This is a genomic window from Bacillus sp. LK2 (assembly GCF_001043575.1).
In the GTDB taxonomy this organism is placed as follows: Bacteria; Bacillota; Bacilli; order Bacillales; family Bacillaceae_G; genus Bacillus_A; species Bacillus_A paramycoides.
In genome coordinates, this window is record NZ_LDUK01000015.1 from 115,343 (window position 1) to 173,013 (window position 57,671).

Consider the following 57,671-nt stretch of genomic DNA (forward strand, 5'->3'; position numbering starts at 1 on the left):
AAGAAACAGCTCTTAACTTATTTATCATTGGAGATATTGAAGCTTTCGGTTATGATACAGATTTTCAAGAATTATGGGGAACATTCGAAGAGAACGGAACATTAAAATCGATTTTACTCCGCTTCCATGATGCGTTTATACCGTATAGTAAAGAAGATTTTGTGGTTGCTGACTATGAGGCACTTCTTTCCGCATATAAGCCGCTTAAACTCTCTGGCCAGTCAAATATTGTAGAAAGTATGGCCTACTTCTTTTTAGGTACATCACTCCACAGGAAGAACCAACTCCCTATAGCTACAACTAACAAGGCCACTGTTCCAGCAAACCACTTGTTCATTACTATCTCCATGATATCCATTAGTTTCCTACCTCCCCAGTGCTTGCTTTATAAGTTGTTCTCTTGTAGCTTCCTACATGAGACAACCTAAATCGTATATTCGTTCCAGTTAATTTATTTTCAACATATAGAGTTTTGTATTTCTTATTAAAGTTAGCTACAAAGTTCATTGCATCAGCACCTATGAGGACAACTCTATCGTCACCTATATAGAACTCAATAGCAGCCTGATCTAGGTTGTCGTGCCAGTTAACCCACTTCTTAAACCATCCGAACATTATAATTCCTCCTCTTAGTTCTCATAAATAGTTATTCTATTTTTTCCCAAATTTTCCCTATCAATACCCCTGAGTTAGCCTATTTTAGTCTCCTACTTTTTGTCGAATACTACCTCGCAAGTTTTGTCTGAATAGTCTTAACTTTGATGGCTTGTAACCTTTATGATTTACCTAAACATACACTTATAAGAGTGGTCTATATAGGTTAACTACTTGGTACCTATCGCATCTGCCTCTACTTCTGCTGAAAACTCATTATCCGCTATGGTTGTTGGCGTATGTACACATCCAAATCATCGCGGGAATGGATATGCTTCGCTCATATTACAAAAAATGATTCAAGACTTTACGAATGAGGGCAGAACACTTTGCTTATTTTATAACAATCCAGCTGCTGGGCGAATTTATAAACGATTAGGATTTAAATATATTGGAATGTGGACGATGTATCGATAATAAAAAGCCGATTTGAAATCGGCTTTTAAACATATTGTGCAATTCCAGCTTGAAGTGCTTTTTTATCATTATTTAGAACACCAAATAAAGCTTCTTGAAGAGCAAATGTGCTTTTATAAAAATACATTCGTTCCTTTACTTCTTCTAAATTTGGATAATGAGCCGAAAAGAGTTGTAAAAACTCCTCTCCATAACTAGCTAATATCCCCGCAAAATCATAAGCAGGATCTCCAATGCTCGCACCACCAAAATCTATAATCCCTGAAATATCCTTCTTTGTCGCACTATATAAAATGTTTGTCATACCATAGTCCCCATGAACAAGGCATGGAGCAAAATTAAAATGTTTGTTTTCATTTAAATATAACTCAAACGATATTGAAACTTCTTTTCTTGCGTCTTCTCTCATAAATGGATAAACATACTCTTTTAGATTGCTATATAAACTATTTATTTCAGAATAAATATCAGTCCTATCATATTGCATAATACCTTCAAATGTAGATAACGGAATTTGATGCAACTCTTTTAAAAACTGTGCTAGTGTGTATGCAAGTTTCTGCATTTGTTTTTCATCCGTTATTTGTTGCAACGTATCTCTCCAAAATGGTTCTCCGCTAATTTTTTTATATCCTGAAAATACTTTCCCTGGTATTTCTTCTTGAAATGACTGATAGATCGGAGAAGGAATTGGAACTGTAATAAAAGATTGTAGTTGCTCTAACAACTTTGTTTCTGCTCGAAGTTTTTCAATGCCTTTTTCATATTTAGGAAAACGAAATACTATTTCGTCATTTACGATTAATACATCATTATTTTGGCCTATTTCATTTATGTAAGTTGATTCTATTTGTAATTCAGGATACATCCTTTGTAAATACGCAACATATTCACTTTCTCTTTTCATTTTTTCTATTCTCCCACTCGAAATATTTTTCTCACTTCAAAGTCATAACCACTTGCCTTTCAACAAAACCGAAATCTTCGTACATCTTTTTCGCAAAGTTACCTGCAAATACATTCAAGCGAATTTCCGAATATTTTTCTTGTAGTTCCTTGATCCCAGCTTTCATTAATTTTCGTGATAATCCTCTCCCGCGATACTCTGGAAAAACGTATAGCTCATAAATAAACCCAAGTTTCTCGCTAGAGAAATAGTCTGTATTTTCTCCCATCAATATCCATCCAACTATCTTATTTTCTTCTCTTATAACTAAATAATATGCTCCTTTTTCTACTAAAGGCTTTGTGATTTCAATCGCTTTTTCCGTACTTAGTTGACAATTCCCTCTCGTTCCTTCGAAAAGAGATTGAGCTGCATAATGTAATATTTGTTTCGTTTCTTCCTCATTCGCTTTTGTAATCATTCCTTACTCCCTCCTGCCCTCTAATCATCATTGAAATACCATTTTCAAGACCGTCTGATTCAATTACAATTGCCATCAATCCTTTTTCCGTACTTGTTTCATGGAATTCTCCCTTCGTCCAAAATACAGCTTGTCCAGCTTCTACCTTCACTTTTTCTTTATCTGCACTACATACAAATCCTTCTCCTTGTACAATAAGAAGCAGTTGCGATACAACTGCTTCATGATATCCGATGATTCCATTCTCTTGTAAATGCATGGCACCGATATGTATATTCCCTTGATGCTTTAATATTTTTGACATTATAAAGTTAGATTGAAATGCTGATATATGCTTCCCTACTTTTTCACTGAAATCAAATATTTTCATTTCGCCCCTCCTTATATGTATAAAACCATTCTCACTGTTTGCAGCATATGCCCTTCGAAATCCTCTTCAAATTGTTCTAAGGCTGCAAAACCTTTCGCTTCATAAAAACATTTTCCTTTTTCATTTGCTGCTTCTACATGTATGTACAGTTTACGAATCCCTTTTAATTCCGTAAGCCCTCTTTGTAATAAAGCACTTCCTATCCCTTTTCCTTGCTGCTCTGGTAACAAATAAATTGCGCCTAATTCTGCTTCATTTTGCAATCTAATGGGTGAAAAATTCGCAAAGCCAATTACTTCTCCCTCTTCTTCTGCAACAAATAAATGTGTATTTTCAAGGCGATATTTCATTTTTTCATCGGAATACGCTTCATTTAAAAAGTTGTCTTGAATCGCTCTCGGAATAATCCCTTCATATGTATCATGCCAAGCTATTTTCGCTACTGATTGTACAGCATGAATATCTTCTTGCTTCATTTCTCTAATTACATATGTCATCTTGATGTCTCCATTCTCTTTAAATTATATTCTGCTAATATACTAGAAGAAACGGCAGAACCATTTTCATAACTTACTTTAATTAATTGTAACTTCTCAATCGAAGTTGTTGTAAGATCAAACTTTTCATATATATACTCCATTACACTTATAAACTGATTTGAATTTAACTCATTAGCAATCGTACAATGTGGAACCCATTTTCCTGGTACGTAATATGAATTTAGATTATCATGAAAGGTTTTGAAATAATTATGATAGGAATGATGAAGTCTTAACAATTCATCGGTAATGGTCGGCGCTAGAAAGATCGTTCCGTTAGTAGGAAAAGTTCCAACAGAAGGAAAAGTTACTGCAGCTATGTTCTCTTGAATAGCTACAAACTCTTTTAATTTTTCAATATATAAATTAACATCTAACTCATTATAATCTGCAATAGTAATATGGGGTTCTACTCCAGCTAGTTGATTTGTTCCAATTAAATTTGCTAATTCATTTTGCAGTTCTGTAATTTTATTAGTAAACACACTATCAAATGTAGCAATAATTGCGTACATGCTTCCTCACCCCTTAGTAACACATAACAATTCCCATTCTTCACGAATCATTCCCATTCGAATAGAATCATAGTATGTTCCGTTATAATATCGGCATTTTCGCATTCTACCTTCTAAGCTCATTCCTATTTTCTCCGCTACTTTCATCATTCGTTCATTGCCAGACCAAGTCGTAAGCCCCACCCTACCAATCTCCATATTTTCAAATAGTAAGTCCCTATATAATGTTAATGCTTCTGTACCGTAACCACCATTCCAGTATGTTGGATTATAAATAACAATTCCCATCTCCAACCAACGCGTCGGTTTATGCTCCCAATAAAATCCGACTGTCCCTATAATTTGACCGTTATTTTCTATAATTAAATTTGATAGAGGTTCTTCCTTTAAACGAGTTTGCATCTTCTCTTTATAAGACGGGTATTCTTGCATTGAAAACGGAAAATACGGCGCATCCCATTTTTTCCACTCTGGATTTTCTTCTTTAAATATGAGGCTCCATAATGTTTTTATATCTGATTCTTCAATTGTACGAATTGTAACTTTGTTCCCCTTTAATATAACGTTTTGCATAATTCCCTCCTACATCCCTCTTTATTTCATATATAATTATAATATTTTTTCTGAAAAATCAAAACAAATATCATTTATTATATTGTATAATTTTGTTATAAGATACCAATTATTCATGTAGAAAGCAGGTGATGCAGTGAATAATCGATTTAGCATCGGCCTTTTTATTACTATTATTACGACAAATATTATTCTCTACTTCTTCTTACCATCAAGCATTGTAACGAAATGGGACTTCAATGGAATTCCCACATCAACAATGGATAAAAGCACTTTTGTTATCGTAAATATAATTATATGTTCTTTTTTATTCTTTCTATTTTTAGCATTATCTAAAGCAATGAGTAATCAAAAATTTTTACTATGGACCGGTAATACAATTTTACTATTCTTATTTTTTGTTGATATTGTAATTGCCCTCATTGCTCTTGGCTTCTCACTTCCTCTTGATCATCTAATATTTTTAGCTTTAGGTTTATTATTTATATTAATAGGCTATTTCAGTTCCAAAATTGATACAACTAAATCAACAGTTTCATTGGAATGGAATCATAAACATCTTGAAAAAAGAGCTTCCAATATTTGTAGTGTTTCTATGATGATAGCAGGTATTTTTTTAGCGATTCTTCCGTTTATAGTTCCTGCTCCGTATAGAGGTTACGGAATACTAGCAATTATTTTAGGAATGACACTTGTCATTATATCGAGTATGATTTATTTACTTATAAAAGACAGCAAGCAGTCTACTAATTAAAAAAGTTAATTGAAATACGAAATCGTAAAACGATGAATAAAAAATAGGAGGTTACATCCCTCCTATTTCAGTTAAATATTTTACTTTCACTCTTATTCATTTCAAGTATTATTCCTTTCTCTATCCAACCTTCTATCCCATCTTTCTTTATTAAGTCATAGCCCGCGCAGCTACCATCAATAAGTGAAACAATATCCCCTTTGCTAACACTTATTTGCGCACAAGAAATATCAGTTTTCACTGTATATTCACCTGACTCAAGTTGCTTAATGTATTCATTTTTCACAGTGAGTAACTTATTCGTTTTCTATTGCCTGCATATTGTGTAATCTTGCATCTTCTCCACAGGCTCAATGTAATAATACGGATATGTAACCCCGCCCTGCTTTGTTGAATCTGAATTAAAATCTGCAATTACTTCATACACTGGAAAATAGTCTACATATGTATAAGAAAACGTATCACCTGTAGTTGCCCTCTGAATGATAAATGCATTTAATTGCCCCGCCTCTTTAATCGCATTTCCGCCGTCAATTGCAATAATTTTTTTCTCCTTATCAATAACTGGATTGTTAGACGGTGCTTCTTCAGAATAGTTTACAACAGGCCAATGACCAACTACTACATACTTATTTGCTCTATGTGATTGATTAAAAAATTCGGGCATTGCTATCGCATTTTTGCGCTCCGTTTCTTTCCAATCTACTCTATCTTCAAGTCCAGCATGCACAAAAATATAATCTTCTGTTTCAATCGCTGTTGGCAACTCTGTTAGCCAATTTATTTCTTTTGAAAATTGACTCATTAACACTTCCTTCACTTCTCCAATAGAAGTACCTTCATGAATAGAAAAATGCAATTTCTCTAACCATTCATTAAAAATCGAATGCTTTCTCGTACATAAATAATTAATGAGACCAGGATTTTCATTAATAAGAGCATCAACTAAAACTTCACAATTCCCTTCAACAACATGCACATTTGAATTGCTCTTTACGAGATTCATGACATAGTTTACTACGCCGTTGCTATCTCTTCCTTTCTCACAAAGATCTCCATTAATAATTAAATAATCTTCATCTTTAAAGTTAACTTTATGTAGTAATTCTTTTAAAAGAGGTAATTCTCCATGAATATCAGATATTACGATTACTCTAACATCATTAGGGATTGATAGTTTCTTTATTTTTTCCAAGTATAAGCGCTCCTAACTTTTCTTTATAATTTATAGAAACAATTCAACAAAACAAATTATAAACCTTTCTAAATGAAATAGGTTCTATATATTATGTCATATAGAACCTATCCTTCTTTATAATTTTTTATGAAAAGAAAAACTCACCTTATCATACCCTTCTCTTTCATAAAAACGGTGGGCATCCAATCTAGGAAACGCTGATGTAAGAGCGATAGACTCACACCCATTTTCCATTCCCCAGTCCTCTATATAAGAAAGTAAAACATTCCCATACCCTTTTGATCGATGCGCTTCTGCTGTGACAAGGTCATATACGAAAACGTGCTTCTTATTATAAAAATTCGTACAAATCGCTACACCAGCGAGACTAACAACCTCATCCTCTTCGTTACGTAACGAAAGTAATTTATAATTTTCTTCTTTCATTTTTTGAAATAAAGAACTTGCTTCTTCTTTTGAAAGTTTCGTTCGTAATTGCTGTAAAACGGGTAATACATCGTGTAACTCAGCTTCTGTTACTATTTCACTAATATTCATTATGACTCTCCCCTAACTATTTATAAAATTTTCTAAATGTTATATCATCATTATAGGAAGCAACTGCCCCTTGCTTAAGTGACAGTTCGATTCTTTTTTATAAGGCCAGTATGTAAAGGAGAATTCATAAAATGGATTTTACCATCCCATTACAATTAAAAAGCAAAACACCAATTTACTTACAAATTTACAAATATATAAAACGAGAAATCTCTCAAGGAACGCTCCCTGCCGGCAAACGACTTCCCTCTCATAGAAATTTAGCATTACAACTCAATGTTAGCCGTATTACTGTTGAATCTGCTTATCAACAATTAATTGCTGAAGGATATGTAGAAAGTAAACCGAAACGAGGTATTTTTGTTGCCGAAGTTGATATTAATATCATGTCAAAAAGTGAACAAATTGAGGCATACAAAACTAACAATAATATAGAAGAACAATATGACTATGATTGTAGCCAAGGGCTTATTGATCAAAAAGCTTTTCCGATCACAAACTGGAAAAGGGCCTTACAAGAAACCTTATTACAGTACGAAGATGACTTATTTGCTAAAGAAGACCATCAAGGTGAATTCGTTCTTCGAGAGCATATTTCAAAATATTTATATCATGCCCGCGGGGTACATTCTTCACCTGATCAAATTATTATCGGAGCCGGTACGCAACCTCTTCTTTGGCTACTACTTCAACTGCTCGGCTCTAAAAAAGAATATGGTATCGAAAACCCTGGATTCCACCGTATAACTGCTATGATTCAAAGTTCTGACCTTCCTATTCACCCTATTCCTTTAGATGATAAAGGGATTCATATTTCAGCTTTACGTGAATCAGGTTCCAATGTAGCATACGTCACTCCATCTCACCAATTTCCACTTGGAATAATCATGCCGTTATCTAGAAGACTCGAATTATTAAGATGGGCCAATGATTGCAAAGGATATATTATTGAAGATGATTATGACGGGGAATTTCGTTATGTAGGAAAACCTATTCCCTCTTTACAAGGACTCGATTCAAATGAACGCGTTATTTATATGGGAACTTTCTCGAAATCCTTTTTACCTTCTTTGCGAATGGGGTATATCGTTTTACCACCTCATCTCTTAAAAGTCTATAAAGAGCTTGAAGGTAAGTTTAAACAAACTGTTTCCACAATACAGCAACTCGCTTTTGCAACCTTTATTCACAATGGTGATTGGGAGCGTCATTTAAACCGTAGTCGTACGTTATATAAAAGAAAGCATACATTACTAGTTAAATCTATTAAAAATGAACTGGGATCTCGTGTTCAAATACTTGGCGAACAATCCGGCCTACATATCGTACTTCATGTTCATAATGGTATGAACGAACAAGAACTTATTCATGCTGCTGCAAAGCAACGAATCAAATTGTACCCACTCTCTACATATGATTCTGTACATAATTTAAGAGAGGCGTCATATGTACTACTCGGTTTCGGCAGCATTCCCGAAGATAGTATCGAAACTGTAGTCAAATTACTCAAAGAATCCTGGTTCCCTAATTAAAAATAACTCCACATAAGTTATACTTATGTGGAGTTATTTTACACACTATTTTTCTGATACGTCTCCTGATCGGGCTGTCCTTCCTGGACGCTTTACACCAGTTGTTTCTGTTGAATAAGAAGCTTCAATTATAGCACTTGGATCTACAGAGAGAACGAGATCTTTCATTTTTGGATAAATGAAACGGTTTGTAATACAATAAATGATTCTCTGATGCTCACCTAAAAAACCACCTTCTCCATGTAGATACGTAACAGACAGTTGCAATTCTTTCATAAGCAGTTCGCCAATTTCTTTATTTTTATTCGAAATAATCATGACGCTCTTTCCTTGATTAATACCGTCTAATATGAAATCTATCATTTTCGTAACAATATAGAAAATTGCTAATGAGAACATCGCTTGCTCAATTGAAAATAAAATAGCAACAAATACAAAAATAACTGCATTTACAGCAAGTAAAAATGTACTAATTGGTACTTTAAAATGCTTATTCATCCAAACAGCTAACATTTCTGATCCGTCAATTGCTCCGCCCATTTTTACAACGATCCCAACACCAACTCCAAATAGAACTCCTCCGTAAAGTACAATTAATAATTCCGAAGTTGTAATTGCTGGAAATGGTTTTAAATAAATCAATCCGAGTGTTGTAACAACATTTGCATAAGACGTACGGATAAAGAACTTCTTTCCCATTAATTTTGCAGTAAATAATAAAATAGGAATATTAATTCCTAAAAACACTCCGTAAAGCGGTAATCCTGCAACCTTATTTGCCATAATAGCAATCGCAGTTACCCCTCCGTCCACTAGTCCATTAGGCGCTAAAATAAGTTCTAGTGAACCAGCTACAATAATAGATCCAATTGTTAATAATATGTATTCGAATACTTTTTTCATTCATTACCCCCAAAACATATATATTTTCTTAGTATTATTTTAACGTAATTTTTCTGTAAATACAAAGAAATCGGCTTATATACACATATTTTTCACCTTTTTGGTAATTCTTATGTAGCATTGCTAGCTTTCATTCAGAAATAATTACAATCCTAAATCCCCCCTCATACTTACATTATGTTATATAATTAGTTTATCGAATTTACAGAATAAAAGGAGAATTCGCATGTTACACCAACTATTCACTTCCCCCATCCTATCCGCCCAAGCACTACATCCAGGCTATGACGACCATGCAAGCGACGTGTTTCTCGTAAAAACAGAGGCTGAAGAAGTCATCGTTCGCTCTTCAAAAATGACTGAGGAACCAAACGATGATTTTTGGTGGGGATGCCAAAATCTATTTGGAATTGATCCAAGAAATGTACATCATTTAGAAACGATACACACATTATTGAAAAAGCATACTACCTTACCCATCCCGACTATTTTACAAAAACATGTTTTAGATGGACGAGAGTATGTTATCGCCGAAAAACTAGCAGGAAGTACGCTGCAATCATTTATCGGACAACCTGATTCTATTTTATTCAGCCTTGGAAAAGGACTAGCAGAGATTCATTCATTTAAAGCTAATTTCATAGGAAACCCTTCTGGTACTTTCCAAGTGCCACTTGAAAAATTTAAGTCTCACATTTTAAAAGTAAGTAGCGACCTTGTGAATATGTTTTATTCCGATAACATGAGCATACATAACGCATTTCATACTTTTGAATCACAGCTCTCTTCCTTATCCATAACAAAGGAATCTACACTCGTTTTAATTGATATGGATCCTACTCAGTTTTTATCAGATGGTCAATCCATTACTGGTTTAGTAGATACAGAAGCTTATGCAATTGCTCCACGAGAGTTCGATTTTATCGGATTAGAATATGTACTTACAGAAAAAGAGGCACGTGCTTTTAAACAAGGTTATGAGACCATTATGCCCATTCTTCGTCTTGAAGAATGTAGACAACCCTATCGATATTTATATCGCTTATTATCTGTTCAAGGGAGTGTGGAGTTAGAAAAGTGGTTACGTCATCCATCCTATTTTTAAAAACGATTGCGAGGGATTATGAAATGAATATTGAAAAAAAGAAATCTTTAACAGCAAACGAAATTCAGCAAATGAAAGATTTAGCTCATATTTGCGGACAACACGATCAAATTGATTATTCGTCAGATTTACATGTAAACTTTTTAACTGCTCGTAATAAAGACGAGATAAATGATTTTCTATTTTATGATAATACTCAATTAATTGGTGCATTAAGTATGTATGACTTTGAAAGACCGACTAAACTGGAGTTAATAGGATTTGTTCATCCAAACTATAGAAAACAACATATAGGCACTACCCTTTTACAAACTGCAATGAACGAAATACAAAAAAGAGAAACAGATGAAGCTCTTCTTATAATTAATGGTGACTCTATTTCAGGGAAATCATTTGCAAAACAAATGAACTTGCCATATTTATATAGTGAGTACGGTATGGAGTTCAAAACAAACGAAACACAAAAAACACTGAAAAATAATATTAACCTTACTGTTGCATCTTCTGAATTACTTCCTGATCTTATAGAAATCGCTAGTAAAGCTTTTGGAGATTCAGTAGAAAATACGTCCACATGGCTACAAAAGATGATGACTTCATCTTCTCATCAAATTTACCGTGCTCTTATCGATGAAAAAGTGATAGGAACGATTACTGTTACTGAGCAAAAACACTCTACTACACTATCAGGATTTGCTGTGCATCCATCTTATCAAGGTAAAGGATATGGCAAAGAAATCCTCAGCTATATGGTGCATACCCTCATCACAAAAGGAGTTTCAACAATTGAATTAGAAGTTGAAACAAAAAATAAAAATGCTTTAAAACTTTATACACAATGTGGATTTGAGATTATGACGAAGTATGATTATTATGGATTGTTGGAAAAGAAGTGATTTTTCTTTTAAAGAAGCTTGTTACTCTAAAGACGAAATTATTAATTCTCTAAAATCTGCAGGATTTAACAATATACAATTACACGGTACAAATAGAACATTTTTCATTTATCAAAAATAAAAAAACTGAATCATATCGATTCAGTTTTTTTGTATTATTTTTTTCTTAATATATTTACAACAGTAGTCGTTTCATTCTTTTCTTTATATACACGCGGAATTCTTCTATCTAACATACATGTAACTTCATAGTTAATAGTACCTAATATATCAGCTATTTCTTCTACTGCAATCTCTTCTTCACCTTGTTTGCCGTAGAATACAACTTCGTCTCCTACTTGTACTGGCATCGCTTTTGTAACATCTAGCATAAGCTGATCCATACAAACACGACCAATAACCGGCACTCGAACTCCATTAATTAACGCCTGCCCTTTATTAGATAACTGACGATTATAACCATCAGCATAGCCAATCGGTACAGTCGCAATCCATTCTTCACCCGTTGTTACATACGTATTCCCATAGCTAACACCACGATTTTTCTTTGCATGTTTAACATGAGCTACTTTTGATTTTAAAGACAACGCTGGCTGTAAGGAAGCAACTGTATGATCTACTTCTCTTGAAGGATACATACCGTAAATTCCAATACCGACACGAACCATATTTTGAAATGTGTTACTAAGTTCCATTGATCCTGCACTGTTTGAACTATGAATATATGGAAAATGAATTCCTAATGCTTCCGCTGTATGTACAGCTTTCTCAAACAAACTTGTTTGCATATTCGTATAAGTTTTATCTATTTCATCAGCGGTAGAGTAATGTGTAAACATTCCTACTACTTCTACATATCGCATACGTTTTAACTCTTCAAAAAATGGTTTAACTTCTTCTTCTTGTAAACCGATACGGCTCATTCCTGTATCAATTTTCACATGAATACGCACTTTCTTTTGAAGACGATTTGCAATTTCATTTATACCATGTAAATCTTCTACTCTATAAACAGTCATCATAACGTCATATTGAATTACATCTTCTGCAGCCACTACTGGTGTATAGCCTAAAATTAAAATCGGTACAGTGATTCCAGCTTCTCTTAATTCAATTGCTTCATCTACAAATGCAACAGCAAGTTGGTTTATTCCTGCTTCAATAGCAGCTTTCGCAACTTCAACTGCCCCATGGCCATACCCATTCGCTTTTACAGCAGCCATCATCGCAATATTTTCATCGTTTACATGTTTTTTAAATTCTTTTACATTATGTTTTACAGCATTTAAGTCAACTTCAACAATTGTATCTCTTCCATATTTCAAACTCATTGGTCTAACTCCTAACTCAATAATTGCATTCCATTCTATTTCACGTTTCATATGACCTTTTACAATATAATACTTTTCACTATGCTAGTCAAACTACTAGAATTTTCCGAATTTTGAGTATTATATAATACCCTTAAGAAACTATTATATACGGAGGCGAGGAAAATTACAATGTTTGTCCAATCCGCGTTGCATCAACTTAAAGTTGCTGTTGATAGTTTTATTCATATGCTCAACCAATATAATGATAACAATTTGCAAATAACACCGATTCAATCAAAGCGTTCACTATTTGAAATGTGTACACATCTTTCATTTATTTGTCATGCTGATTCTCTCATCTTAAATGGTATTAAGGAAAAAGAGCTACATACTTTTTATAAAGAGCATACACCTAAAACAATTACTCAAATGCAGCAAACATTGATACAAGGGTACAATCTTCTTTCTAAAACTTTTCTATCCTATTCCAATGAAGAATTAGCGGAAGTTATGACCGCCTATTGGGGTATTTCTTATTCTCGATTTGAATGGTTACTTGAAATTATTGCACATTTTTATCATCACCGTGGGCAAATTCATATTTTATTATGTGAGCATATTCATGATCCTAAGATATCTTTATTCGAATAAAGATATCTTTTTAACGAATTTACCGAAAGAACTCTCCCTCCTCAAACATGTGAAGGGCGATAACCCAACGGTAGGTGGGAGAATTCTTTCGGTTTGGCATAGCCAAAAACTTTTGATAAACTAGCTATATGAAGTTCTTTGATAACTTGATATATGAGGTTGCAGGAAGAAAATAGAGTGCGAAAACCAAGCCATTCGGTTCCTGCGTAAAATATCAACCGTACCAAGAGAGCATCCAAGCGTTGGACATCTAGGGGTGGAACACCCCGAAGTAACGCTCAGGGAGACGAAAGGTTACTTTCGTCATGGAACTGAGAAGCTCCCACTTCAAGCTTTGCTAAGTGGTGAGTAGTTCACATAATCTTAAACTCCTTCAAAGCAAAAGCAATACCACCTTCGCTCGCCTTCTTTGTAACAAAATCCGCTCTTTTCTTTAGCTCTTCCCCACCATTCCCCATCGCAATTCCTAATCCTACATATTGTAACATCTCAACATCATTTCCACCGTCACCAAAAGCAATTGCTTCTGATTTACAAATCTTCAGATGTTCCAATACCTTTTGAATAGCAGTTAGCTTCGATACTTTACTATCTTCCAATACATTCATAACGTAACCATGAAAACGTTCAAACGTAAGCGTTGGATATCTTTTTAAAAATTTTTGGGCTTCTGTTTCATCAGCATACAGACATACACAATAAACCTCTTCTAACAAGTTTCTGACTTTGTCAGGATACTGTTCTAAATTTAACGTTTCGTTTAGTGCTCGTATTACACGTTCATCTTTCGAGGCAATACCATTCATTGCAAATTCCTCTGTAAAATAAGAAACACTGTGACCATGTAATTCAGCGAAATTTGAAATATCATGAACAATTTCACTAGAAAGTACCGTTTTATGTATAACCTCTTCATCACACTTTATATGTGCGCCATTTGCAGAAATAAACGTATTTATGCCTAGTTCTTTAAATTGTGTGCACAAACTATATGGTCTCCCTGTTGTAACAACTACATGAATTCCCGTTTCTATTAATCTTTGTATCGCTTCTTTTGTGCTTTCATGCATACTTCTATCAATCTCACTTAACAACGTACCGTCCACATCAAAAAATACAACTTTGTACATAGCCCCTTACATTCCATCCAAATGGTTTGTATCATTTATAAGATGAACTATTTTCTGTTTATCCGTAAGTTCAATCAAACTAATTCCTGTATCTCCCATTTTAAAATAATAGTCCATTGAAATTGGCATTTGGAAAAATGCACGTAATATACTATTTATTACACCACCATGTGCAACAATTGCAATCCGGTCATATGTATTCTCTGTCACGATTTTAGAAAAGATTCCTTCTATTCTCATTCTAAATTCAATAAATGATTCCCCGTTTTCAAAACGATCGTGAAGATACTTTGGCTCTGGATATTTCTTCGCTTCTTCAAATGACAAACCTGCTTGTACCCCATTATTAAACTCCATTAATTCCTCTTCTAATTGAATTGGGCATCCCATTGCTTCCGCTAATGTTTCAGCAGTTTCACGAGCACGTTTTAATGTACTTGCCCATATGAAATCTGGCGGGAATTCCGCTTTCACTTTCTGGATAAGTTTTTGCACTTGCTGTCTTCCCTTTTCTGTTAATTCAAAATCAGCTCGTCCTTCATGTACATTTAAAATATCAGCTTCTGATTCTCCGTGGCGTATTAGTAGTATTTGCATGTCTATTTCCCCCTTATCTCCTTTTAAACAAGGTTAAATTTTAACATATTATTAAGATTTTTCAAAATAATAAAAGCAATCCCCATTCCTAAAAGAATGAAAATTGCTTTTATTACCAACTAACTTTTTTCTAAACTAGCTTTCGACTTTCCTCCTACTCCCCAATGTGAACTAGGGATTTCATTTACTAAAACACGTACACGCCCAGCATCTACATCTAAATTTTTGGCAACCGCCTCTGTAACATCTGAAATAAGATTTTGAATTTGCTCTCGTCCTCTACCTTCTATTATTTGAATTTGTATAATTGGCATTTCTCTCTCTCTTTACTATTTATTCACAAAACATTGCTACACTTCCTAAGTCATCAAACTGTGCAATAATAGAATCTCCTGCTTTGAATGTAATCGCTTCTGACAATGCTCCACTTAATACGATATCACCTTTTTTAAATCCTTCATTTTGTAAACCAAGTTTATTTACCGCCCAAGCAATCGCCTCTGCTGGATGCCCCAGTACAGCTGCCCCTGTTCCAGTTGTAGCAATCTTTCCGTTTTTCGACATAACCATCCCTATACTAGCTAAATCTATTTTTTTAGCATCAATCCATCTACTTCCTAATAAAAACTTTGAAGATGAACAATTATCTGCTATTACATCAGGTAATGTAAATTTAAAATTTAAATACCTGCTATCAATAATCTCTAAAGCTGGAGCGACATATTTTGTTGCCTTTAATACATCATCGGCTGTAACATTTGTACCTTGTAAATCCTCTCCTATTAAAAATGCAACCTCTGGTTCTACTTTTGGATGAATTAATGTTTCATATCGCAACGGCTCCCATTCGAACGCTATCATATCATGTAACAAATACCCGTAAATCGCTTCATCAATCCCCATCATTTGTTGTTTTGCCCTACTCGTTAATCCAAGTTTTACACCAACTCTTTTAGAACCTTCCTTCACTTTTTGTTCAATTAAACATTTTTGTAATCTATAAGCATCATCCACCGTTAAATCAGGATGCTTATCCGTTACTTTCACTACTTCTTTCCTTTCCTTTTCAGCCTGAAGTAAATAGTCAACAATTTCTAAATCTGCCCCTTTCACTAAAGCCACTTTTTACACCCCCGTTTTTATCTTTGCTAATTCTGCCGCTACATCTAAAATCATATCCTCTTGTCCACCAACTACTTTTCTTTTCCCAAGTTCTATTAAAATATCACGAGCGTCTACACCAAAACGCTTTGCCGCTCTTTCAGCATGTAATAAAAAGCTAGAGTATACACCAGCATACCCCATTACAAGACTACCTTTTTGAATTTCTTGCGGTCCCGGTAATAACGGAGCGACTACGTCCTCTGCTAAGTCCATCATCTTATACAGATCTATATCTAGTTCATATCCCATACGATCTAAAACGGCGAGCAATACTTCTGTTTGTGCATTTCCAGCCCCCGCTCCAAGACACCGTACACTTCCATCAATACGTGTCGCACCTTCTTCAATTGCCGCCACTGTATTCGCTACTGCAACAGAAAGGTTGTTATGGCCATGGAAGCCAATTTCAACATTTAAAGATTGACGTAATGCACGAATACGTTCACGTACTTCATGAGGCAATAAAGCACCAGCTGAATCAGTTACATAAATCGCTTCTGCACCATAGGCCTCCATTAGCTTTGCTTGTTCTACTAACTTTTCAACCGGTGCAGAATGTGCCATCATTAAAAAACCGCACACTTCCATACCTAACTCACGTGCAAATTGAATATGCTGAGCTGAAACATCCGCTTCTGTTACATGCGTTGCTACACGAACAAGTTTCGCACCAATATTTGCAGCTTGCTTTAGTTCATGGATAGTTCCAATACCAGGAATTAACAAAACAGCTACTTTAGCTTGCTTGCACTCATCTACCGCTGCTTCAATCAGCTTCATTTCATTAATTAGCGACTTTCCATATTGTAATGTGGAGCCTCCTAAACCATCTCCATGACTCACTTCGATATAATGCATACCAGCTTCATCTAATGCCCTTGTTACAGAACGAACTTGTTCTTCTGTAAATTGATGTTTCATTACATGACTTCCATCACGTAAACAAACTTCCGTTATTTTAATTGGCATTTTACTATTTCGCCTCATTCATTACACCTCTTTTCATTTCTGAAATGATCTGCGCTGCAAACTCTTCACCAACTTTTAATGCCGCTGCTGTCATAATATCTAAATTACCGGCATAAGGAGGAAAATAATCTCCAGCTCCTTCAACCTCTAAAAATACAGTCACACGATTCCCATCAAACATTGGCTCTTGTTTTAACGCATAACCTGGAACATACGTCCTAACTACTTCCACCATCTTTTGAATCGCCTCTCGGATAGCAACCTTATCCATATACTTAACTTCACAATATACTGTATCTCTCATTAAAATAGGAGGGTCCGCAGGATTTAATATAATGAGTGCTTTCCCCTGATCTGCCCCGCCAATTTCTTCAATTCCACGCCTTGTCGTAATTGTGAATTCATCAATATTCGCCCTTGTACCTGGACCTGCACTTAAACTTGAAATTGTAGCAACTATCTCTGCATATGTAACATTTGCCACCTCATTAATAGCATGCACAATCGGAATCGTTGCTTGTCCCCCGCACGTAATCATATTAACGTTTTGCTTATCTACAAAATCATTATTTTGTAAAGCAGGGCAAACGAACGGTCCACATGCAGCAGGTGTTAAGTCGATTACTTTTTTTCCAAGCTCTCCCAATACTTTTGCATGATAATTATGTGCTTTAGCTGAAGTTGCATCAAATACAATATCAGCTATACTCGGCTTATCAATAATTGCTTGTATCCCGTTATCAAAAACCACATATCCCTCTTCTTTTGCTCGCTTTAAGCCATCCGATTCTGAATCTATTCCAATCATGGCATTCAGCTCTATGACTTCACTTTTTCTTAACTTATACATTAAATCCGTGCCAATATTACCTGATCCAATAATAACTGCCTTTACTTTTTCCACATCTATCCCCCCTTTTTCACCGCTTTAATCTATTTGAATTTAACAAAAACCGATCCTAGTGAACCGAAATCAGCTTGAATACTATCTTTACTATTCACTGCGACTGCACCAGATAACGCACCTGGTAAAATTAACTCACCTGCTTTTAATCCAATATTAAATTCATGAAGTTTATTAGCTAACCAAGCAACAGCTTGCGCAGGATGCCCTAATGCTGCTGCGCCAGCTCCTGTAGCAATTAAACAATTATTCTTATAAAGTGTCATTCCTGTTGTACGTAAATCTACTTTATCAATGCTAGAGAATGTATCACCAACTACAACTTTTGCCGATGACCCATTATCAGCCACTGTATCAGCAAGCTGAATCTTCCAATCGGCAATTCTACTATCAATAATTTCAAGTGTAGGCACGACATATTTCGTCGCCATTAGAACATCAACATATGTAATGTTAGGACCGCTTAAGTCTTCTGCTAAAACAAAACCTATTTCTGCTTCTATCTTTGGAGATACAAAGGAGTCTATTGAAATTTCACTACCATTTTCTATCTTCATATCATCTAGTAAATGTCCATAGTCAGGTTCATCTACTCCAAGCATTTGTTGCATTGCAACACTCGTAAGACCGATTTTCTTCCCAATTATGCTACGCCCACTCTCTAATTTCCTCTCTATAACTTCAAGTTGAATATTATAAGCATCCAAAACTGATAAATTAGAATACCTCTCTGTAAAAGGAGTAATCCCTACACACGAATTTTCAGCTTGTATTAGTTCATCTGCTAATTCTTTAATTAATAACTGCACTCATCTCACCCCATTTTTCAATTTTATACTTATCGCACATCAACGAAACTTTAATTAGCCCCCACCTAGCTTCTTTGTTTCCACATAATTTTGAGGTGGGAGCTTTACTGTTCACAAATAGTCGGATAAAACTCCACTGATGCAGCATTGACTTTATAATTTCATCGTAACTGTCTTAGCTTCTGTATAAAATTCAAAACTATGACGTCCACCTTCTCTACCAATCCCGCTAGCCTTCGAACCTCCAAATGGAGTACGTAAATCTCGAACATACCAACAATTAATCCATAGTAAGCCTGAATCAATTTGTGAAACAACTCGTTGTGCTCGTCTAAGATCGTTCGTCCAAACAACTCCAGCTAGTCCATAAACGGAATCGTTCGCAATGCGAATTGCATCCTCCTCCGTTTTAAATGGGATAACAACTAGAACTGGGCCAAATATCTCTTCTTGCGCTACACGCATACTGTTATCAACATCATATAGAATAGTAGGTTCATAAAAATTCCCTTCTACTAAACTTTTAACTCTTTTTCCACCATAGGCTAATTTTGCGCCTTCCGAAATCCCTATTTCTACGTAACAATCAACTGTTTCTAAATGAGATTTTGATACAAGCGCTCCCATATCGGTATCTTCAGAAAGAGGATCTCCCACTTTTATTCTTTTTACAGCCGCTACAAATTTCTCTAAAAACTGTTCATATACACTTTCTTGCACAAGTAATCTTGAACCAGCTAAACAAATTTCTCCTTGGTTCCGATAAATAGCTTCAATCGATCCCTGTACTGCTTCATCTAAATCCGCATCTTCAAATACGATATTTGCTGATTTACCTCCTAACTCTAATGAAACCGGAATTAAGTTTTCTGATGCATTACGCATAATTGTTTTTCCTGTGTTACTTTCTCCAACAAATGAAATTCTTCTTACAGCTGGATGTGTTGTCATTGTTGTCCCAACAGTATTTCCTGGACCTGTAATAATATTAAGTACACCTGGAGGTAGCCCAGCATCATTTGCAATTTCACCGAGCATAACTGTACTTAAAGGGGTATACGAGGCTGGTTTGACAACAACAGTATTACCAGAAGCAAGTGCAGCTGATGCTTTCCACGTCATTTGCATAAATGGCAAGTTCCAAGGAATGATTAAACTAGTCACTCCCGCTGGAGCATACTTTGCATATGACATAAAGTTATGTTTGTCATAATGCTCATGCACCATATATTTAGCCATTTCAGCAAAGAAGCGAAAATTATGAGCCGAGCGTGGTATATCGAACCCTTTACTTTCTTTAATTGGTTTTCCAACATCAAGAGTTTCTAAATACGCTAGTTCATCCACTCTTTCCATAATCAAATCCGACATTTTGCATAAAATATTCGATCGTTCTTCCACAGGCATTTTACTCCAAATACCACTTTTAAATGTTCGTTCTGCCACATCAATTGCTCTTTTTGTGTCCTCTTCATTTGCCTTTGCTATAGAAGCAAGCTTTCTATTCGTCGCTGGATTGAACGTATCAAACGTTTCGCCGGATATAGAATCCACATATTGTCCATCAATAAACAACTTCGCATCTTTTACTTTCAGTTTTTCAGTTAATAATTCTTTGTTCACCTTCCTTACCTCCTATTCCTCAATTTCTAAAACCATCTCAATTTCAATTGTTGTGTTATTAGGTAATTGAGCCATTCCGACAGCAGAGCGGGCGTGTTTTCCCTTTTCCCCAAAAATATCAACTAATAAATCCGATGCTCCATTCATTACCTTTGGCTGATCGATAAAATCTTCTGTACAATTTACAAAACCAAGCATCTTTACAACTCGTTTTACCTTATTTAAATCACCAAGTTCGTTTCTCACAACACTTAACAAATTCAACATTGATTGTCTTGCTGCTTTATATCCCTCATCAATTGGTATATCCTTTCCTAATTTCCCATGATACTCATCTACACCTTGTCCAGCAGTAAACAATAAGTTACCCACTTTTACACAACTAACATAATTTCCGACTGCTGGACGAATAGCTGGTAGTGTGATACCTAACTCACTTAATTTATTCTCAGGTGTTTGTACTCTCTGCATATGCTTCACCTCGTTTTTTTATATCAATATTTAAAAATTCCGCAGCATTTCCCCCAAGCATTGCTGCCTTTTGTTCCTCAGATAAACTGGATGTCTCGTCAATCACTTTTCCTGGATCAATTTCTCGCAATAAAAATGGATAATCCGAACCCATGAAAATTTTTTCATGTCCAAATCTTTCAATCATATATTTCAAATTAATAGGATCGTAATTTAAAGAATCAAAATAAAATTTCTTTGCATAATAACTAGGAGGGTGTGTAGTCAACCGCAAATGTGGCCATACTTTCCACCCCTGATCTAATCTTGGCAAAATATATGGGAAAGACCCTCCACCATGCGCAAAACAAACCTTCAACCGTGGAAACTTCTCCATAATCCCACTCCATATAAGTGTAGCTGCCGCTAGAGCCGTTTCACTTGGCATCCCGACTGTATACATAAAATTATGATGCGGCATTCTATCGCGCCCTAATGTTTCCCATGGATGAATAAAAATTGGAACTTGCCACTTTTCGGCCATTCGAAAGAATTCAATAAATGATGGATCATCTAAATTTTTCCCATTTACGTTTGTACCAATTTCAATACCATGTAAATTTAATTCCGTAATACACCGCTCCATTTCACGAACCGCAGTTTCCCCATCTTGCATCGGAACCGTTCCTAATCCGACAAAACGATCTGGATATGCTAAAACTGTTTCTGCAATAAAATCATTTTGAATACGTGCCATACTTTCAGCTTCCTCTGGTTTTGCCCAATACGAAAATGTGACAGGGATTGGTGATAAAACTTGAATATCGACACCTTCACGGTTCATATCTTCAATCCTTTTCTCAGGACACCATACTTGATCTGTCACGTCGCGAAAATTTTTGCCTCCAACCATAATACTTGCACCACATGTACAAGTCCGATTTAATATTGGCCAACGACCGCCACCAAACTTCTCTTCAAAATCCGGAAAAGTTTCAGGAATAATATGTGTATGAAAATCTATTCGCACTTCCATTCCTCCACTTCTTCCGGCATAATGTAACCACAGTTTTTACATGCACGAATTTCTTTATTTGAATTAAAACTATGAATCGCTTCTTTTACTTGTTTTTCAATATCATTTAATTGAACACGTACACGATGCATTTCATGATTACACTCGTCACAGAACCAAACGAAATCCTCGAGTTCTCCTTGGTTACGTTTTCTTTCAATTACTAGCCCATATGTGTTAGCAATGCGATGTGGTGAATGAGGTACCATAGCTGGTAGCATAAATACATCGCCTTCTTTTACTGTAACGACTTCACGCTTACCTTCCTCTGTAATACATTCCACATAACAGTCACCTTTAATTTGATAAAAAAACTCATCTGAGGGATCTACATGGAAATCACGTCTTCTATTTGGACCACCTAATATCATGGCGATAAATTCCGAGTCCTGCCAAATAACCTTATTATTTACCGGCGGCTTCAACAAAGCTTTATTCTCATCAATCCATTTTAGTAAATTAAAAGATTGTAATGTTTTTGACATATTTCTTCCTCCTCATTATTCCTTCTATTTATATCGTTTTGAAAGACCATCCGAGTAAAGAGCTAGACTTTTGCAACTCTCCTTGACATACATGATTTCTAATTCTTGTTGAAGATATCCGCTCACCTTCTTCACAACACACATCTTCTACTATAGAAATATTGAAGTGTTCTCGTAGAAGCTCTATATCACCCTCTCGATTTTTTCCAAATCTAAAATCTTGGCCAATATAAATTTCTACAGGACATAACCTTTGTAGCTCTTTAACAAAATAACTCGCCCTTTTTGTTACATAGGACTCATCAAAACGAATTGCAACTATATGTTCAACACCAAGATTCTGAAGACGTTTCACCTTCTCATCAATTGGCGTTAATATTCGAGCGCCTTGAAAATAAGAACGTGGTGGTGGATCAAATGTATACACAACATTTGTAATCTTTAATTCTTTCGCTCTATGAATCGCGTTTTTAATAACAACTTGATGACCTTTATGTACGCCATCAAAAGCACCAATTGAGACAATTGATCTCTTTAATACCGGTATACAGTTATCATGTATATAAATGAATCTCACCTCTCTTTTTGGAATTAAATTTCCAAAAACCCAAACTCCTTCGAAATTAAATTCGCCGTATTCATCACACTTTGAATTATGATTTCACGATTACTTCCCTGCATATACGATATAGGTCCAACAATATTAAGCGCTGCAATTGTTCTCCCAGTGTAAGATCGAATGGGAGCTGCAATTCCATACAATCCATGCTCATTTTCATTATCACTAATTGAATAACCTTGCTTACGAATCGTCTGTAACTCTGTCTGGAATTGTTTCACGCAAGTAATTGTATTGGGTGCTCGTGGTAAAAGCCTTTTTTCTGAAGTAAATTCTAAGGGAGATGAATTAAATGAAAGCAACACTTTCCCTGTACTTGTACAATACGCAGGCTCTCTTGATCCAACATGTGTTGAAATTTGAACGGAATCCTTTGATGAAACTTTCAAAATAAATACAACATCACCACGATCAAACATGCCAATATGCACAGTTCCATTAAAATTCCTTACAAGCTCTTCTACAAGCGGAATTGCTCCACTATAAATCTCTTGCTGAAACATTACTTGATTTCCCCACTCTAATAATTTCCAACCTAATCTATATTTTCTTTGCTCATCTTGAATGAGCATTCCTTCTTCACACAACGTACGAACAAGGTGATGAACCGTACTAGCATTCATATTTAGTTTTTCCGCTATTTCAGAATTTCCTAGTACAGGTTCATCACTCGTAAAACAATTTAGAATTTTACAAATTTTACTGATAGAAGCGATCAAATCATTTACCTCCCCTATTTCAGTTAAAGTTCTCTATTTTACATGTTGTTAATAATATAAGAAGATTTACATCCTAACAGTAAAATTCTTGTTATCATCTGTTGCTCCTTCCTTTTCCAAATAAAAATGTAAGCGTAAACATTTTTATTTAGCTTAAAGCGCCTTCGGATGAACTCGATTGCAAAGCTTTCTTCACTAGAGAAAGCGATTGTTGTTTTTTGTACGCACTATAAAACATTCCCATTTTACGCACCGGATCTCCAGAATAGTAACGCTCATATTGTAATAATCGTTGTCCAAAAGCTTCACCACATAAATCCCAAGCTAATTTAAACAAGCGAACACGTTCCTCAGAAGAGACTCCTTCACGCCCGATATAATATTTATGCATATCATCTTGAATCTCAGGGTTCATAAAATCAGCGCCTGTCGGTGACATCAATAGCCCACCAGCACCAATGGTTTGAATGATTTCAATAGCCCGCGGATACATTTTAGGTAATAAACTACGTATCGTATCAAGCGGCAACCTCGCAGGAACAACTTCTCCATATGGATTCGTTTCATATTCATATTCAGCTACTTGCAAGAGAGCACGTATCGTTTCTACATCTTGCATAAGCTCTGCTAACTGGTTTTGTACATTTAAAAAACCATCTACTCCTATCGAATCTGCTAATTTCATAGCTACTTCAGCGGCGAAAGATAGCTTAACTAACCCTCTTACTCCAGATTGATGCGCTGGTTGATGACCAATTCCCGTTTTAGGATACAATTGATTCCCAGCTTCTACACTTTGATAAATAAATACTTTATCCCATGGGATAAACACATTATGAAATACTAGTAATGCATCCATTTCCTCAAACCTTGATGCAAGTGGATGATCAAATAGAGAACGTTTTCCATCTTGCATTGGCTCACGACAAAGAATCCTTAGTCCCGGTGCATCAATTGGAACGGCAAAAGAAATTGCATGACGTTCATCACCTGGTTTAAAACTTGGATAGGAGTATATAATTACCTCATCTGTAATCGGGGCAAGTGTCGCTAACATTTTAGCACCACTAACATACATCCCTTCCTCTGTTTCACTTACTACACCTAAATGCATTGTTTCATCTTCTTGTTGATGAGAAGCCTTGCTCCGATCATTTTGCGGATTAATAATCGCATGTGTTAAAAATAAATCATTATCTCGTATATGTTTATAATAGTTCTTTATATTCGCTCCCCATTCTGGATTGAACTTCTCAAAAAACCACGCATTACTTGCCATTGAAGTAACTGTTACATTTAAAAAATCAGGTGTTCTTCCCATTAAACCAAAGGTAGCTTTTGCCCATATTTCAAATAATTCACGACGCGCTTTTAAGTCCTCATAATTTTTGGGTACTAAAAATGCATTTGAGACCCTTTCTCCTGTCTCTTCGCATATATGAGTAATCTTATCCTGATATTCTGGATTGTGCTGCATATCATATAAGTTAGCAATTTGTAAAATAGGTTCGCGAAAAACATCTTCATTTACTACATCTGTTACTTTTCTTCCACCCATCCAAATTTCAGGATTTCTTTTTCGCAATCCTTCAATATACTGTTCCCCTGTTCTAATTGCCATTCTTTCCCCTCCAATTTCCCATAATAATATACTAAAAAGTTTAGAAATCTCATTAGAAGACTGAATTTTCAATTATTATATCAATTTTATTTCGTATAATTTCTCCCTTATTTCACATTATGAAATCTTAATAATTTTTTAAGCAATACGAAAAAGGAACGCTCTCCCGTTCCTCACCCATTCACTTTCTCCGCATTATTCCAATAATACTTACTAAACGCTTCCGTTAACACATCAATGGTATTATATAGTTCATCTAAAGTATTATCTACACCACCAACTTCGATTAGCATCGCATTTTTAGATAAATCTTGATTATACACTCCATCCCCGTCCTTTTTATACTTCGGAAAAATCCCTCTACTTAACCCGTAATAATTTTCATCTAAATAACTATTGATTGCCCTTGCAATTTTTTCATTCTCTGTATGATTCCCATTTTCCATTCCAATTATAAAATATAATCTTGCATACGATTTCCCGTTAATTACTTTTGTTGTTACCTTTTTCCGCTGATCATCACGATGTATATCAATTGGAAACGCAATTTTATTATTTTGCGCCAATGTTTCTTTTACATATCCATGAGACGCTTTATACGCTTGATACCATTTCCACTTTTTACTCGCTAATAAATCCCCCATATTCGTTTTATCATGAATTACTGGTATTCCTTGCCCTTCAAGCTGCTCCTTCAAACGTTCCCCTAGTAAGGACACATTTACGTCCGGGCTCGATGGGTCGGTAGCTCCTGGTAATAATGGAAAGAACGATTCCCAACTATGCGTATGATAAATGTATACTGCACTTTCACCCTGTTTCGTTCCATTTCTTTTCTGTACTGGATTTTTCTTTTCCGCTTCTGTGACTTTATCTTTTGCTACTTCTCGCTCTTTCGTTACTTCTTCAATTGGTACACTAGATTCATTAGGTATATTCGTATAGTTCGTCCCTTCACCAGCTACGATAATGTTAGAATAATACTTCGACATACCTGGTACTTCTTTCCCGACAAACGTTCTTAAGTCTTTAATTTTCAAATCCGTCGCGATAGAGAATAATAAACTTCCAACTGACTCCCGTTTATTTATTTTAAAATAATCTGTTCCGAAATAATGATTCTCACTTTCTATCATTTGAACAAAATCTTGCATCGATACTTTTCCGAACCATTGATTCGCGTAATAAGATTTCATTGTATGTAAAAGTGAAGTTACAATAGATGCAATTACGATCACTATAAATGCATATATAAACAATAAATATATTAATCTCTTTCCATGTATACGAGTTGAATACTTTTTCAATGTATCACCCTCTTTATACATGAATATGTACAAGCTTTATGTAATATACGCATAAAAAAGAGAAATGGCATCCCATTTCTCTTTTTCACACTTATTTCTCTTTTTCTGCATCTGACGAAGGTAACCTCTTCGCTTGTTTTTCTTTAAAGATTTCACCAATTGCACCAAGAGTACCAAGTGTTTCAATTGCATTAGATGGAATAAAGACTTTATTTGCTGGCCCTTTCGCAACTTCTGCTAATGATTCAAATGATTTATAAGCAAGTACGCGCTCATCTAAATCTGCTGCACGGAGTAACTCAATTCGATTTTGTTCTGCTTTTGCGATTTCCTCAATCGCTCTTGCTTCCCCTTGCGCTTCTAATTCTTTTGCTTCTTTAATACCTTCTGCTTCACGAATACGTGCTTCTTTATCCCCTTCAGCCATTAAAATTTTACTTTGTTTTTCCCCTTCAGCACGAAGGACCTTATCTTGTTTTGCTGCTTCAGCCTCTAAAATGATCGCACGTTTATTACGTTCTGCTTTCATTTGTTTTTCCATTGATACTTGCACATCTTTTGGCGGGTTAATATCTACTACTTCAACACGCTCAATACGAACGCCCCATTTTTCTGTCGCTTCGTCAAGCGCTAAGCGAATTTCTGTTGAAATTTTTTCACGCCCAGATAATGTTTCATCAAGTTCCATTTTACCAATAATTTGACGCATCGTTGCAGAAGTAATGTTACGAACACCATATTCATAATTAGAAATACCGTAGGTCGCAAGTTCTGGTTCAACAATTTGATAGAAAATAATTGTATCAATTTCTACTTGTACATTATCTTTCGTAATTACCTTTTGTGGCGGTACATTCGTTTGTTGAATACGTAAGTCGTGATATACGCGAACTCGATCTACAATCGGTATTAATAAATTTAATCCTGGCTGCATAATACGCTGAAACTTACCAAATCTTTCAACGACCCCAACTTTTTGCTGAGGAATAATTTTAATTGTTAATGCAACAAATGTAACTACAATTAGTGCGAAAATAATCGTTAACGTTAATGCTACCATATTTATTCACTCTCCCTTTTTACTTGTAAAATAGTACTATGCCTCTTTATAACAACGACTTTTTCTCCAGAATCAATAGGAGCATCCGAAATAGCTGTCCAAGTATCTCCATCCACTTTCACAATACCGTTCACTTCACTTGTAATCGCTTGCATAACAATCCCCTTTTTACCGACAAGTTTATCTACTGTATCAGTAAAACCTTTTGCTTCTCGAAAGTTTTTTGAAATTCTTTTCGTAAAGAAAGTCAATGTTAAACTTACAATCGCACCAGCGACAACTTGTAAAAATAGTGCATCAGGAGCAAATAAGGCAATAAGACCTCCGACAACAGCTCCAATTCCAAGCCAAAGCATGTAAAAAGTAATCGACAACATTTCTGCGATAAATAAAATACCCGCTATTATAAACCAAATCACCCATCCAGCCATATGCAACCCTCACTTTCTTTCTCAATTTCTATATGTATATGAAGAAAAGAATGGTTTATCCGCCCTATCTCACACAGAGGGCGTTTGCTACAAGTTATTATACATATTCGCTGTTACAACAAGTATTAATAAAATACTATATCAATATATTCTTCATTATACATGAAAATCCCTTTCAAAAAATGACAAAATATTTAATTCTTCCAAAAACGTAATTTTCAGATTATAATTATTCTAACTAAAAAAGCATTATTTTTTTGGGAAGGTGGTATTCTTATTGCCAAAACGTTCACTAGCTTACTATTTAGTCTCCAAAATGTGTATTACCCTCGCTGACATTGTATACTTAATGATTATTACGACTCACATCTATATCACAACTAAATCAGCTACAATTACTGCTCTTTTTCCATTATTACAAGTAATCACAAATCTTATCGCGAACACATCTGCACCACTTATAATGAATCGTTTTCCATCTTATGCATTGCTATATACTCTACAATGGATTAAAACAGTTCTTTTACTATTATTAATGATATTATTTCCTATGCTATCCACAAACATCATTTCTCTTTTAACTTTCATCATCTTCATTTCATTATGTAGCGGCTGGAGCGCTCCATTATTATACAGTATTCTTCCACACCTAACGCCAAAAGAAAAGTTAGTAAAAGTAAATAGTATCTTTTCCTTTTCAACACAAATTGTGCAAGCAGCTGCTTACTCATTTACAAGTATAATTGTTCTTCTCATTGGTGTTACTTCGACACTCATGATTAATAACATATTGATGATTTTCGGATGTATTACATTACACCTTTCATTACAATCTATACAAGCTGAACGAGTAGCAGAACCCTCCTCTTCAAAAACTATTGCTTTATTAGAGGGGTGGAAACTATTATTTCAGCACCCGTCTCTACGCACCGTTACATTTATGGATTTAATTGAAACTTTCGCAGGGACGATATGGATCGGTGCCATTACGATGGCATATGTAACTACCGCTTTACATAAAGGCGAAGAATGGTGGGGATATATTAATACAAGTTATTATGTCGGAACGTTAATTGGCGGGATATTAGCATGGAAAATGAGTACATATATTCAAAATAATTTAATACGCTCTATGGCGATAGGATCTCTTTTGTTTAGTATTCTTACATTTTTATACGGTGTTACGAGCAGCGGATTTATTGCCCTATTCCTTTGCGTTCTAATGGGACCATGTTATCAAATTAGAGATATTTCTCAAACGACAGTTTTACAATCAAGCGTCGCTCCTTCTTTATTATCAAAGATGTACACAGCTCACGGTGCTCTCCTCTCAACCGCTTCTGGTCTTTCTATGCTAAGTGTTGGCATAATTACTGATACTTTCGGTGTTCGCACTATTTATATCATTGCTTCTTTTCTTATTTTATGTTCAGCTTGTTTGTCTTTTCGTTTATTAAAACATCAGAGGTCACAAAAGAAAGAGATTTCTATTTAATATATATCATAAATATAATGTTTTCCGTAATTGGAGCTTCCAACTACATAGCACCATAGTACATGAAATTATATGAACGATTTTTAAAATATATCTATCGTAACTTACAATATATCAAAGATTCGACAATACTTTTAGCTATTAAAATAAGAGAAGGCTGCCCCCAAAAAATCCATTTTGAGCAGCCTTCTCTTTTTCCATTTACGATAAATTGGGAATCTTTCTATGCTTTGTCGCCTGTTCAAAAGCGTATGCTAGTTTAATTAATACCTCTTCACTAAAAGCAGTACTTGCAAGTGTAATCCCAAAAGGCCTCCCGCTTTTCATATATCCAGCCGGCATTGCTATAGACGGATAACCAGCTTTGGCACAAATTGTAGATCCTATATAGGAGGGGAACAGTATCGCATCAAGATTGTATTTTTTTAATGCAAAATCAATTCCTTGTTCTTGTGAAAAGTATATATCTTCTAATCTTGCATTTAAATATTCCGGATTTCTTAACGTATTAGGAAAATCTTTTCTTATTTCTAATTTATTTTGTCCATATTTCAATGCCCTTTCTTCTATATGATTATTAAAATCGATTAGTTCTGAAATCAAATGCACTGGAATATTGGAAGGTAATTTAGAAAGATAGTTATCCAAGCTATGCTTCAATTCGTAAAGAGGTACTCCCCAACTCCATTCCCTATGAAAGGATGGAATATCGATATCTTCTATTACTGTCGCTCCTTCACTACGTAACACTTGAATTGTTTCTTTAAACAATTGTTCATCGTACTCGCCAGATTCATAATAATCTTCTGGTGCTTTGTCAAACACCCCAATTTTAGCTCCATGTAAGCCATTAATATTAAGATATTTCGTATAATCCTGCTGTGCCCTTCCTGCGCTTTTTTGAGTAGATGCATCCATCTCATCCACTCCCGTTAAGCTCCCTAATAAAATTGCAGCATCTGTTACCGTTCTAGCAAATGGTCCCGCTGTATCTTGCGAATAAGTGAACGGAATAATGCCTCTACGGCTAACTAAACCAACTGTCGGTTTAATACCTACTACAGAGTTTTGAACAGCTGGGCTTAAAATAGAAGCATCTGTTTCTGTTCCAACAGATAGTACTGTTAAGTTAGCGGCAACTGCCACGGCAGACCCTGTACTCGATCCTCCAACAAACATATCATCTTTTCCTGTTCCGTAAGGGTTTATTGTTTGACCTCCCCTAGCGCTATATCCAGCCCACATTTCAAAAGACATTCCGTTTGCCAACTCTGTCATATTTGCTTTCCCTATTATAATTGCACCTGCTTCTCGCAGTTTTGTAACAAGAAATGCGTCTTGACTACTAATATTATGCTCAAGAGCAATTGTCCCTGCACTTGTATGCATAGAATCATTCGTTTCAATATTGTCCTTCAGTAAAACTGGTATACCATGTAATGGACCTCTCACACCTTTTGTCTTTCTTTCATGATCTAACGCTTCTGCAATAAAGATAGCATCTGGATTTATTTCTAAAATAGAATTGATTTTCGGACCATCTTGGTCATACTTTGCGATCCTATCAAGATAATACATGACTAATTCTTTCGACGTTAATTTTCCTTCTTCCATTGCAATTTGTATATCATGAATTGTTAATTCTTTTTGCAATAATGTATTAAACTGAATTTCCATTTTCATTCTCCTTTTATAAGCCCTTTTCTTTATGAAGTGTATCTATTAATTTTTCATTTTCTTCGCTCCTCGTATAAACAACTACTATCCCTTAAAAGAAATTCAACTCACCTATTTAAAAACCTTTAATTTCCCGAAAAATAAAAAGAGTCTGAAACGAATTAACTTCCGCTTCAGACTCTTTTATTACTTTACATATATCTCATCTAGTAAATATAAAAACTCTCCTTGTTTACCTGCTAATTCAGGACATTTTGCAATATCAACCCATTCATAACAAAATGCTAAACCTTTATCTTCTTCACCATCACTTACTATATGTTCCCACGTATCTTTCACATCTGTTACTAATGAAACATGGAAAAAATGACGTTTTTGATATTCCTTTTTTTCTTTCACATAAATAATATAATCAGCAAGGAATCGCTCAATGTATAAATGACATAGTCCCGATTCTTCTTGTACTTCACGTAAAATCGCTGCTGTTAACGTTTCTCCTTCATCAACTGTCCCACCTGGTACTTGGATACCAGCTTCAGGTATATCACGATGTTTAAAAACGAGTAATTGCATAATCCCTTCTTTTTCTCTTGTAACATATGCATGTACCTTTTTCTTATATAACATCGTCATCTTAGCCCTCTCCCCTCAATTATTTACTTCGTTACTTCTTCAAGCGTAAGTTGGTTTTCATATAAATATGTAGCTTGTGGATTCCCCACATATCGTACGTGCCACGGTTCATATCGATAACCGGTAATCCCTTCTTTCTGTTTCGTATACCGAATAACGAAACCAAACTTATGTGCATTTTCAGAAAGCCACTTTCCTTCTTTCGTCTCTCCAAAAACTGTTTCTAATTGAAATTTAGCAGATTGAGATGTAATATCCATAGCTAACCCTGTTTGATGTTCACTCGTACCAGGAACTGCACTGGACATCGCTGTTTTTGCTTCACCATCTTGCTTTTTATACATCGTATTTAATGCTTTTTGTCGATCAAAAGATCTAAATCCAGAGACTGCAAAAAGGAAAATACGCTCCTTATCAGCTTGCTGGAACATTTGCTCCAGCGCCATCGCTGCCTCTTTCCTCATTTTTTTCTTCTCTTGATCACCTTCACTAGAGTAACGTACTTTGGGAATAACTAAATCTGGTGGCTTATACCCATCTGGTAAACGCCTACTTTTATTTACAAGTACAAGCATCGAATTTGGATTATTAATGACTGCGATATCCCCATCCATATTAGCAATCGTTTCTTTTGCTTTCGGAAATATATTGTTTACATTTACTTCCCGCGCCTCTTGATCCTTATACATTTTATAATTTATCCCTGCTACTCCAACAATCAGTATCACTGCTACGATACCAAGTAATGTCCATCTTTTTTTCATATAACGACCTCTTATTTTAATAATTTGGCCATTTCATACTCATCGACACCATTTCCATCGATGATAAGAGCAGATTTTTTGACACCTTCTTGTTCAAATCCAATTTTACTATATAGTGCCTGAGCTCTTGTATTGTGGGCCATTACCGTTAATTCTAAACGCCATACATCATGTAATCTTGCCCACTTCTCTACTTCTTTAAACAAACTTGTTCCAATACCTCGGCCACTATACTCTTGTAAAATACCAATGACAATTGTCGCAACATGTCTCTTTCTTTGAATATTATTTCCGTTAACTAAAATAAACCCTACTATTCTACCTTCTTCAACTGCTACAAATATGTTTGCATTTTCATTTTCTATAAATCGATGAATCATTTGCTCTTGTTGCTCTACAGTAGTTTTTCGTTCTCCTGGTTCATATAACATAAATTTCGTTTCTTCGTCTAATTGCTTACTTAATTGTAAAAATGATGCTGCATCTTCTACTCTAATCTCCCGGATCACCTTGATCACCCTACCCATTCTGTTAGTTAAAAATTTTCCTTGTAAAAAGATTTTCTCCACTATTCCGAAAATCCCTTTCTGAATTCCTTACTATAAATAGACAAATTTCGATATTACTATAATGATAGGAAATTATGTCTATAATGTGACATATCTTTTTAACCATAACTTATGCTCAAAAAGAAAAAACGTAAGCTTCTCACTTACGTTTATCCATTCACTTTTTCAGCTTGCCAAAAATATTCTCCAAATGCTTTAGCAAGAACATCAATTGATCTATTCAATTCTTCATCCGTATTATCTACGCCACCAACTTCAATTAAAATCGCCTGTCCTGATAAGTCTTGATTATAAACACCATTACCTGTTTGGAAACCTTTTTGAATAACACCTCGGCTCACTCCCGGATATTTCTTACTAATCGTCTCATGTAAAGCCGTTGCTAATTGTAAGTTTTTTTCATAGTTTTTGTTACCTTTCCCAATTACAAAAGCAAGCTTCGCATATGATTTATCTCCAATTGTTTTTGTCGTGACGTTTTTCCGGGCACTATCACGGTGCAAATCAAAAAAGTATTGAAGTTCTTTATTTCCAGTCATAGCTTGTTGTACAATTTCTCGTGACATTTTGTAAGAACTATTACTGTTTAATCCTTTACTTATTAACTTTTGGCCGACATCAGTCTTATCGTTAGTAGCACCTATACCTTCACTTTCCAGTTGTTCCCGAAAACGATCACCGACTATTGAAATATTCGTTACAGAACTCGTTGCTTTATTCGGATCTGGGTCATTCGTTAAGTTCAGTAACGGCAAATAAGATTCCCAACTATGTGTATGATAAATAAATGCAACTTGCCTTTTCCCCGTTGTTTGAGCTGGCTGTTTCTTCTCTTTATTCGGATCAGACTTAGGAACTTGTCCAGTTTCTCCAGTCCGTTCCTTCACTACTTCTTCAAGAGGAACGCTCGACTCTATTGGTAAGTTGGAGTAATTTGTTCCTTCACCTGCTATAACGATTTCCGTATCATACTTTCCAAATCCCGGAAGTTCCTTTCCAACAAAACTACGTACATCATCAAAACGTATATTCGTTGCCATCGAAAAGAGGAATGAGGAAATAGAAAAGTCTTGATTCAAATTCCGGTACTCTTGTGTAAAGTAATGATTCTCTTTTCCAAGAACATACATGTAACCATTCATTGATAACTCATTTAACCAATTATATAAATACGTTGACTTCGTCTCTTTCATAGAAGTTACCATCATACTAATAAGAAAAAAAGTCGCTAATACCGTAGTAATAATAAATAAAATTAACTTGCGTACGCTCGTTAATTTCACATAAAAAAAACCTCGATTCATACTATCACCCTCTCTATTTCAAGTTATGTACAAGCTCTAGAGAATAGACCGCTTAAATTTCGGCTATATTATTAACGAGGTGAAATGAATTGAAGCTATTAATAGGAACATTACCAATCGTTCTATCATTTATTTTTTATTTACTTGCTATACACCGTAAAATTCGTATTGCACTTCATATTTTTGCGTACATAGCATTGTATGTACTCGGGACAATTATTTCTATTAATATATATGATGTTTTAATACAACATCTTGTTTTCATGACGAGCATTCATGGTATTTTACTAAATCCATTATTCCTTATTTCCGGAGCATATGTAGGAATATACACTTTGTCCCTAATATTGTCTCAAATTATTACGAAACTACTGAAAATAGAAAATGGAGAGTAATAAAATGCAGCCACCGTTCATCTGTCATACATGCAAAAAAAGAATAGTGAGAAAGCAAGATCTTATTACTGCTACATGGTACTTCCGCTTTTATTTATTTCACAATATTTGTTTTAAGCAGCAGAAACTATTTACCTCTCGCTTTATCCCTATTAATACACTCTTTAGTTTCTTTCTTATTATATATGGACTTATCGCTGGCAGCATCCTAATGTTCACAGAGCCATCTATAATTTGGCTTATTTTTTTGATTCCTATATTATATCGGCTTCTTTCTTATTATTACGTAGAGCGTTATTTCTCTAAATAACTGGTAGACTGCCCCCTAGGAATACTTAAACACACCCAATCGGTTTCTTTTAACATTTTACCAATGTAAATGATTTGTCCAATATGTAAAGCATAATGTGAAATTTGCCTTTCAATCGCTTGCATGACAGTATGTTCTTCTCCACGAATGTATACTCTCTGCAAAATCTGATCAGGTGTTAAATTATCCATCGCTTTAAAAACATATTCCCATCCTTCCTGCCACGCAGCAAGAGCTTCTTGTTTTGAATTGTAGCCGCCCTCAAATTCACCATCTCGATTACGATCGGTTTTTTCACCATCCGACGTTAAAAAATCCGTCCATCTGGAACGCATATTACCATGTAGATGCTTAATAATACTGGCAATACTATTCGTCTCCTCATGAGAAGACCACATGATTTGTTCATATGATAATTGAGAAAGTGCCCGTTCTCCTTGCTTCTTTGTTGCTTTGAAATTCGAAATTGCACATTGCAAATATTCTCGTCCGATATCCAAATTAACCCCTACCTTCACACTAACTTATTTTCGTTCCATTCGGTAGTTCCATATTTGGCTGAAGTAAAACAACATCGCCAGCTTCAGGAACACCACCCAGTACAAGTACTTCGGATTTAAATCCTGCCACACGCTTTGGCGGGAAATTTACAACAGCAACAACTTGCTGACCAATTAACTCTTCTGGATTATATCTCTTAGTAATTTGAGCGCTTGATTGCTTAATCCCTAGCTCGCCAAAATCAATTTCTAGCTTAATTGCAGGAACCCTCGCCTCTTTAAATTCTTCAGCCATTCTCACCGTCCCAACCCTTATATCCAAAGTTAAAAAATCTTCAAAATTAGCCATTTTATCATTCCTCCCAATTATTACTTAGACAAAATACAAAAATCCCCTTCAAAAAAAGAAAGGCGCCTAAGCACCTTTCTTTTGTAATTCACTTGATTCATTTGATTTATAGAAGAAGTAACCGAGTACCCCGCCAATACATGATGGGATTAACCATCCTATTCCTTCTTTATATAAAGGTAGCATTTGCAGTACATTTGAAATTGCGTCAATTTTTATATTTGCACTTTCTAAACCATTAAACAAGCTAATTGATAATGCACCTAAAATAGCTCCAATGTAAATTGTATTACGCTTTCCAATCCATGTATGGAAATACGAAAGTACGATTAATACAATTGCAACTGGATAAATGATCATTAACACTGGTAAAGTTACTGCGATTAATTGTGTTAATCCTAGGTTAGATACAACTAAACTAAACACACATACCATCGTTACAATCGTTTTATGCGAAAGTTTTGGGAACAAGTTTGTAAAGAAGCCCGCACAGGCAGATGTTAATCCAACAGAAGTTGTTAAACAAGCGAGTATAATAACAAGACCTAATAAAATTTTACCACTTGTTCCATATAACTCATTTACAACATTCGTTAAAATAAGACCACCGTTCTCTGAAACGCCAAGTGATGTGCTTGTAGAACCGAGATACGCAAGTGATAAATATATTAACGTTAAGCCTAATACAGCAATAATACCTGATACGACTGTTATTTTTGCAATTTGTCCACTCTCTTTTATCCCTTTAGAGCGAATAACTTGTACAACAACAATTCCAAAAACAAGAGCACTAATTGCATCCATCGTTAAATACCCTTGAATAAACCCACCAAAGAAAGCATTTTCTTTATAAGCAGCTAACGGTGCAGCCGGAGTTCCAATCGGATCAATAATTGCCTTTCCGACAATAACTGCAACTATTAATACTAATAATGGTGTAAGAAACTTTCCAAACCAATCAACTAATTTAGATGGATTTAATGATAAATACCACGTTATTCCGAAGAAAACTATAGTGAATAAAAATAGCATGTACCATTCTGAAACCATCGCTTCTGATAAAAACGGCTTCATCCCCATTTCAAACGAAACAGCCCCTGTACGTGGGATTGCAAAGAATGGCCCAATTGCTAAATAACTAACGAGTGGAAAAACAAACGCAAATATAGGGTGAACCCTTGAAGATAACGCTTTCAAGTCCCCCTCTACAAACGCGACAGCTGTGACAGCTAGTAGGGGAAGTCCGACTCCCGTTACAAGGAATCCAATTGTAGCAATCCAAACATTTTCTCCAGCTTGTTGCCCTAAAACTGGTGGAAAAATTAAATTTCCTGCTCCTAAAAATAATGCAAATAACATTAAACCAATTGCTAGCGTATCACCTGGCCTTAATCGTCCCTTCATTTCTTTAAATTGCATAGCACTTTTACATTGTTTTTCTCTATTCTCACAATATGCTATGCATCCTCCTCTCTGTTCATGATCATAAAATATGCCCCTTACAAAGCAATGTCTTTCTCCATAATTTCTCCATTCCCCTTTTAATTACTCTAAATAACGAATTTTGATTTTTTCGAAAATTTAAATCATTAGAGTGTTATAACGCGGAGTTTAGTTGTCAGACCTCTTTGCTTTTATCACACATATAGTAACATATTTAGTTGAAAAATAAAAACATAATTTTTAATGGAATTTTTCGAAAATCAAAATTATCCACACTTATCTCCTCTATTTTATTCTATTACACAAATATTTTTTAAAATCTATGTATTTGTATGTTTTGTTATCTTTGAATAACTTTATGTAAGGACTATAGCAAAAGCCATCCCAAAAATAAGATGGCCAATAAACGTTAATCTATAGTCTCCACTTCACGTGGATTATTCATCTCTTCAACATACACAACTCTAAATCCATGATCTTCTAAATCCTTTAACAATGTTTCTAATTCAGCATCTTTAAATTCTTCTCCTAATGTAAACATAATTCTACGTACTAATAACGCGTCATTATCAAAAGTCATCAAACTTTGAATACCAGTGTATTTCTTTAACACTGTCGATAATTTTTGAATTGCTCCATTATAATCTTGTGTTCCAATCATGACAGAATATTTACTAGAATGAACGCCCCATGCATCTTCTAATAATTCAAAAACTTTTTTATGAGTTAGGATTCCAAGGAAAATCCCTTTTTCATCGACTACTGATAAATACGGTAGTTTTTTTATTGTAAAAAATATTTTAAAGAACGAAGAGTCTTCTCTTACGTATCCATCTTTATCGTTCAATAATTGTAATAAATTATCTTCAAGTGAACCTTTATATTCTAAAATATCTACTTTGTATACATTCCCTAAAAATTTCTCTTTTTTTTCATCTAATACTGGTACACAACGATACCCTGTTTTATTTAAATGCTCCAGCGCTTCCCCTACCGTAATTGAACTTGAGCAAAATAAAACTTCCCTTTTCGGCACATAATTCCCTTTAATCCTCATAAAAAGCCTCCTTATGTTAAAATACTTTCTGTGCCATAACTATATTATATTTTCAGAAAAAAATAAATAATTTATTTTATTTTTCTGAAAATTTTTCGTTTTTTCGTCATAATTTATTCATGAATCATACACTTTTATTAAGTGAAATTTTAATCAGTAGGGATTTTGTCCATGCCCACTGGTTAATTAGCTCATACCAATCCGGTAAATCTTCAATATGGAACATTCTCTCACAGTTACTTTTAGAAAAATATATTGTAACTTCCTTAGAAAAAAGCTAAAATAAGAATAAGAATTTTCTGAATATTCAAAGAGTAGGTGATTGTATGTCCTTATTGCGCTCACGTATATGTAAATTTATCGTTGGTGTTTTTATTATTTTCGTCATAAGTCCTATTCCAGCTTTATTCATTACACATAATTTCTCTTACTTAACTGGCTTTATAAGCATTTTTCATAACTTCACACAACTTTCTTCCATTTCGATTCCAAGAATCGATTGGATGCATGAACCTATCTTTTTCTCAGCAATTCCGATGGTACATACACAAAATATGATACATACTTCTAGTCATTCGACTCCTCTATTCCCCTACATATGGGAAATATATTTTTTATCGATTGTTCGTTTCACTTTCACTCTTGCAATCGGTTTCTTTATAAGTTTAGGAATCGGCCATCTATTTTTAAAAGCACCGGACTCAGTAAGAAAGTACACTTCTTTATTGCGTTGGATACCATATTCTTTTAGCGCTGTATTATTACAATGTTCAGTCCTATTATTACTTCTCTACATCGCAAAATTCATAAATCTTCCTTTCTTCTCATCTTTTATCATCGTATGTAGCACTTCCATGATTATCGTTATGCAAGCAATAAAAAAATGGCTACCTTTCTTAAATAATACAAATGAATACGAAATAAAAAATTCAGCTTTCCTTGTTGATACGTTATTTATGGCGCTTACTTCCAATCATAAATCTATTTTAAGTTCCATTATTCTTTCATTCGTTTTTATGGAGTGTGTTTTTCACGCAAACGGACTCTTACAATTTATCGTTCAATTTGGCGGAAATGCACCTATAGTTGTCGCAATTGGTCTATTACTTCTTTACATCCCATACAGCGTCTTATCTTTTCTCCAAACTCTATGGACAACAAACTACTCCAAACAGCAAACATATACTTTAGCAAGAAGTATTTCAAAACCATAACGTAGAATAACCGTCTACTTTAAATTAAAAGTAGACGGTTATTCCTTTTATATAGAGGACAAAATAACAGCAAATTTAAAAAACACTTTAGAAACCTACCAATATTTACCCATTTCCTTTGACTAATCTTTTCATTTGGATTTATTATAAAAGTATAACATAATTGCAGGAGGTGACATCTTTATTCCAACTTAGGAGTAGAGAACACACTTGGACATATTAAATATTTTTCTCATCTTTATACTTATCCTTATTTCTGGCTTTTTCGTTGCATCAGAATTCGCTGTTGTAAAAGTACGAAAAAGTCGAATCGATCAGCTTGCAAATGAAGGTAATAAGCAGGCATTAGCTGCAAGAAGCGTCGTATCTAACTTAGATGTTTATTTATCTGCTTGTCAGCTCGGTATTACTATCACTTCTTTAGGACTTGGTTGGCTTGGTGAACCAACTGTGGAACATTTACTACGACCACTATTTGAAAGAATCAACATTACTGGAGCAATGGCTAACACGTTATCCTTTATTATTGCTTTTAGTATTATTACTTTTTTCCATGTTGTATTAGGAGAGTTAGTTCCTAAGTCTTTCGCAATCCAAAAAGCAGAAGCAATCACTTTAAAATTTGCAAGACCGCTTATTTTATTTGATAAAATTATGTATCCATTCATCTGGCTATTAAATAGTTCGGCAGTATTTTTCACCAAATTATTCGGTTTAGAGCCTGCAAAAGAAAACGAACTCGCCCATTCTGAAGAAGAACTGCGACTTATTTTAGGTGAAAGTTATAAAAGCGGCGAAATTAATCAAACCGAATATAAATATGTAAATAATATTTTTGAATTTGATGATCGTGTTGCTAAAGAAATTATGGTACCTAGAACTGAAATGGTTTGCTTATCTACTGAAAATACGTTAGAAGAGAATATGGAAATCGCCGCAACTGAAAAATATACACGCTATCCTATTATTGAAAAGGATAAAGATGATATTATCGGTATGATAAATACGAAAGAGATTTTTCACAATCAAACAAAAGGCATTTACAAACCACTTGACGCGTACATACATCCTGTTTTAACTGTATTTGAAACAGTTCCCATTCGTAAAACGTTAATCCACCTTCAAAAGAACCGCGTACAAATGGCAATTGTTATGGATGAATACGGTGGAACAGCTGGACTTTTAACGATGGAGGATATTCTTGAAGAAATTATCGGAGAAATTCAAGATGAATTTGATACAGACGAATCACCAATGATTGAAAAGCGTACTCCAAAACTAACTGTTTTGGATGGAAAAGTACTCATTTCTGAAGTAAATGATATGTTTGGTCTGCATATCGATGATAGTGATTTAGATACAATTGGTGGTTGGCTTCTCTCTCAAGCAATCGATTTAAATATTGAGGCTGGCTATTCGGTTGAATATGCTGGTTTTCAATTTAAAGCATTGGAACTTGATGGGCATCAGATTAAAAAAATTGCTGTACATAAATTAGATACTATAAAGGAGTTATAAAGTGACTGTTTTACTAACAATTTGTATCATTGCTTGTTTCATTGTTTCATTTCTTGCCTTTATTTACCCCATTATTCCTGGCATCCTTGCCGTATGGGCTGGCTATTTCATTTATCATTTTGGAATAAATGGCGGAGAGTTAACGATATCTTTTTGGGTTATTCAAGTCATTTTTACACTCTTCATTTTTGTTGCTGACTTTATAGCAAATGGATACTTCCTAAAAAAATATGGAAGTTCTAAGTGGGGCGAACGAGTCGGCATGGTTTCTATTATTGTCGGATCGTTCTTCTTTCCACCATTTGGTCTTATTATCATACCGTTCTTATCAGTATTTATAACAGAACTAATGCATAAAAAGACGCCAAAAGACGCCTTTTTAGTCGGAATTGCAACTGTAGTTGGTTTTTTGAGTAGCACAGTAGCCAAAGCAATTCTCCAAATCATTATGATTATCATCTTTGTATGCTATATCATTTTTTAACCATCCCTATTTAGGGATGGTTTTTTAATATGAAATACCTACTCGACTTCTCTCGTATAAGTTTTTATAGCGTAAGCTCCATGTAAAATAAGCTGTATCACCAACTGTTATTTCAGAGCCATCAGCTGGCAACATATCTTTTTCAGTTCGATATACACCTGTTACTTCACCATCTATTAAATACGTTGGACAAACAACAGTCCAACTTAGTTTACTATTTTTCAACGCTATATACGCAGCTAAATGATCTTCTGCAGCTGTGGTCGTTTTTCTTTTCGATTCCTTTGACCGGAAACGATATATACTTGGATTTGTTCGCGCCTGTAAAATACCAGCTGTTCCTATTGTAACTATTTTCTTTATACCTTCTTCTTCCATACACTTTATAATATTTGGCAAACTCTTTGCTAACGTCCCATTCTGATCCGTTCCAAGAGCACTAATTACAATATCACATCCTTTCAATGCTTCCTTTATATCATTTCCGTTTAATACATTTCCCTCAATAATACGCAATCTTTCATGCTCTATTTCCACTTTACTCAAATCACGAACTAATACCGTCACTTCATATGAATCATGTAATGCTAACTTCATAATGTGTGAACCTACTCTACCTGTCGCTCCTAATATACATACTTTCATATACTATCCCCTCTTCAATTCTTTCTCTCTATTTTTCCGCAAAACTTACAAATATACAACAAAAAAGCTCCCTCGTATATGTGAGGAAGCTCTGTTATCCATTTATTTCTTTTCTTTTGAATCAGAAGACTTCTCTGTTCCGCTTGTTTCTTTATCTTTTTTTTCATCTTGCTGTGTTGTCGTGTCATCCTCTTTCTTTTTATCCTCACCTTTACTACAACCTACCATTAATAAAGAACTTGCAAGTGCCATAGCAGTTAATGACTTAACCCATTTGTTCATTTGCGTTTCCTCCTTTTGATAGAATATGTACAACCCTATATTACTCTTCATTTTTAAAGGGAAGATTTAAAAACAGTAAAGATATGGTAAACTCTTGTAAATTTATCGATAACAAAACCGGTTTTCTCAATTCTTCTAACTAACCCTTTCATTAGACGAAAAAAACTAAGGCGCCTTTCATTCCGCCTTAGTTTTTCATGCAAACTTCTCATTTTCATATACATGTTTAATCTTATATTCCTTCTTCATAACATATTGCCAAACACTATAAGCATAACGATTCATTTTTACAAAACAATTTTCCAAAAAAGAACGAAATTCTGGGTTCGCAACTTCCACTGCCACTTGAGCAAACTTTAATGCCAATCGTTTCAAATGTGAAATATAGCAAATAGCAATCCCAATATCCTCTGTATATTCATTATCTGTTTCCATATCTATCTCAGTAAAATCAGGCCACATTTGTTCACAAGTTATATGCTGTACATTTTCTCCTTCTTGAAAATTTACTTGTTCATTATATGCCTGCAACATATACGGTAAATGATGCTGTAATATATCCTTTAATTCTTCATCTCGAACCATGCTCGTATACTCTCCAACTTTATATATAAGCGTGTAACTATATCTCATCAATTCTTTCATACAATCCATTAAAGCACTCCCTTCCTATTTCATCTATATACTATAAATATGATGCGATAACATTCGCTATTCTTGCTAGAAACCAATCCCAGCTACTAATTTTCTCAAAATCTGCTTCAGAATATCTTTTAGATTTATGAAAGTCTTCCTCAAGTCGGCTCCATACTTCTGCTACTACTTTCTTATCATAAATAAAGCAGTTAGATTCAGTATTTAAATAAAAACTTCTATTATCAAAATTTGCTGTACCGACATCAACAATTTCATCATCAATAATTGTTACTTTCCCGTGAAAAAATCCATTTCGATATTGATAGATTTCTGCCCCTGCCATAAGCATTTCTTTTAGATATGGGTAAGCTGCTTGTTTCAGCATTACAGCATCACTCTTAAACGGGACGAGAATTTTTACACGAACACCTCGATTTAATACATCTTTTAGCCCCTGCATCATTTCTTTACTCGGTACAAAATATGGTGTGGCGATTATTAAGGAATGTTTCGCCTTCTTTAATAGTGCCCCATAGTCCTGCCATAAACCTTTTCCATTCGAAAATACGTATTGATATTTTACATTTCCTTGTACAGGTAAACCATGATGTATAGGGAGCTTTTCTCCCGTATCTTCCTGCCAATCTTCCGCAAATTTCCGTTCCATATCAGCAGCTCCATCCCCTTCGATGCGTACATGATAATCACGCCACGGACCAAATTTAGGATCCTGTCCAAGATACTCCTTGCCGATATTAAAACCACCGATGTACGATACTTTCCCATCTATAGTAACAATGCGTCTGTGATTACGTTGATGCAAAGAAAAAAATAAATTTTTAAATTTAGGGGTTTTACTGAATGTAAACCTCACGCCTTTTTCTTTTAATTGACTAATTATCTTTTTCTTAAGCTTATATCCACCTATCCGGTCTACTGACAATTTCACATCTACACCACTAGATGCTTTTTTCTCTAATAACCGTAAGAATTCTTGACTTGCTTCATCTTTACCTACAATATAAAAATGAATATATATGTACTTTTCTGCGCGATTTATATCATCAAATAAATTCCTATATAACTCATCACCGTTCGTATATAGTTGAAAATCCCCTGATCGAATTTTTTCTAATTCATAACCACTAGCCATTTTTTTCCCCATTTCCACATCGATGTTCATCCAAGTGAATACACCTATAAAACAAAGTATTACAATGACAAAGTGCTTCATGGATAAATTCCTTTCTCCACATACTGTTATTCCTATATCTTTCCTTTTTTAAAACATTATCATACAAAAAATATGTCATTACATGATATACGTCCATATCAAACAAGAGCTCATCTGCATATTGTATGTTGTATCTTAAAATAAAAGGAGGAAATAACAATGGGCTTCGCACATGGTAATGGATTTGCGCTACTAGTTGTATTATTTATCCTCTTAATTATCGTCGGTGCTGCTTGCTTCTGCTAAGCAGTTATTGTAATACGATATGCGGATGAAAAAACTATAAAAGCGGACACCTATTTTTAGGTGTCCGCTTTTCATTTCAAAACTTTTTTCGCCTATTATTGAAATATTAAACGAAAAGAAAAAGTATTTATCATCAAAAAGTTAGCAGTTTAGCTACTTTCTTACTCTCTGCCTTACGAATATGGCGCTGTTCTGCACGTAATACAGCAATTCGATGTAATTCTTTCTCCTCTTCTGTTTCTGGGATAACACGCGGTACAGGAACTGGATTATTCTCCTTACTCAGTGCAACAAAAGTAACGAATGAAGTTGCCGCTACACGTTTTTCACCTGAAATTAAATTTTCCGCTACCACTTTAACAAATATCTCCATAGATGTTCTTCCCGTCCAAATTACGAAAGATTCATAACTTACACAATCTGTTGAACGAACTGGATGTAAGAAGTCTACCCAATCCATAGACGCTGTGACACATTCCATTCTTGAGTGTCTCGTTGCTGAAATCGAAGCAACCATATCCATCTCCGCTAATATTTTCCCACCAAATAGCGTATTATGATCATTTAAATCCGTTGGAAATACTCGACTCGTTTTAAACACTCTTGATTCATTTGCAGTTTTCCCCTTTACTTCTGTCATTGTTATCGCTCCTTTAATTATTTATCCCTAATATTTCAATAATTACTACACTAAGTGAATTACATGTTTAATATTAACAATCTTTAGAACTTTTAGTCCATAAAAAAGAACCGATTTTATCAATCGGCTCCTCTAAATACATATTGTTCTTTCGGCTGTTCAACTTTATTCCATTTCGTTACTTCTAACACAGGAATGTTCGCATGAAACGGCTGGTAAAATTCAGTTGTTATTTCTCCTTCTACCTGAATCCAGTCATCATTATTCCACTCTACACCTTCTGGTTTTTTTACTAACATACCATATACACCAGAATCCGCTACGCAATGTATAATACCGAAACGGAATAAGAAATATTGTTCTTTTTTTGAAGAGTCATCGCGGAAAACAAAGCCTTTAAAAGATAAAGTTTTACCAGTAAACTCACCAGGATAATTATAAATTGTCTCCATACCCTTGAGGAAATCCTCATCTTTTAATGCAATATTGTCTTTTGTAACAAACTCTTTCTTCCCTTTTTCCATTACACCACGATATCCTTCTTTTCCGTAATAAATACTCGTATCTGGTCTTAAGAATTGTCTTGTCATAAATGGATCTTTACTTTCCGCTTGTGCAACAGGAAAATGAAACCCCTTCGCTTTAACAATGTCCGAATCTAATGTTGCAATTGGGAAAAATAATCCTGAAATAATCGGGAAACAGAACAATGTGTACGAAAATGCTTTTTTCCACCATGTATTTTCATCTTTTGAATGATCGTGCCCACAATGGCTATGATCACAACTACAATCTTGTTTCTCTTTTTCCTTTTGATGCTCTTTCTGGAAAACGATAATAATTTGTACAAGCGTTAAGAAACCTAAAATAATAGCTGCAGTTTTTGATAAATAAGCATACTTCATATTTATATATTTCGTAATGTTACCGGAAATATGAAGCTGCCCAATTAAAATTGTGAAACCTAGTAATATATATACCCGAAACATAACCTACCACCCCATCGCATAAATGAGTAGTGAGCTTGCATAAACAACAAGTGTAACTGTAACTATCACAACAATTACAAATCTTGTTTTAAATGTCGCAAGCATCATAAACATATTTTTAATATCCACCATCGGTCCATAAACGAGGAACGCGACAAGTGACGCTGTTGAAAATGTACTTTGGAACGAAGAAGCAATAAATGCATCTGCCTCTGAACAAAGTGATAATATATAAGCAAGTCCCATCATTACAGCTGATGAAGAAAACGGACCTTGTCCAATAGCAAGCAACGTTGAAGTTTGTACAAACGTTTGAACTGCGGCAGCAATTAACGCTCCTAACACTAAATATTTACCCATTGAGAAAAATTCCTCAACAGCATGTGTACATACATCCCACATTTTTTTACGTAATGGACGTTTATGGTTCACTTCTGGGAAGTGGTCATCTCTTAATTGATGCTCTTTAAACATAAATGATAATATAACTCCAACAATAATTGCTACGACAATCGCTACAATAGAGCGATACCATACCATGTGCATACTACTCCCAAAGGCAACATATGTTGCAAATAATACAACTGGATTAATAATTGGTCCAGTTAGCATAAATGCAATTCCAGCATATGGCGGAACACCTTTTCCAATTAATCTTCTTACAATCGGAACAATTCCACATTCACACCCAGGAAACATCATTCCTAAAAAAGTAGCTAATAGAACAGACAGAAATCGATTCTTAGGCATCCACTTTGCCACCATATCTTCTGTCACAAACATTTGAATGAATCCTGAAATAAATACACCAATTAGCACAAACGGAAGTGCTTCGATTAAAATCGATATAAAGATTGTATTCATTTGCAGGAATGCTTTCGGTAATTGAAACAATTCCATGATGTATGTCCTCCAACTTTTCATTAACAATATGTAATTTTAACCCCATTTTATTATTTGGACAAGACTTATACGGAATTCATAACCTTAATACATATTACATTTTACAAGTTATATTCTATTCCAAAATCGAGATTTTATAGCAAAAAAGCTGTTCTAGCGCAGTTTTATAACTATGCTAGAGCAGCTTTCTTATGGTTAAAAGTAACGTTTCTTCCAAAAAACAAATGCTAAAGCGAAAGATAATGTTACACATATTATTATTACAATTACAAAACCTTGAGCCTCACCTTCAAACGGAACCTTTACATTCATTCCAAAGAAACTAGAAACCATTGTTGGTAATGATAAAATAATTGTAATAGAAGTCAACAGTTTCATAACACTATTTAAATTGTTAGAAATAACCGAACTAAATGTATTCATCATTCCGCTTAAAATGTGACTATATATTTCTGCCATTTCAATTGCCTGCTTATTTTCAATTAATACATCTTCTAATAAATCTTGATCATCTTCATACATTTTTAAAAATGTACTGTTACGCATTAATTTTTGAATAACAATTTTGTTAGCCTTTAATGATGTTGTAAAGTAAACTAAACTTTTTTCAAGGCCTAGCAACGTAAAAATTTCTTTATTTTTCATCGACTGATTTAATTGGTGCTCTAAATCGATAGTTTTTCGATTAATTTGCTTTAAGTATCTTAAATAATAAGTAGAAATTGTATATAAGAGCTGAAGTGCGAATCGCGTCTTTTTAAACGTATAAAATTCCTTAATACGTTGATTAATAAAGCGTTCAAAAATTGGATTTTCTTCTAAACAAATTGTAACAAAACAATCTGGCATTACAATCATACCTATTGGAATCGTGTCATATATCGAATTTCCTTCTTCATCATGTCTAACTGTCGGAATATCCACGATAATTAAAGTATTATTGTCTTCCTTTTCAATACGAGAGCGTTCTTCATCATCCAAAGGGTCTTTAATGAAATCTAAGTCTACATTTAAAGTTTGTACTAGATACTGAATTTCTTCTTCAGTTGGATGAAGTACATTAATCCAGCAACCCTTTTGCATTTCCTCAATCTCTTGTAGTTTTCCGTTTCGGTCTGTTAAATAAATATTTAACATACTATCACCCCGATTCTTTTTACATGTAGGAATCTACCTCACTTAAACAACAGTTTTTAAACCGCCATTTTCAGCATATGAAACAAACGATTAAATTTCAATAGAAAAATTATTTTGAAAACGTTTTTTTAAGAAAAATCTTGTAAACATAGAAAAAGGCAGAGTGTTCTCTGCCTTTAAAAAAGCTTATGTTGCCTTTATAACATATTTAGAAAGCATCCACAAGTTAAAACCGACTGAAATCGTATAGCCAGCGTATGTTGAAATGATAAAACTTACAAAATCAAAATAAGGTAGCAATACAATATTTAATACTATCTTTACAATAATTCCGATTACTAATCCTAGCACTGTTTTCTGTTGTTGATTAATTCCTTGTAACATCGCAGCAGTTACCGTAAATAGTGAAAATAGTATACAAGCAGGGGCATAATATTGCAAAATGATACTCCCCATCTCCGGATCATTTCCAGCGCCAAATAATAGAGTATATACTGGCTTTGCTAATACCATCATTCCTATTGCTGCCGGTACTGTGATTCCCACCACCAATAAATTCGTCCTCGTAAAGTGTTTATACAGTAGCTTCTCATTTCCAGCTGTATAAGCTTTCGTCATCTCTGGTACGAGAGACATACTAAAAGCCGTCGCAACAGAAACTGGGATTAGCACAACCATCTGAACAAGGCCGATTATCGCATTAATCTTTTCTGCTTCTCCTTGCATATACCCTACTTGTATTAATAGTTTATTGATTGTAAATGTATCAATTGTTTGATACAACGGAATTGCCAAACCGACTACAACAAATGGGATGGAATATGTAAATAACTCTTTATATAATGAAAAAAAAGATTTCGTTGTCTGGGGAATACTTGCTATCTCCTTTTGTTTCAAGTATTTTCGCCTTTTCATATAATAAGCACTCAAAATAATTAATCCACCTACTGCACCCATAAATGCTCCAAAAGTCGAAATACCAACCGCTAACGACACTGATTCTTTTAAAACATATAAAACAACAAAACTTCCTATCAAAATCGTTAAAACACGAAAAAACTGTTCGACAACAACACTCAGTGCCGACGGTCCCATCGATTGGAATCCTTGAAAGAATCCCCTCAATAAACTCATTACTGGTACAAGTATTAACGCAAAACTTACAATTTGAATATTGTGCGTGACAGCTACCACACTATTCCCCGACTGATCATTTCCATCAATCACAAGTTTAGCTAAATGTGGTGCTAACATATATAATGCTAAACAAGAAATAACGCCCATAATGACCATAAAAACGATACCACTCTTTAGCACTCTCTTAACAGTATGATAATCATTGAGTTGATCATACTTTGAAACCATCTTTGAAACGGCAAGTGGTAATCCCATCGTTGCAATACTCAACATTATTGTATAAGGACGGTATGCATACGTGTATAATACGTAGCCACTCGTACCCACCATTGCTGTAAATGGTATAACATATATAAACCCTAACATTTTAGATATCATCGTTGCCATCGTTAAAAATATCGTTCCACGTAAAAACGGTGATCCTTTCATCACATTCCCCCGCTACGCTTTATTATTACACATTATGGACAACTTCTTTTTTTTAGAACTGGAACAAATAAAAAAAGCCAATGAAAAATCATTGACTTTAACGAGTTGTTTTTCTCCTTTTCAAATACTTTAAACCGAAGTAAAGAGCTATAAATAGGACTGCTCCTATAATTATGTAATGTGTATAATCAGATGCATACTCTTTAATATGACGCCAATTTCCACCAAGCTTTTCTCCTAAGTATATAAATAGAATTGACCATGGGATAATCGCTACTACTGTATAAAGTGTAAAGAGTTTTAAAGGCATCTTTGCTAATCCTGCCGGAATAGATATTGCATGACGTACAACTGGGATAAAACGTGCCGAAAATATTACTCCAGCTCCATAACGCTTAAACCAATTTTCTGCTATGTCTAAATGATGTTTATTAATAAGCAGATATTTTCCATATTTCTCAACAACCGGACGCCCTCCGTAATATCCAAGCCAGTATAAAAAGATTTGTGCTAAAGTACCACCGATTGTTCCCGCGATAACAGCCCCGACAAAACTAATTTTTTCTTGCGCAACTAAAAACCCTGCATACGAAAGAACAATTTCACTTGGAATTATTTCAATCATTAAACCTAGTGCTACCCCGAAGTATCCTAGACTTGCAAAGAATTGTAATAACTGATCTATTATATTCGCTAACATATTCTTTTCTATCTCCTTTTTTCTTCACATACCCTCCATTATCACATAAAGATTGCCATCTGCCAATATAATCATGTGAACCTCTTCATCTGAATCATAGATTTTGAAGAGGAATACGCCTTCTTATTTTTTGTTAAAAGAATATGTACAACCTTTTTTCAATATAACCTTGGCATGATACAAAATTAACTTTACTATCCCTCTATTTACGGGCGTGTCGACTAATAATCAACGTAAATATAACAAACGAGACCGATTAATTATTAGTCCAGTAGCCTTTCTTTATTTCTATCTTTCATATACGCAAACATTTCTTTAATTTGCCATTCTGTATTTCTAGCATTTGATAAATCAGGTATTTCGTTTTCACTAAAGAAATCTATATCTTCTGTTTCAATGCTTAATTTCTTTTCTCCACCAACAATCTCACAACCTATAAAAATTTTATATACATGTGTAGCTGATAGAGATGGTTGATGTTTTTCTTTATCGAATATAGCTAGTAGCCTAAAATGATCTACCTCATAGCCTGTCTCTTCTAAAACTTCTTTAGTAGCGACTTCTGTTGGAGTATAACCAACATCAGCCCATCCACCTGGTAATGCCCATCTCCCATCACTTTTTTCTTTCACAAATAATAATTTGTCATTTTGAAACACTACCGCTCGTATATCAACTTTAGGAGTTTGATAGCCTGTCTCACTTGCAAATAATTTCTCTACTACTTCCCAATCTGTTTTTGTGTAATGTGACATCATTGAAATTGAAATGTCTCGTAATTGTTGGAAACGCTCTATATCATACACATCTTTGGAGTACGTTAAACCAGCTTGTGCTATCGACTGTATTTGTTTTACCCAATCAATCCATTTAACCGTCATCTCTACACAACTCCATTCTCTATCAAATAAATACTATGTTACTTTTTTGGTACATCTTTATTATACAAAAAAAGAGATTGATAATGTTCCAATCTCCTTCAAAATTAATCCAATTCGTGAAGATGCTCTTCTATATAATTTCTTCTTTTATTTATATATTGAAAAATCATATCAGCCTCTTGGTCAAATGTTTCTATTTTTTCTTTCATATATGGATCCTGAAGTAAATATGGACGAATTAGTTCACACATTCCTTCTACTTTTGGTTTTATAAACGATACTGTAAATTGTTCTACTAATATTTCTTCTAAAATATTTCGATACTGCTTTCTAAAGAAGGGTATATCTAACAACCTTGCACTTAACGTATTATATCCTTGAATACGAATGTATTTATGATTTAGTGGTCTTCCTTGTACATCCCGCCCCCAAGTTGCATCATAATCCCACGGTATGACTTCAAATAAATTTGTCTCATCGTTATGATATAACGCATAGTTATGAACAAAACCATCAAAGTTTTGAGTCAAAATCACTCCAGCTAACCATCGTAAATATTTATCAACATGAAGGTATTTTCCAATTTCTTTTTCATACTCTTCCCTTGATAGTGTATTTGCTTGAAAAACAAATTCACTCAGTTGCTCTTCACTATTTTCATTCGAACATTTAAATTCATATCCTGCAAAAAGCTCGCTTTTAACATCTTTGTCTCTCTCGCTCATTAAAGAAAAATTCGCATCATCATCTATTGCATAATAAATAGAACCATTCGGTAACCCTCTACTTTTTAAAAAGTTTTCATCAACCGATTCTAACTGTAAATATACGCCTTGGATTTGGCCATTTATTTTTATAAATACATGCTGCGACTTCGGTGAAAGTACCCCAATATCATTAAAAAAATCGAGTGATAATTTGTTACGAATAAGCGATGGATCCATAAATTCAGAGTTTAAATGAAATTCCTTTATCCCTTGAAATTTTTTCGGTTTATAAAATTTAACATGATAAGACTTTTTCTCAAACTCGCGAATATGAGCACCTCGATAAACGATATCAATATCATACTTCTTTTTTCCAAATGTTAACTTTGCTGGCACTGGACTATCTGACCAAATATCTTTTTTCAATTCCACTAAGTACATTGGATGAATAAAAAAATCATATAAAGGTAGCATATTTTCTCATCCCTTCCCAGTTCTCTTCATTCAATGTATGCGCCTTGTCTTGTCCATACATCTGCAATCATCTATTTATATAAAATTACACTCTTGTCCTGTTCAGAAAGATGCCTAAATTCATATCATGTTAAGGAAAAAGAATACCTTTTCAATTTAATACATGATAAGGAGGATTTCTATGAAACGTGATATTAGAAAGGCTGTTGAAGAAATCAAAAGTGCAGGGATGAAAGATTTCTTGCATCAAGATCCAAGTACTTTTGAATGCGATGATGATAAATTCTCTCATCATAAATGTACAACAGGATGTAAATGTACAACAGGGCGTAAATGTACAACAGGACGTAAATGTCCAAGAACAAGATGTACTCGCGTGAAACATTGTACTTTCGTTACAAAATGTACTCATGTAAAAAAATGGACATTTGTTACAAAATGTACTCGTGTACGCGTTCAAAAATGGACATTCGTTACGAAAGTTACACGTAGAAAAGAATGTGTTTTAGTTACAAAACGTACTCGTGTAAAAAAATGTACTTTTGTTACAAAGTGTGTGCGCTTTGAAAAGAAATTTTTCTGGACAAAACGAAGTTTTTGTAAAAAAAGTGTATTCTTCCCTCATAGTAATGGTTGCTCTTGCGATGATTCATGTAATCATGACGGAAACAAATGGCATGGTTGCAAAGACGGCGGGCATAAGTTCCCTTCCTGCAAACATAAGAAATTCGATCACTTCTGGTATAAAAAACGTAAGTGGTAGTTTTTTTATGTCAACAAAAAAAAGCCGCGTTGCGGCCTTTTTTACGTTCACTGAAAATGACTTACATCTGCAAATTGTTTTACTTTACCACGATTTTCATCAAATTCAATCACACTGAGACTCGCGCTATACATAAATGGATCATCCCACACATTTTCAATTTCAATACCCGCGAAATGCCCTACAAGTAATTTCGCTGCCGCAGCATGAGAGACAATCAATATACTCTCACCTTTATGCTTTTCTAAAAGTATATGTAGCCCTTCTATTACCCTCTTATGAACGGCCTCAAAGTTTTCCCCTGATGTTGACTGAAAAAGATGTGGCTCATTCCAAAATAAATGTACTTCTTCTGGATACTGCATTTCCAAGTCATTAATTGTTTGCCCTTCCCATGCCCCCATATTAATTTCATAGAAATGTTCATCTGCAATAATTGGTATATTGCGTTCTCCTTTAATCAGTTCAGCAGTATGAAGCGTTCTTTCACTTGGACTACTATAGATGGCATGAAGCGGTAAATCCTTCATATGATCACCTAATTGTTGTGCTTGTATCATACCATTCTCAGTTAATGCTGAATTTTTTTGTCCTTGCATCCGCCCTGCTACATTCCATTCCGTCTCACCGTGTCGTGTTACATATACCGTTGTCTTCATTTCCTATTCCCCCTTACCATTTTGGCCGCAATTCCCACGGCTCAACTCTCCCTACAACCCATTCCGCGTATTTCCCTTCAATTCCTTTTATAACCCCGTCAGCTATCTCTTCATGAGTAAGCCACCTTGCATATGTATCTTCTAAAATAAACCCTAATATAATTCTATAATAACTGCATAATGCCCCGCCTATTTTTTGTAACTTCGCACGTGATGCACTACTACCTAATATATGAAATACACTATATTCCTTAGACGACAATTCAATCTCTTCGCAAATTATCGGAAGTGCACGTTCAGCAGTCGAATGTATCCATGCAATAACTAGTGTGATTGGGCCATTGTGTTCAATTGACTCTTTAATAGATTTCTTTACATCTTCTTCGTTATGATAATCTAAAGAAAGACTCGTAATTTTTTCTCGTTCACTACATGCTTGCTTAACATTTTCTAATTTCGCATTATCTCGTCCAATAATAGAAACATGAAACCCTTGCTTACAAAGCCACATAGAAACCTTCTTTAACATTCCTGTTCCACCAATTACAAGTGCATGCAAATTCCTTCCCTCCCTCAGTAGAACATCATATGAGGCTTTGCTTCCCTATAATAATTTAGACGGTCTTGTAACGTCCCTGAATGGAACTCAAATTTATGACCATCTGGATCAAGAAAATATATAGATTCGTAATCTCTCACATCACGTTCTCGGCCTTTTAAAATATGAACTTCGTTTTCTTCTAATCGCTTTAACAAACAATTAAAATCTTCCTGTTCAACAGTAAATGAAATATGTGTATAAGATTGATAAATCTCATTTCTTGGAATATCTACTTCCTCATTAAGCGCTATCCAAACTCCGCATATATTAAAATACGCAAGTTTTCTCCCTTTAACTAACAATTCTCCTTCTAATACTTTCTCATAAAACATAATAGATTTTTCCAAATTTGAAACTGAAAAACATAGATGATTGATTCCTTTCAACACGTAAGGTTCCTCCCTATACAAATAAAAGATGAGCGAAAATTCACTCATCTTTTATTATACTATTTTTTTGTAATATATGCCCATTTATAACTAAAGTCCCCACCGAACGTATGGTTAGCAATACCTTTTACATACGTCTTCTCTAAATAAGCTGTACTTTGTTGATACGTAGGAGAGATTGCAGCATCTTGACCAATTAAGATTTTTTCAGCTTCTGCAAGTGCTTTCCAGCGTGCTGCGTCATCCTTTAATAGTTCCCCTTTTGATTTCGCTACTAAATCATCATATTTCGGATTAGAATAAGCCATTTCATTGAATGTGCTTCCTGTAACGAACATATCAATGTACGTCATTGGATCTGGATAGTCTGGGCTCCATGCAGATAACGAGAATTCATATTGTAGCTTCTTCTCTAAATCTAGTTTTTGTTTATATGGTTGTTGTTTCAAATTCACTTTAATGCCCGGTAAATTTTTCTCTAACTCTTCTTTAATAAAATCGCTCACTTTTTTACGACTACCGTTATCATCATTTAGTAATTCTACTGTAATTGTATCTTGACCAAGTTCTTTTTTCGCTTCTTCCCACAATTTTTTTGCTTTTGCTACATTATCTTTATTATCACGGAAATTTTTGTTTACAGAACGGAAGTCTTTTCCATCTGGTCCTGTCGTAAATTTTTCAGGTACTAAGAAGTATGCTGGCAATGACCCGTCATTTAAAATAACATCTGCAATTCCTTTTTTATCATATGCTAAATCAATTGCTTCACGAACTTTTTGATTTTTAAATGTTGCATTTTGTTGATTAAAGCGTAAGAAATACATACGTGGATCTAGCTTCGTTTTAAATTCATCTGGCTTATTCTTTTTATATTTATCAACAAATTCAGAACTTAGAATAACTCGATCTGCTTGATTACTATCATATAAATTTACTCCTGTGCTTGTTTCCTTTACAACACTTACATTTATTTCTTCTAGCTTTACAGTATCTTTATCCCAATAATTAGGGTTTTTCTTTAACTGATAACTTTGTTCATGTTTCCATTCACTCATTGTAAATGGTCCATTGTACAATAGTTTATCTGCTTCTAATGCATATTTATCCCCTTGTTCCTTTACATACTTTTCATTTAAAGGGAAAAATGTTGGGAACGAAGTAAGTTCAAGGAAATACGGCGCTGGTTGTTCCAATTCCACCACTAACGTTTTATCACCCTTTGCTTTAACTCCTAATTGATCTAAAGGTAATTCCCCCTTATTTACTTTCTGTGCATTTTTCACATCAAATAAAATAAATGCATACTCAGCAGCAGTTGCTTTATCTAATGCACGTTGCCAAGCATATACAAAGTCTTGCGCTCGAACTGGCTCGCCATTAGACCACTTTGCATCTCGTAATTCAAATGTATATGTTGTTTTATCCTCACTAATCTTCACATCTTTTGCCATACCTGGCGTTGGCTTATTATCCTTATCTAAACGATATAATCCTTCCATTGCATTTACAAAGGCGCGGAAAGATACGGAATCCGTTGATTTTGACGTATCCATTGAAGGAATTTCTGCTGTTTCCAGTAAGTTTAAAACTTGCTTATCTGCTACTCCCTTACTTGCTTCTTTCTTCGTTGTAGATGCCTTCTCCCCATTTCCGCAACCTGCAACTAACACACTAGTCGATAATGCAACTGCAGCAATCGTTGTTACCTTTCTCTTCATTCTTCCTTCCCCCAATCTATATGTATAAATGAAAGCCTGTATAATATATACCATTATACAAAAGATTCTGATTATTTTAAATATTTATTTTTATAAACAGAAAAGAAGCAGTTAGAAATTGCTTTCCATCCGCTTCTTTTTGCACTGCTTTTACTTGTAATCCATCCTCTAAGTCAAATGGATTTTGAACCTTAAATATTTCTTCCATCATCTTCAAAAACTCTTCTTCACTTTTAGATTCACCGTTAATCGTAAGTGAGTATGGCTCAATTTCACTCAATTTATAATCAACAATAAATTGAATCGTAACTTTTTGTCTTGGCATCCCTGGGCTGTATCCTTGAAATTCTACTAGTTCCAGTCCTTCCGACCCGCGATAATATACCCACCCTGAATTTTGGAAATAATTTTCAAACGATTCACCAATCGAAAAGAACGGGTATTCATAAAGCGAGCTTGTACGTACTTTTTGTATAATGTCTCGATCCGTCGGAAAAAA

At 34.6% G+C, this 57,671-nt stretch carries 66 protein-coding genes and 4 pseudogenes (2 of these 70 running past the window's edge); 16 read left to right on the forward strand and 54 right to left on the reverse strand.

Annotated features, from left to right (window positions below):
• Positions 1-236 (forward strand): annotated as a pseudogene (locus VK90_RS27615) (GCN5 family acetyltransferase); its annotated part reaches 55 nt to the left of the window's first position; the annotation flags it as partial.
• 121 nt (positions 237-357) lie between these two features.
• On the opposite strand, the gene VK90_RS30665 reads toward VK90_RS27615, so the two are convergent.
• Positions 358-615: a hypothetical protein gene (locus tag VK90_RS30665; protein ID WP_025149882.1), complete on the reverse strand. Its 258-nt coding sequence runs from the start codon at positions 613-615 to the stop codon at positions 358-360.
• Positions 616-831: 216 nt separating this feature from the next.
• On the opposite strand from VK90_RS30665, the pseudogene VK90_RS10410 reads away from it, so the two are divergent.
• Positions 832-1,071, forward strand: a pseudogene (locus VK90_RS10410) (GNAT family N-acetyltransferase); the annotation flags it as partial.
• Between the two features lie 25 nt (positions 1,072-1,096).
• Here VK90_RS10410 and VK90_RS10415 read toward each other — a convergent pair.
• Genes VK90_RS10415 through VK90_RS10440 form a run of 6 tightly spaced genes read right to left on the reverse strand, consistent with a single transcriptional unit; the run spans position 1,097 to position 4,435 of the window.
• The gene (locus VK90_RS10415; RefSeq protein ID WP_048372562.1) at positions 1,097-1,978 is read right to left on the reverse strand and encodes a phosphotransferase family protein; all 882 of its coding nucleotides are present in this window, start codon (positions 1,976-1,978) and stop codon (positions 1,097-1,099) included.
• 31 nt (positions 1,979-2,009) lie between these two features.
• A complete protein-coding gene (locus tag VK90_RS10420; RefSeq protein ID WP_048372564.1) occupies positions 2,010-2,438 on the reverse strand; it encodes a GNAT family N-acetyltransferase in 429 nt (142 codons plus the stop codon).
• Positions 2,419-2,808, reverse strand: coding sequence for a cupin (locus VK90_RS10425; RefSeq protein WP_048372566.1), 390 nt, complete (start codon positions 2,806-2,808; stop codon positions 2,419-2,421). Before VK90_RS10425 ends, VK90_RS10420 begins: the two co-directional genes overlap by 20 nt.
• An 11-nt stretch (positions 2,809-2,819) precedes the next feature.
• Positions 2,820-3,305, reverse strand: coding sequence for a GNAT family N-acetyltransferase (locus tag VK90_RS10430; protein ID WP_048372568.1), 486 nt, complete (start codon positions 3,303-3,305; stop codon positions 2,820-2,822).
• The gene (locus VK90_RS10435; RefSeq protein ID WP_048372570.1) at positions 3,302-3,862 is read right to left on the reverse strand and encodes a 2'-5' RNA ligase family protein; all 561 of its coding nucleotides are present in this window, start codon (positions 3,860-3,862) and stop codon (positions 3,302-3,304) included. The genes VK90_RS10430 and VK90_RS10435 overlap by 4 nt, the downstream gene beginning before the upstream one ends.
• 6 nt (positions 3,863-3,868) lie before the next feature.
• Positions 3,869-4,435 carry a GNAT family N-acetyltransferase gene (locus VK90_RS10440; RefSeq protein WP_025149896.1) on the reverse strand — a complete coding sequence of 189 codons (567 nt, stop codon included), beginning with the start codon at positions 4,433-4,435 and terminating at the stop codon, positions 3,869-3,871.
• 136 nt (positions 4,436-4,571) lie between these two features.
• On the opposite strand from VK90_RS10440, the gene VK90_RS10445 reads away from it, so the two are divergent.
• Positions 4,572-5,189 carry a DUF1648 domain-containing protein gene (locus VK90_RS10445; RefSeq protein ID WP_048372572.1) on the forward strand — a complete coding sequence of 206 codons (618 nt, stop codon included), beginning with the start codon at positions 4,572-4,574 and terminating at the stop codon, positions 5,187-5,189.
• A gap of 67 nt (positions 5,190-5,256) precedes the next feature.
• Here the strand turns inward: VK90_RS10445 and VK90_RS10450 are convergent.
• Together VK90_RS10450 and VK90_RS10455 are read right to left on the reverse strand one after the other, a co-directional pair.
• Positions 5,257-6,384: pseudogene (locus tag VK90_RS10450) on the reverse strand (metallophosphoesterase).
• Positions 6,385-6,501: 117 nt separating this feature from the next.
• Positions 6,502-6,924 (reverse strand): GNAT family N-acetyltransferase, encoded by a 423-nt coding sequence (locus VK90_RS10455; RefSeq protein WP_002171578.1) that lies wholly within the window; start codon positions 6,922-6,924, stop codon positions 6,502-6,504.
• A 131-nt stretch (positions 6,925-7,055) separates the two neighbouring features.
• Between VK90_RS10455 and pdxR the strand changes: the two genes are divergently transcribed.
• Positions 7,056-8,456, forward strand: coding sequence for a MocR-like pyridoxine biosynthesis transcription factor PdxR (gene pdxR, locus VK90_RS10460; protein ID WP_048372575.1), 1,401 nt, complete (start codon positions 7,056-7,058; stop codon positions 8,454-8,456).
• A 45-nt stretch (positions 8,457-8,501) separates the two neighbouring features.
• On the opposite strand, the gene VK90_RS10465 is transcribed toward pdxR, so the two are convergent.
• A complete protein-coding gene (locus tag VK90_RS10465) occupies positions 8,502-9,359 on the reverse strand; it encodes a YitT family protein (protein WP_048372577.1) in 858 nt (285 codons plus the stop codon).
• Positions 9,360-9,585: 226 nt separating this feature from the next.
• Between VK90_RS10465 and VK90_RS10470 the strand changes: the two genes are divergently transcribed.
• The 3 genes and pseudogenes from VK90_RS10470 to VK90_RS31400 all read left to right on the forward strand — a co-directional run.
• Positions 9,586-10,464, forward strand: coding sequence for a nitrate reductase (locus tag VK90_RS10470; protein WP_048372578.1), 879 nt, complete (start codon positions 9,586-9,588; stop codon positions 10,462-10,464).
• A gap of 23 nt (positions 10,465-10,487) precedes the next feature.
• Positions 10,488-11,360: a GNAT family N-acetyltransferase gene (locus VK90_RS10475; RefSeq protein WP_048372867.1), complete on the forward strand. Its 873-nt coding sequence runs from the start codon at positions 10,488-10,490 to the stop codon at positions 11,358-11,360.
• Positions 11,347-11,481, forward strand: a pseudogene (locus tag VK90_RS31400) (class I SAM-dependent methyltransferase); the annotation flags it as partial. The gene VK90_RS10475 and the pseudogene VK90_RS31400, both read left to right, overlap by 14 nt.
• 34 nt (positions 11,482-11,515) lie before the next feature.
• Here the strand turns inward: VK90_RS31400 and alr are convergent.
• A complete protein-coding gene (gene alr, locus VK90_RS10480) occupies positions 11,516-12,691 on the reverse strand; it encodes an alanine racemase (RefSeq protein ID WP_048372869.1) in 1,176 nt (391 codons plus the stop codon).
• A gap of 171 nt (positions 12,692-12,862) precedes the next feature.
• Here alr and VK90_RS10485 point away from each other — a divergent pair, with 171 nt between their 5' ends.
• Positions 12,863-13,324: a DinB family protein gene (locus tag VK90_RS10485; protein WP_048372580.1), complete on the forward strand. Its 462-nt coding sequence runs from the start codon at positions 12,863-12,865 to the stop codon at positions 13,322-13,324.
• Between the two features lie 353 nt (positions 13,325-13,677).
• Here VK90_RS10485 and VK90_RS10490 read toward each other — a convergent pair whose 3' ends face one another.
• From VK90_RS10490 to VK90_RS10570, 17 genes are all read right to left on the reverse strand, one after another.
• A complete protein-coding gene (locus VK90_RS10490) occupies positions 13,678-14,454 on the reverse strand; it encodes a Cof-type HAD-IIB family hydrolase (protein ID WP_048372582.1) in 777 nt (258 codons plus the stop codon).
• 6 nt (positions 14,455-14,460) lie between these two features.
• The gene (locus tag VK90_RS10495) at positions 14,461-15,051 is read right to left on the reverse strand and encodes a histidine phosphatase family protein (protein WP_048372584.1); all 591 of its coding nucleotides are present in this window, start codon (positions 15,049-15,051) and stop codon (positions 14,461-14,463) included.
• A gap of 119 nt (positions 15,052-15,170) precedes the next feature.
• Positions 15,171-15,365, reverse strand: coding sequence for a 4-oxalocrotonate tautomerase (locus VK90_RS10500; protein ID WP_025149910.1), 195 nt, complete (start codon positions 15,363-15,365; stop codon positions 15,171-15,173).
• Between the two features lie 19 nt (positions 15,366-15,384).
• Positions 15,385-16,173, reverse strand: a complete 789-nt coding sequence (locus VK90_RS10505; protein WP_048372586.1) for a 2-keto-4-pentenoate hydratase — start codon at positions 16,171-16,173, stop codon at positions 15,385-15,387.
• A 3-nt stretch (positions 16,174-16,176) separates the two neighbouring features.
• The gene (gene dmpG, locus VK90_RS10510; protein ID WP_025149912.1) at positions 16,177-17,202 is read right to left on the reverse strand and encodes a 4-hydroxy-2-oxovalerate aldolase; all 1,026 of its coding nucleotides are present in this window, start codon (positions 17,200-17,202) and stop codon (positions 16,177-16,179) included.
• Positions 17,189-18,088: an acetaldehyde dehydrogenase (acetylating) gene (locus VK90_RS10515; protein ID WP_048372588.1), complete on the reverse strand. Its 900-nt coding sequence runs from the start codon at positions 18,086-18,088 to the stop codon at positions 17,189-17,191. Before VK90_RS10515 ends, dmpG begins: the two co-directional genes overlap by 14 nt.
• Positions 18,089-18,117: 29 nt before the next feature.
• Positions 18,118-18,897 (reverse strand): 2-keto-4-pentenoate hydratase, encoded by a 780-nt coding sequence (locus VK90_RS10520; protein WP_048372590.1) that lies wholly within the window; start codon positions 18,895-18,897, stop codon positions 18,118-18,120.
• A 153-nt stretch (positions 18,898-19,050) separates the two neighbouring features.
• Positions 19,051-20,520 carry an aldehyde dehydrogenase gene (locus VK90_RS10525; RefSeq protein ID WP_048372592.1) on the reverse strand — a complete coding sequence of 490 codons (1,470 nt, stop codon included), beginning with the start codon at positions 20,518-20,520 and terminating at the stop codon, positions 19,051-19,053.
• Positions 20,521-20,532: 12 nt separating this feature from the next.
• On the reverse strand, positions 20,533-20,991 hold the full coding sequence (locus VK90_RS10530; RefSeq protein ID WP_002171562.1) for a RidA family protein: 459 nt from the start codon (positions 20,989-20,991) through the stop codon (positions 20,533-20,535).
• Positions 20,969-22,006, reverse strand: a complete 1,038-nt coding sequence (locus tag VK90_RS10535; protein WP_029953043.1) for an amidohydrolase family protein — start codon at positions 22,004-22,006, stop codon at positions 20,969-20,971. The genes VK90_RS10530 and VK90_RS10535 overlap by 23 nt, the downstream gene beginning before the upstream one ends.
• Entirely contained in the window at positions 21,991-22,530 is a 540-nt protein-coding gene (gene nbaC / locus VK90_RS10540; RefSeq protein WP_048372594.1) for a 3-hydroxyanthranilate 3,4-dioxygenase, read from the reverse strand. The genes VK90_RS10535 and nbaC overlap by 16 nt, the downstream gene beginning before the upstream one ends.
• 28 nt (positions 22,531-22,558) lie before the next feature.
• Positions 22,559-23,107 (reverse strand): FAD synthetase family protein, encoded by a 549-nt coding sequence (locus VK90_RS10545; RefSeq protein ID WP_048372596.1) that lies wholly within the window; start codon positions 23,105-23,107, stop codon positions 22,559-22,561.
• A 14-nt stretch (positions 23,108-23,121) separates the two neighbouring features.
• Positions 23,122-23,868, reverse strand: a complete 747-nt coding sequence (locus VK90_RS10550) for an IclR family transcriptional regulator (protein ID WP_002171558.1) — start codon at positions 23,866-23,868, stop codon at positions 23,122-23,124.
• Between the two features lie 148 nt (positions 23,869-24,016).
• Complete coding sequence (locus VK90_RS10555; protein ID WP_048372597.1) at positions 24,017-25,489, reverse strand: 4-hydroxyphenylacetate 3-hydroxylase family protein; 1,473 nt, start codon at positions 25,487-25,489, stop codon at positions 24,017-24,019.
• Between the two features lie 173 nt (positions 25,490-25,662).
• Complete coding sequence (spoIIP, locus tag VK90_RS10560; protein WP_331457090.1) at positions 25,663-26,796, reverse strand: stage II sporulation protein P; 1,134 nt, start codon at positions 26,794-26,796, stop codon at positions 25,663-25,665.
• Between the two features lie 91 nt (positions 26,797-26,887).
• The gene (locus tag VK90_RS10565) at positions 26,888-27,856 is read right to left on the reverse strand and encodes an SPFH domain-containing protein (protein WP_048372602.1); all 969 of its coding nucleotides are present in this window, start codon (positions 27,854-27,856) and stop codon (positions 26,888-26,890) included.
• A gap of 2 nt (positions 27,857-27,858) precedes the next feature.
• The gene (locus tag VK90_RS10570; protein ID WP_048372604.1) at positions 27,859-28,287 is read right to left on the reverse strand and encodes an NfeD family protein; all 429 of its coding nucleotides are present in this window, start codon (positions 28,285-28,287) and stop codon (positions 27,859-27,861) included.
• Between the two features lie 277 nt (positions 28,288-28,564).
• Here VK90_RS10570 and VK90_RS10575 point away from each other — a divergent pair, with 277 nt between their 5' ends.
• A complete protein-coding gene (locus VK90_RS10575) occupies positions 28,565-29,782 on the forward strand; it encodes an MFS transporter (RefSeq protein WP_048372606.1) in 1,218 nt (405 codons plus the stop codon).
• A gap of 201 nt (positions 29,783-29,983) precedes the next feature.
• Here VK90_RS10575 and VK90_RS10580 read toward each other — a convergent pair whose 3' ends face one another.
• The 5 genes from VK90_RS10580 to spoIIP (VK90_RS10600) all read right to left on the reverse strand — a co-directional run bounded on the left by VK90_RS10580 (position 29,984) and on the right by spoIIP (VK90_RS10600) (position 34,729).
• A complete protein-coding gene (locus VK90_RS10580; protein ID WP_156185398.1) occupies positions 29,984-31,465 on the reverse strand; it encodes an amidase family protein in 1,482 nt (493 codons plus the stop codon).
• A 180-nt stretch (positions 31,466-31,645) separates the two neighbouring features.
• Complete coding sequence (locus VK90_RS10585; RefSeq protein ID WP_048372610.1) at positions 31,646-32,092, reverse strand: NUDIX hydrolase; 447 nt, start codon at positions 32,090-32,092, stop codon at positions 31,646-31,648.
• Positions 32,093-32,115: 23 nt separating this feature from the next.
• A complete protein-coding gene (locus VK90_RS10590) occupies positions 32,116-32,856 on the reverse strand; it encodes a M15 family metallopeptidase (protein ID WP_048372612.1) in 741 nt (246 codons plus the stop codon).
• Positions 32,857-32,867: 11 nt separating this feature from the next.
• Positions 32,868-33,365 carry a GNAT family N-acetyltransferase gene (locus VK90_RS10595; RefSeq protein WP_025149927.1) on the reverse strand — a complete coding sequence of 166 codons (498 nt, stop codon included), beginning with the start codon at positions 33,363-33,365 and terminating at the stop codon, positions 32,868-32,870.
• Between the two features lie 209 nt (positions 33,366-33,574).
• The gene (gene spoIIP, locus VK90_RS10600) at positions 33,575-34,729 is read right to left on the reverse strand and encodes a stage II sporulation protein SpoIIP (RefSeq protein WP_002171548.1); all 1,155 of its coding nucleotides are present in this window, start codon (positions 34,727-34,729) and stop codon (positions 33,575-33,577) included.
• Between the two features lie 89 nt (positions 34,730-34,818).
• Here spoIIP (VK90_RS10600) and VK90_RS10605 point away from each other — a divergent pair, with 89 nt between their 5' ends.
• Together VK90_RS10605 and VK90_RS30670 are read left to right on the forward strand one after the other, a co-directional pair.
• Positions 34,819-35,124: a hypothetical protein gene (locus VK90_RS10605; protein WP_002171547.1), complete on the forward strand. Its 306-nt coding sequence runs from the start codon at positions 34,819-34,821 to the stop codon at positions 35,122-35,124.
• Between the two features lie 4 nt (positions 35,125-35,128).
• Positions 35,129-35,434, forward strand: a complete 306-nt coding sequence (locus tag VK90_RS30670; protein WP_002171546.1) for a hypothetical protein — start codon at positions 35,129-35,131, stop codon at positions 35,432-35,434.
• Here VK90_RS30670 and VK90_RS10615 read toward each other — a convergent pair.
• From VK90_RS10615 to cbpA, 4 genes are all read right to left on the reverse strand, one after another.
• On the reverse strand, positions 35,419-35,952 hold the full coding sequence (locus VK90_RS10615; protein ID WP_048372614.1) for a DUF1572 domain-containing protein: 534 nt from the start codon (positions 35,950-35,952) through the stop codon (positions 35,419-35,421). The genes VK90_RS30670 and VK90_RS10615 overlap by 16 nt on opposite strands.
• A gap of 1 nt (position 35,953) precedes the next feature.
• Positions 35,954-36,283, reverse strand: a complete 330-nt coding sequence (gene csaA, locus VK90_RS10620) for a chaperone CsaA (RefSeq protein ID WP_048372616.1) — start codon at positions 36,281-36,283, stop codon at positions 35,954-35,956.
• A 66-nt stretch (positions 36,284-36,349) separates the two neighbouring features.
• Positions 36,350-37,687 carry a branched-chain amino acid transport system II carrier protein BrnQ4 gene (gene brnQ4 / locus VK90_RS10625; RefSeq protein WP_082147884.1) on the reverse strand — a complete coding sequence of 446 codons (1,338 nt, stop codon included), beginning with the start codon at positions 37,685-37,687 and terminating at the stop codon, positions 36,350-36,352.
• Between the two features lie 448 nt (positions 37,688-38,135).
• Complete coding sequence (gene cbpA, locus VK90_RS10630; RefSeq protein ID WP_025149932.1) at positions 38,136-38,783, reverse strand: cyclic di-AMP binding protein CbpA; 648 nt, start codon at positions 38,781-38,783, stop codon at positions 38,136-38,138.
• Between the two features lie 326 nt (positions 38,784-39,109).
• Between cbpA and VK90_RS10635 the strand changes: the two genes are divergently transcribed.
• The 3 genes from VK90_RS10635 (at position 39,110) to VK90_RS10645 (ending at position 41,999) form a co-directional block, all read left to right on the forward strand.
• On the forward strand, positions 39,110-39,997 hold the full coding sequence (locus VK90_RS10635; protein ID WP_048372619.1) for a hypothetical protein: 888 nt from the start codon (positions 39,110-39,112) through the stop codon (positions 39,995-39,997).
• 210 nt (positions 39,998-40,207) lie between these two features.
• Positions 40,208-41,515: a hemolysin family protein gene (locus VK90_RS10640; RefSeq protein WP_048372622.1), complete on the forward strand. Its 1,308-nt coding sequence runs from the start codon at positions 40,208-40,210 to the stop codon at positions 41,513-41,515.
• Position 41,516: 1 nt separating this feature from the next.
• Positions 41,517-41,999, forward strand: coding sequence for a DUF456 domain-containing protein (locus VK90_RS10645; protein ID WP_002171539.1), 483 nt, complete (start codon positions 41,517-41,519; stop codon positions 41,997-41,999).
• A 24-nt stretch (positions 42,000-42,023) separates the two neighbouring features.
• Here VK90_RS10645 and VK90_RS10650 read toward each other — a convergent pair whose 3' ends face one another.
• The 4 genes from VK90_RS10650 to cls form a co-directional block, all read right to left on the reverse strand.
• Positions 42,024-42,644 carry an NAD(P)-dependent oxidoreductase gene (locus tag VK90_RS10650; protein WP_002171538.1) on the reverse strand — a complete coding sequence of 207 codons (621 nt, stop codon included), beginning with the start codon at positions 42,642-42,644 and terminating at the stop codon, positions 42,024-42,026.
• Positions 42,645-42,746: 102 nt separating this feature from the next.
• A complete protein-coding gene (locus VK90_RS10655; protein ID WP_002171537.1) occupies positions 42,747-42,926 on the reverse strand; it encodes a hypothetical protein in 180 nt (59 codons plus the stop codon).
• Positions 42,927-43,121: 195 nt separating this feature from the next.
• A complete protein-coding gene (locus VK90_RS10660) occupies positions 43,122-43,580 on the reverse strand; it encodes a spore coat protein (protein ID WP_048372624.1) in 459 nt (152 codons plus the stop codon).
• Positions 43,581-43,611: 31 nt separating this feature from the next.
• Entirely contained in the window at positions 43,612-44,796 is a 1,185-nt protein-coding gene (gene cls / locus VK90_RS10665; protein ID WP_048372626.1) for a cardiolipin synthase, read from the reverse strand.
• A gap of 159 nt (positions 44,797-44,955) precedes the next feature.
• Here cls and VK90_RS28425 point away from each other — a divergent pair, with 159 nt between their 5' ends.
• On the forward strand, positions 44,956-45,042 hold the full coding sequence (locus VK90_RS28425) for a YjcZ family sporulation protein (protein ID WP_000505094.1): 87 nt from the start codon (positions 44,956-44,958) through the stop codon (positions 45,040-45,042).
• Positions 45,043-45,175: 133 nt separating this feature from the next.
• On the opposite strand, the gene VK90_RS10670 is transcribed toward VK90_RS28425, so the two are convergent.
• The 8 genes from VK90_RS10670 to cotH all read right to left on the reverse strand — a co-directional run bounded on the left by VK90_RS10670 (position 45,176) and on the right by cotH (position 53,039).
• A complete protein-coding gene (locus VK90_RS10670; RefSeq protein WP_002171534.1) occupies positions 45,176-45,682 on the reverse strand; it encodes an acyl-CoA thioesterase in 507 nt (168 codons plus the stop codon).
• 119 nt (positions 45,683-45,801) lie between these two features.
• Positions 45,802-46,671, reverse strand: a complete 870-nt coding sequence (locus tag VK90_RS10675) for a TIGR03943 family putative permease subunit (RefSeq protein ID WP_002171533.1) — start codon at positions 46,669-46,671, stop codon at positions 45,802-45,804.
• A gap of 3 nt (positions 46,672-46,674) precedes the next feature.
• A complete protein-coding gene (locus tag VK90_RS10680) occupies positions 46,675-47,571 on the reverse strand; it encodes a permease (protein WP_002171532.1) in 897 nt (298 codons plus the stop codon).
• Positions 47,572-47,769: 198 nt separating this feature from the next.
• A complete protein-coding gene (locus VK90_RS10685) occupies positions 47,770-48,711 on the reverse strand; it encodes a magnesium transporter CorA family protein (protein WP_002171531.1) in 942 nt (313 codons plus the stop codon).
• A gap of 186 nt (positions 48,712-48,897) precedes the next feature.
• On the reverse strand, positions 48,898-50,277 hold the full coding sequence (locus tag VK90_RS10690; RefSeq protein ID WP_002171530.1) for a putative polysaccharide biosynthesis protein: 1,380 nt from the start codon (positions 50,275-50,277) through the stop codon (positions 48,898-48,900).
• Between the two features lie 97 nt (positions 50,278-50,374).
• Positions 50,375-50,977: a DedA family protein gene (locus VK90_RS10695; protein WP_048372628.1), complete on the reverse strand. Its 603-nt coding sequence runs from the start codon at positions 50,975-50,977 to the stop codon at positions 50,375-50,377.
• A 263-nt stretch (positions 50,978-51,240) separates the two neighbouring features.
• On the reverse strand, positions 51,241-51,858 hold the full coding sequence (locus VK90_RS10700; RefSeq protein ID WP_002171528.1) for an NUDIX hydrolase N-terminal domain-containing protein: 618 nt from the start codon (positions 51,856-51,858) through the stop codon (positions 51,241-51,243).
• Positions 51,859-51,962: 104 nt separating this feature from the next.
• Positions 51,963-53,039, reverse strand: a complete 1,077-nt coding sequence (cotH, locus tag VK90_RS10705) for a spore coat protein CotH (protein ID WP_048372630.1) — start codon at positions 53,037-53,039, stop codon at positions 51,963-51,965.
• A 181-nt stretch (positions 53,040-53,220) separates the two neighbouring features.
• On the opposite strand from cotH, the gene exsB reads away from it, so the two are divergent.
• On the forward strand, positions 53,221-53,802 hold the full coding sequence (gene exsB, locus VK90_RS10710; RefSeq protein ID WP_048372632.1) for an exosporium protein ExsB: 582 nt from the start codon (positions 53,221-53,223) through the stop codon (positions 53,800-53,802).
• A gap of 47 nt (positions 53,803-53,849) precedes the next feature.
• Here exsB and VK90_RS10715 read toward each other — a convergent pair whose 3' ends face one another.
• The 5 genes from VK90_RS10715 to VK90_RS10735 all read right to left on the reverse strand — a co-directional run.
• Positions 53,850-54,461 (reverse strand): phosphoserine phosphatase 1, encoded by a 612-nt coding sequence (locus tag VK90_RS10715; RefSeq protein WP_048372635.1) that lies wholly within the window; start codon positions 54,459-54,461, stop codon positions 53,850-53,852.
• A gap of 13 nt (positions 54,462-54,474) precedes the next feature.
• On the reverse strand, positions 54,475-55,020 hold the full coding sequence (locus VK90_RS10720) for a short-chain dehydrogenase (RefSeq protein ID WP_002171523.1): 546 nt from the start codon (positions 55,018-55,020) through the stop codon (positions 54,475-54,477).
• A gap of 14 nt (positions 55,021-55,034) precedes the next feature.
• Entirely contained in the window at positions 55,035-55,451 is a 417-nt protein-coding gene (gene fosB / locus VK90_RS10725) for a FosBx1 family fosfomycin resistance bacillithiol transferase (protein ID WP_002171522.1), read from the reverse strand.
• Positions 55,452-55,510: 59 nt separating this feature from the next.
• Positions 55,511-57,172: a peptide ABC transporter substrate-binding protein gene (locus VK90_RS10730; protein ID WP_048372637.1), complete on the reverse strand. Its 1,662-nt coding sequence runs from the start codon at positions 57,170-57,172 to the stop codon at positions 55,511-55,513.
• Positions 57,173-57,248: 76 nt separating this feature from the next.
• Positions 57,249-57,671: the final stretch of a DUF2628 domain-containing protein gene (locus VK90_RS10735; protein WP_048372639.1), read on the reverse strand. 573 nt of this gene lie beyond the right edge of the window; the window shows 423 of its 996 coding nt (coding positions 574-996); the start codon falls outside the window, past its right edge; the stop codon is at positions 57,249-57,251.

Bases quoted from the DNA above. Each gene is read 5' to 3' on its own strand.
- VK90_RS10465 (WP_048372577.1), bottom strand. From the start codon at position 9,359: ATGAAAAAAGTATTCGAATACATATTATTAACAATTGGATCTATTATT.
- VK90_RS10535 (WP_029953043.1), bottom strand. From the start codon at position 22,006: ATGGAAGTGCGAATAGATTTTCATACACATATTATTCCTGAAACTTTT.
- VK90_RS10590 (WP_048372612.1), bottom strand. From the start codon at position 32,856: ATGAAAAAAAGATGGACATTACTTGGTATCGTAGCAGTGATACTGATT.
- VK90_RS10485 (WP_048372580.1), top strand. From the start codon at position 12,863: ATGTTTGTCCAATCCGCGTTGCATCAACTTAAAGTTGCTGTTGATAGT.
- pdxR (WP_048372575.1), top strand. From the start codon at position 7,056: ATGGATTTTACCATCCCATTACAATTAAAAAGCAAAACACCAATTTAC.
- spoIIP (WP_002171548.1), bottom strand. From the start codon at position 34,729: ATGAATCGAGGTTTTTTTTATGTGAAATTAACGAGCGTACGCAAGTTA.
- VK90_RS28425 (WP_000505094.1), top strand. From the start codon at position 44,956: ATGGGCTTCGCACATGGTAATGGATTTGCGCTACTAGTTGTATTATTT.
- VK90_RS10700 (WP_002171528.1), bottom strand. From the start codon at position 51,858: ATGACGGTTAAATGGATTGATTGGGTAAAACAAATACAGTCGATAGCA.
- nbaC (WP_048372594.1), bottom strand. From the start codon at position 22,530: ATGTCAAAAACATTACAATCTTTTAATTTACTAAAATGGATTGATGAG.
- VK90_RS30665 (WP_025149882.1), bottom strand. From the start codon at position 615: ATGTTCGGATGGTTTAAGAAGTGGGTTAACTGGCACGACAACCTAGAT.
- VK90_RS10650 (WP_002171538.1), bottom strand. From the start codon at position 42,644: ATGAAAGTATGTATATTAGGAGCGACAGGTAGAGTAGGTTCACACATT.
- VK90_RS10555 (WP_048372597.1), bottom strand. From the start codon at position 25,489: ATGGCAATTAGAACAGGGGAACAGTATATTGAAGGATTGCGAAAAAGA.
- csaA (WP_048372616.1), bottom strand. From the start codon at position 36,283: ATGGCTAATTTTGAAGATTTTTTAACTTTGGATATAAGGGTTGGGACG.
- VK90_RS10470 (WP_048372578.1), top strand. From the start codon at position 9,586: ATGTTACACCAACTATTCACTTCCCCCATCCTATCCGCCCAAGCACTA.
- exsB (WP_048372632.1), top strand. From the start codon at position 53,221: ATGAAACGTGATATTAGAAAGGCTGTTGAAGAAATCAAAAGTGCAGGG.
- brnQ4 (WP_082147884.1), bottom strand. From the start codon at position 37,687: ATGAAGGGACGATTAAGGCCAGGTGATACGCTAGCAATTGGTTTAATG.
- VK90_RS10730 (WP_048372637.1), bottom strand. From the start codon at position 57,172: ATGAAGAGAAAGGTAACAACGATTGCTGCAGTTGCATTATCGACTAGT.
- VK90_RS10435 (WP_048372570.1), bottom strand. From the start codon at position 3,862: ATGTACGCAATTATTGCTACATTTGATAGTGTGTTTACTAATAAAATT.
- dmpG (WP_025149912.1), bottom strand. From the start codon at position 17,202: ATGAGGCGAAATAGTAAAATGCCAATTAAAATAACGGAAGTTTGTTTA.
- VK90_RS10420 (WP_048372564.1), bottom strand. From the start codon at position 2,438: ATGATTACAAAAGCGAATGAGGAAGAAACGAAACAAATATTACATTAT.
- VK90_RS10695 (WP_048372628.1), bottom strand. From the start codon at position 50,977: ATGTTAGCGAATATAATAGATCAGTTATTACAATTCTTTGCAAGTCTA.
- VK90_RS10670 (WP_002171534.1), bottom strand. From the start codon at position 45,682: ATGACAGAAGTAAAGGGGAAAACTGCAAATGAATCAAGAGTGTTTAAA.
- VK90_RS10530 (WP_002171562.1), bottom strand. From the start codon at position 20,991: ATGCAGAGAGTACAAACACCTGAGAATAAATTAAGTGAGTTAGGTATC.
- VK90_RS10415 (WP_048372562.1), bottom strand. From the start codon at position 1,978: ATGAAAAGAGAAAGTGAATATGTTGCGTATTTACAAAGGATGTATCCT.
- VK90_RS10655 (WP_002171537.1), bottom strand. From the start codon at position 42,926: ATGAACAAATGGGTTAAGTCATTAACTGCTATGGCACTTGCAAGTTCT.
- VK90_RS10675 (WP_002171533.1), bottom strand. From the start codon at position 46,671: ATGTTTCGGGTATATATATTACTAGGTTTCACAATTTTAATTGGGCAG.
- VK90_RS10715 (WP_048372635.1), bottom strand. From the start codon at position 54,461: ATGAAGACAACGGTATATGTAACACGACACGGTGAGACGGAATGGAAT.
- VK90_RS10660 (WP_048372624.1), bottom strand. From the start codon at position 43,580: ATGGATTGTATGAAAGAATTGATGAGATATAGTTACACGCTTATATAT.
- VK90_RS10425 (WP_048372566.1), bottom strand. From the start codon at position 2,808: ATGAAAATATTTGATTTCAGTGAAAAAGTAGGGAAGCATATATCAGCA.
- VK90_RS30670 (WP_002171546.1), top strand. From the start codon at position 35,129: ATGCAGCCACCGTTCATCTGTCATACATGCAAAAAAAGAATAGTGAGA.
- cotH (WP_048372630.1), bottom strand. From the start codon at position 53,039: ATGCTACCTTTATATGATTTTTTTATTCATCCAATGTACTTAGTGGAA.
- VK90_RS10430 (WP_048372568.1), bottom strand. From the start codon at position 3,305: ATGACATATGTAATTAGAGAAATGAAGCAAGAAGATATTCATGCTGTA.
- cbpA (WP_025149932.1), bottom strand. From the start codon at position 38,783: ATGAGGATTAAAGGGAATTATGTGCCGAAAAGGGAAGTTTTATTTTGC.
- VK90_RS10690 (WP_002171530.1), bottom strand. From the start codon at position 50,277: ATGAAAGGATCACCGTTTTTACGTGGAACGATATTTTTAACGATGGCA.
- alr (WP_048372869.1), bottom strand. From the start codon at position 12,691: ATGAGTTTGAAATATGGAAGAGATACAATTGTTGAAGTTGACTTAAAT.
- VK90_RS10475 (WP_048372867.1), top strand. From the start codon at position 10,488: ATGAATATTGAAAAAAAGAAATCTTTAACAGCAAACGAAATTCAGCAA.
- VK90_RS10635 (WP_048372619.1), top strand. From the start codon at position 39,110: ATGTCCTTATTGCGCTCACGTATATGTAAATTTATCGTTGGTGTTTTT.
- VK90_RS10455 (WP_002171578.1), bottom strand. From the start codon at position 6,924: ATGAATATTAGTGAAATAGTAACAGAAGCTGAGTTACACGATGTATTA.
- cls (WP_048372626.1), bottom strand. From the start codon at position 44,796: ATGAAGCACTTTGTCATTGTAATACTTTGTTTTATAGGTGTATTCACT.
- VK90_RS10585 (WP_048372610.1), bottom strand. From the start codon at position 32,092: ATGACGATGTTATATAAGAAAAAGGTACATGCATATGTTACAAGAGAA.
- VK90_RS10495 (WP_048372584.1), bottom strand. From the start codon at position 15,051: ATGCAAATACTACTAATACGCCACGGAGAATCAGAAGCTGATATTTTA.
- VK90_RS10685 (WP_002171531.1), bottom strand. From the start codon at position 48,711: ATGTTAAATATTTATTTAACAGACCGAAACGGAAAACTACAAGAGATT.
- VK90_RS10565 (WP_048372602.1), bottom strand. From the start codon at position 27,856: ATGGTAGCATTAACGTTAACGATTATTTTCGCACTAATTGTAGTTACA.
- VK90_RS10490 (WP_048372582.1), bottom strand. From the start codon at position 14,454: ATGTACAAAGTTGTATTTTTTGATGTGGACGGTACGTTGTTAAGTGAG.
- VK90_RS10580 (WP_156185398.1), bottom strand. From the start codon at position 31,465: ATGAAAATGGAAATTCAGTTTAATACATTATTGCAAAAAGAATTAACA.
- VK90_RS10500 (WP_025149910.1), bottom strand. From the start codon at position 15,365: ATGCCAATTATACAAATTCAAATAATAGAAGGTAGAGGACGAGAGCAA.
- VK90_RS10680 (WP_002171532.1), bottom strand. From the start codon at position 47,571: ATGGAATTGTTTCAATTACCGAAAGCATTCCTGCAAATGAATACAATC.
- VK90_RS10440 (WP_025149896.1), bottom strand. From the start codon at position 4,435: ATGCAAAACGTTATATTAAAGGGGAACAAAGTTACAATTCGTACAATT.
- VK90_RS10570 (WP_048372604.1), bottom strand. From the start codon at position 28,287: ATGGCTGGATGGGTGATTTGGTTTATAATAGCGGGTATTTTATTTATC.